Below are 57,671 nucleotides of genomic sequence, written 5' to 3'. Positions count from 1 at the left end.
AACATATCAGGGGAGGACTATTGCGCTTAATTCAGATCGGGGCAAACAGTTAAACTTGAGCCAGCATGACTTGTTGTTGTTACCCATCAAAGTTTACCAGCTGGAATCTGTCCTTGAAGAATGGGCCCCTCTGTTGCATTCACATACCACCATAATGCTGTTGCAAAATGGCATGGGAGGAGAGGAATGTGTCAAGGCGCGTCTCCCTCATCAGCCCCTTTTCATTGCTTCCACCAGCCACGGGGCGTATAAAAGTACCGGTTTTGTGGAACACACCGGGCTGGGCACTACGAAAATTGGCAGCAATAACATTCTTCGACAGAGTTGGCAGGCTAACGCTGTTATGGAACTGATACGTTCCTGTTTAGGCCCAGTAGTGTGGGAAGAAAACATTACCCTGGCATTATGGGTCAAACTGGCAGTGAATGCGGTAATTAATCCCCTTACAGCACTTCATAACATTCCAAACGGTGATTTGACCCGGCTAGAGTATCAAAATGAAATAAGGCTAATCTGCGAAGAAATCTCTGCGGTTATGGCAAGTGAGCGTATTTTTATTAGCGCCAGGGAGTTAGTGGAAAACAGTTTAAACGTGGCGGCTGCTACTGCGAACAATTTTTCGAGTATGCATCAGGATGTTAAATATAAACGTCAGACCGAGATAGATTCGATCAACGGTTTTATTGTCATGCTTGCAAAAAAAAAGGGCATTGATGTGCCTATCAATACCCTCCTTTTAGAGCAGATAAAATTACTCTAGTCTTCTTGCGGTTTCATATGCGGGAATAAGATTACATCTTTAATTGTCGGGCTGTCAGTAAACAACATAGCCAAACGATCGATGCCAATCCCCTCTCCAGCCGTCGGTGGTAATCCGTATTCCAATGCGCGGATGTAATCATCATCAAAATGCATGGCTTCATCATCCCCGGCATCTTTTTCAGCTACCTGTTTGTTAAAGCGTTCCGCTTGATCTTCAGGATCATTGAGCTCGCTGAAACCATTAGCTAATTCCCGGCCTCCGACGAAGAATTCAAAACGATCAGTAATAAATGGGTTCTCATCATTTCGACGCGCTAAGGGAGACACCTCCCACGGATAGGCGGTGATAAATGTAGGCTGTTCGAGTTTTTCCTCAGCTGTTGCTTCAAAAATCTCGCACAGGTACTTACCCGCTCCCCAAACTCCATCAACCGCAGGTTCTTTAATGTGCAGTGTCTTCGCCATTGCTTTCAGTGCATCGAGATTTGCTTCGGGATCACGAATGGCCGCTTCATCGGCGTCAGGCCAGTACTTCAGGATTGCATCGGCCATGCTTAAACGATCAAATGGCTTCTCAAAATCATACTGAATTTCGCGAAGAACATTCCCCTCTGCATCGCGTTCAGTGTTGATAATCTGGGCAGTACCCAGAATGTCCTGTGCCAGCGTGCGCAACATGTCTTCTGTAAGATCCATCAGATCATTATAATCAGCATAGGCCTGATAAAACTCCAACATGGTAAATTCAGGATTATGACGGGTAGACAAGCCTTCATTGCGGAAATTACGATTAATTTCAAAAACACGTTCAAATCCACCTACTACCAAACGCTTCAAATAAAGCTCCGGAGCGATGCGTAAAAACATTTCGATATCCATCGCATTATGGTGTGTAACGAATGGTTTTGCAGTAGCTCCCCCCGGGATCACTTGCAACATGGGGGTTTCAACTTCGATGAAGTCACGCTGACTCAAATAATTGCGAATACCGTTGATAATGGCGCTTCTGATTTTAAAAGTCTGCCGCGTACGTTCACTGGTAATCAAATCAACATATCGCTGGCGATATTTGGTTTCCTGGTCGCTTAAGCCATGGAATTTTTCTGGTAGGGGACGCAGAGCCTTCGTCAGTAAGATATAGCTTTCCATATCTACATACAAATCGCCCTTACCTGATTTTTGCAGGTTTCCTTCTACACCGATAATATCGCCAATATCCAGGCTTCCGTAGCGGGTTTTGATGTCTTTCTGCGTCTCTTTAGCCGCATACGCCTGAATGCGGCCCGTCATATCCTGAAGCAACAAAAACGGACCACGTTTGGCCATAATTCGCCCAGCAATACTTACGCGAATTTCTGCTTCGGCTAACGCTTCCTTAGACTTCTCACCATGGGCCTTTTGCAACTCATCTGCATAATGTTTTCGGCGGAAATCGTTAGGAAATCCGTTAGATCTGCAATTATCTCGAATAGCGCTAAGCTTCGCTCTGCGCTCTGCTATCAATTTATTTTCGTCGAGTTGTTGGTCGGTCATGGCCTTGTTTTCACTTGATTAAGGTTATAGCCCTGATTTCAGGCTGGCTTCGATAAATTTATCCAAATCTCCGTCAAGCACTGACTGAGTATTTCGGGTTTCTACGCCTGTGCGCAAATCTTTAATGCGCGAGTCATCCAATACGTATGAGCGTATTTGACTGCCCCAGCCAATGTCAGATTTGTTGTCTTCCATGGCTTGCTTTTCTGCAGCTTGCTTTTGCAACTCAAATTCATATAGCTTGGCTTTGAGCTGTTTCATCGCTTGATCTTTGTTCTTGTGTTGCGAACGATCGTTCTGACATTGCACCACTATTCCAGTGGGTTCATGCGTAATCCGCACCGCCGAGTCTGTGCGGTTGACATGCTGGCCACCTGCACCAGAGGCACGGTAGGTATCAATGCGTAGATCCGAAGGATTAATGTCAATTTCAATGTCGTCATCAATTTCGGGGTAGACAAACGCCGAGGCAAATGAAGTATGGCGACGGTTGCCTGAGTCGAATGGTGATTTTCGCACCAACCGATGCACGCCCGTTTCGGTGCGTAACCAGCCAAAGCCGTATTCTCCCTCAAAGCGAATAGTGGCACTTTTAATACCTGCCACGTCACCGTCAGATACTTCAATCAACTCTGTTTTAAAGCCGTGGGCTTCTCCCCAGCGAAGATACATGCGTAAAAGCATGTTGGCCCAGTCCTGGGCTTCGGTGCCGCCAGAGCCAGCCTGAATATCCATATAGCAATCTGACGTATCGTTCGGTCCGGAAAACATGCGTCGGAATTCCAGTTCTTCGAGTTTACTTTCCAGGCCTTTTAACTCATGCTGAGCTTCAGTGAAGGTTTCTTCATCCTCGGCTTCAACCGCTAACTCGATCAGACCTTCGACATCTTCTGCGCCTTGTTCCAGCTGCAAGATTGTCTGTACCACCTGCTCTAGCGCAACCTTTTCTTTACCTAACGCTTGCGCACGCTCAGGTTCATTCCATACATCGGGACTTTCCAGCTCCCTGTTTACTTCTTCTAAACGCTCTGACTTTGCATCAAAGTCAAAGATACCCCCTAAGTGCGGCGGTACGCTCGCGCACATCTTCCAAGGCGTTTTGTACTGGATTTACTTCAAACATAGTTAGCCTGAACTTTTAATGTCGTTACAAAAAATTTATTAAGAGCGCGGATGGTAACGAAATTACGCCAATTTTGATAGCTGATGAGGATAAATATTTTATCCAGCCCCGTAGTGTACCCCCCCTATTGAGGGGCGCATAACACATAGCCAACATCTCCCCCCTGACAGGCGATGTTGACTATGCAATGTTTACCCAAAAGATACCCACTTTGTCGCTTAAACACGGTGAATTACAGATGGGTAAAACAGATTAGCTGGCAGTAACTTTGGCTGCTAACTCAGCCGTTTGCTTGCCCAGAAGTTTCAGTTGCTTAATGGTTTTCTCGTCAGCCACGTTACCATTATCATCTAATAAGGTATGCACGCGGGCGATAGCTTTTTGGTTGGGTAACACCATAGTGCCGATATTTTCCAATAACATCCGTAAGGTAACCAACACACGCATACCGCCCAGAGCGCCTTCAGATGCCGCCATGATACCGGCCACTTTACCACGGTAAGCGGCCAGCACTTTCTCATCCCCTGCCTGGCGGGATGCCCAATCGATTGCATTTTTAAGCAGAGCGGGATAACTGCTGTTATATTCTGGCGAAGCTATCAGAAAACCATCGGCCTCAATCAGTAACTCCTTGAAGCGCTGCGCGTGTTCGGGAATTCCGCCAGCAGCTTCTTCATCCTGATTAAACATAGGCATTGGATAATCCGCTAAATTTATTAGCTGAACCTCGGCACCGGCTTCGATAGCACCTGCGACCGCCACTTCAATAATTGCCTGATTAAATGATTCTTTTCTGGTACTGCCAGCAAAAGCAACGAGTTTTACCATTAAATTAATTCTCCTTTATGTCATCAGTAGCAATGCGTTTTTATTCTTCTCGCTACATTCTTTCGAGTGTCTCGATACCCAGCAAGGTCAACCCTTGCTGCAGCGTACTCGCCACTAGTGCGGCCAACGCTAAGCGGCTGCTACGCGTCGCATCGTCGACATTGTCTTTCAAAATTGGACATGCCTCATAGAAACTCATGAACGCACTGGCAAGATCATAAAGGTAAGTGCATAGTACATGAGGGGTCGCTTCTTTCGCCACCACGCCAATCACCTCTTCAAACTGCATTAACAGCACGGCGAGTGTATGCTCTTGTGGTTGTTCGAGTTTTATTTCACCAATTAGAGCCGATGGTTCAATACCCGCCTTGCGGAAAATACTTTTTACGCGCGTGTAAGCGTATTGCAGATAAGGAGCCGTGTTACCTTCAAAACTTAACATGGTATCCCAATTGAAAATGTAGTCTGTAGTACGGTTCTTACTCAAGTCCGCGTACTTTACAGCCCCGATACCGACTTTTTGGCCTACTTCACTCAATTCGAGGGGGGTTAAGTCGTCACTGCGTTCAGCAATCAGTTTTCCAGCGCGTTGAACGGCTTCATCCAGCAATTCCACCAGTTTTACCGTTCCCCCGGTGCGAGTTTTAAACGGTCTGCCATCACTGCCTAACATCATCCCAAATGGACAATGCTCATAAGATTGCTCTGGGCGGATATACCCTGCCTTACGGCCGACGATTTCGGTTTGTTTGAAGTGCAGGGCTTGGCGAGCGTCGGTCAGGATCAAGGTTCGGTCAGCGTTTAGCTTGCCACTTCGGTAACGCATTGCGGCCAGGTCAGTGGTTGAATACAGATAACCTCCACCGGACTTTTGAACGATATATACAGCGGGGTTACCTTCTTTGTCGGCTAGTTCAGGGATAAAGACAACTTGTGCGCCCTGATCTTCCACTGCAATACCTTTTTCTTTTAAATCTGCCACCACATTGGCTAAGTCATGATTGTATGCTGATTCGCCCATGATATCAGCACGGGTCAGGCTTACATTCAGTTTGTCATAGACTTCTTCACTATGGGTGATAGAGATGTCGATAAACTGCTTCCATAACGTGATGCACTTTTCATCACCACTTTGAAGTTTAACAACATATTCACGGGCGCGGTCGGCAAAGCCCTTTTCATTATCAAAACGGATTTTCGCTTCACGGTAAAAGTCTTCCAGATCTGACAGTGCTGTTTCGGCTACTTGGTCCTCTAGTTTATCGGACAAATGTGCCAACAACATGCCAAACTGGGTTCCCCAGTCGCCCATGTGATTCTGACGAATAACTTTATGGCCTAGAAATTCAAGCACTTTCACGACAGCATCGCCGATAATGGTGGTACGCAAATGGCCAACATGCATTTCTTTGGCTAGGTTTGGCGAAGAGTAATCCACTACCACGTTTTGTTGTGGTTGTGCGGCAACGCCCATGCGCGGATCATGAAGTATCAGTTCACATTGGTTAGCTAGCCAAGTATCGCTTAGATGAATGTTAATAAAGCCAGGACCCGCAATTTCCAGCTTACTGGCTACGTCATCCAGCTGCACCTTTTCTTCAATTTGCTGAGCAATATCCCGTGGCTTTTGTTTAAGTGTTTTAGCCAGCCCCATGGCACCATTAAACTGGTAGTCACCAAACTCAGGACGTGCACTTCGAGTAACCGGAGCGGCAGCTTCTGGTACCTGCATGTCTGCTAAAGCCTGTTTAAATCGGCTGACAAGTAGCGAATGAATATTCATTATTTAACCTTAATGTTCGCGAGTCTGCGTAAATTCAATATCGGGATAACGTTCTTGCGCTAATTGCAAGTTAACCATAGTAGGCGCGATGTATGTTAAGTTGTCGCCGCCATCCAACGCTAAATTCTGTTCTGCTTTCCGCCTGAATTCGTCCAGTTTTTTCGCATCTTTGCTATAAACCCATCGCGCTGTAGACACATTAATATGCTCATAGATTGCATCCACGTTATATTCGGCTTTTAAGCGCGCTACCACCACGTCAAACTGGAGGACTCCCACAGCCCCCACGATGAGATCATTATTAGCAAGTGGACGGAATACCTGAACCGCCCCTTCTTCAGAAAGCTGGATAAGCCCTTTTAACAATTGCTTTTGTTTTAGCGGGTCTTTTAGTCTAATGCGTTTAAACAACTCAGGGGCAAAGTTGGGTATACCCGTGAAACGGAAGTTTTCACCATTGGTAAATGTATCGCCAATTCGGATCGTACCGTGGTTATGCAGACCGATAATGTCTCCCGCATAGGCTTCTTCTAATAAGGCACGATCACCGGCTAAAAACGTCAACGCATCAGCAATTCGAATATCTTTACCCAGACGGGCATGACGCATTTTCATGCCTTTTTCGTACTTACCTGACACGATACGGCAAAAAGCGATTCGGTCTCGGTGCTTTGGGTCCATGTTGGCCTGAATTTTAAATACGAAACCGCTGAATCCTGGTGCATCGGCTGTGATGCGCCCCTCCTCAGTTAGCCTTCCTAGAGGCGCAGGAGCCCACTCCACCAAACCATCAAGCATGTGGTCCACACCAAAGTTACCCAGCGCAGTACCGAAAAAGACCGGAGTTAATTCCCCTGCCAGAAACAGCTCTTTATCAAACTCATGCGAAGCGCCCATCACTAATTCTAATTCATCTCGCAGCTGGTCCGCCAAATCAGAACCTACGGCGGCGGCAAGATCAGGATTATCCAGCCCCTTAATAATACGCACTTGCTGTATCGTATGCCCCTGACCGGTGGCATATAAAATCGTCTCGTCACGATGAATATGGTAAACACCCTTGAACGATTTTCCGCAGCCGATAGGCCAGGTTACCGGAGCACAGGCGATATCCAACTCTGTTTCCACTTCATCCAGAAGTTCCATTGGATCCCGAATGTCACGGTCTAATTTATTCATAAATGTGATGATTGGCGTATCTCGAAGACGCGTGACTTCCATCAGTTTACGGGTGCGTGCCTCTACACCTTTAGCCGCATCAATTACCATTAAACAGGAATCCACTGCGGTGAGAGTGCGATAGGTATCTTCGGAGAAATCTTCGTGTCCCGGGGTATCGAGCAAATTTACCAAGTGATTGCGATAAGGAAATTGCATAACTGAGGTAGTTACTGATATCCCCCGTTCCTTTTCCATTTCCATCCAGTCAGATTTGGCATGCTGTCCTGATTTTTTACCCTTGACTGTACCGGCTCGCTGTAGAGCTTGTCCGAACAACAATACTTTTTCAGTGATGGTGGTTTTACCAGCATCGGGATGCGAGATGATCGCGAACGTGCGTCGCTTATTAATTTCTGCTGAAAATGGATTCTTTGTCATGCTTACACTGTTTGGTTAAAGATGAGATTTATCCTGACTTCAGGATAACAGGCGGGGATTATATAGTGCTTTGACGACGAAAAACAGGTTCATAGAAAAGCCGCCCAGTTTATCACCAAGGGCAGCCAGTCAGGGGATACGTGTTTTTTGCGAATTATACCAAGGTGTACTGTTGTTTGCTCACTCAGCGCGTGAATTTCTACACTTTTGACAAGCCCATTGTGTGACGGCTTAGTGGGTCTAAATCGAGCGCAAAAGGTGCCGCTAAAAAGTGTTAAAAGCGGCACCAATAGGGAGATGGTGGCGGATTAAGATTAACCAGCCGTAGAAGCAATTTCTTTAAGTGCGCGAAATATGGGCGCCGAAGAATCAGATTGTTGCTGAGTCTTCTTCACCCCGGCTAAGTGGGTCTTAACGCTTAATGGGTTAGCACAGGCATCTTTAATTGAGCTATCGGCAATATAATTGGCACTCATTATCAATGCACCGCTTTCCTCCTGCCACATTTCATAGAATGCATTATATAAATCGTACATTTCTTGGCTCGTTTCGACCTTTTCTTCAGTAAATGTACTACCGCTAAAATTATGACCCCCTTCGTAGGCGATTAACGGTAAGCTGTATTCTGCCGCAACATCCACATTTTTACGCACAAGATAACGCAAGCCCGGCTTGGATGCCTTGGCATGAAATCTGTCCGTACCGTCCACATAGTTTATAGCTTCGGTGATATAGGTGGTGGCAGATGTGCGATCAAAACCTTCTTCGGTGACGTATGCGCCTTGTTGCCACGGATCAACAATGGTCATACTGACAGCAAAGGCATCGATATTCATGGCAGGAATTTCTGCGTTCTCTTCATTGACATAGATCGCGGCTTCAAGTATCTCGCGGTTTGACTCCACGGCAGAATCGCTGGTGCCAACTTCTCCCGTCATTACCACCGCAATTCTAGTAGCGTGTGATGACCACACCTGCTTAAAGATTGCTGCCACTTCCTGCGTACGGGCGGCATACCAACTTGCCACCATATTGGCTTCGGTCACTTTGCCCGATAGGTAATCAGGCCTGTCACCCAGTGAAAGAGTATACCAGCGCTGCTGAGCCTGTTCAAAAGCGTAATCTCGCCCCATTGCATAGGGATAAGTCACGTTCCATAACGCATTTCCCAGTTCGAGATAGATTACGCGTTCAGGATCCAGGTGAACCAGCATAAATTCTGCCAGTTCACGGACATACTCATCATCGGCTGCGACAGGTACATTTAGCCAAAGATCTGCATCACCTTCATTAGCCAGTTGTGCAATTACTTCATAAGGCGCGCCTTTTGCACTGCCCCAAGACACATTTTCCGTTTTAACTCGACTGTTCCACGCTTGCGCTCCCTGACTATGGCTATATCCACCATCTTCATCTTTGATCCCATAGAGCAACGCCTGACTCATCAAATGAACTGGACGCACTACCGAAAACTGCGCCAAATGGTCAAGGTAAGTTTGGCTAAATGTGGCGTCAGTTTTGGCTTCTGGTCGAATTAGTTGTATGTTGCGCAAATAGTCACCCGTTTGCTTGGGATCCGTTTTAGAAATCTTTACGGTTACCGGTCCGGTCCCTTCGTAACGAAGCGACATCTGGCCTTTACTTTCGCTCAATACCTCTACATTGGTAACGGCAAACTCCCCGGTTCCAGAGTATGTGAGGGTATATGTACCGGCTTCATATGCTTTGTTTATGTGGTTATTAAACAGATCCAAAGTAAGCGTATCGGCAGTTTCTCCATTGCTCAACGCCAAGGTTGTTGGCCAACCGTTTTGATCTGTCACTACGCTCTGAGCAAAATCGATACGAGGCTCGCCCATAAGGATCGGCGTCCAGATAAAAGGCAATTCGGATTTATCCAGGGTAAGGCTCGAGGTTTTGATGACATCGTTTAACATCCATGCGGTCATTGAGTTTTCAATGGGAGCTACTGCACTACCTACGGCGAAAGCACTAGGGTCAGGTGTGCGCACCACATCGGTACTCAATATATCTGCGACAGAAGGATGTGTATCGGCAATTGGTTGCTGATCAGAGTCATCTATGGGCTGTTCTTCATTTGAATCATCATCTGAACCACCAGAGGGATCAGGATTCGCTGGCTGCGCCGGCGCGGTATCGGGATTAGTAGCGATGGGTACGGACGCCCCCTCTTCCCCAGCACCACCGCCACAAGCCGTTAGTAGGAAAATGAAACTGATCAAGGTCAATTTGGAACTAACGCTGCGAGACAACGTATACGGAGACATAACATTATACAACATGGATACCACTTTTCTCTTATAAGACGCTTAACTTCAACAACACACTCGGTCCAGAGAATGTAGGAGCATTCTAACCTTTTATCGGATAAATGCTGGGCAAATACAGGCTTGTTCGGTATGTGGCGTTATACGATTGTATCGGAAAGAGGGAATGGAGGTGTGTCAGGGGGGCTATTTGGTATCTTTTAATATACGCTGCATTATCACAGCATCTTCCTTCGTTGCGCCCGTAATATAATAGTTTTTGCGCACTTCTACAGTTTGGAAGGAAAAGGAGTGGTATAAGTTTTGAGCAACGTGATTCGATGCGCGTACTTCAAGCCAGATAGAACTCGCGCCATTTTTTTCACAATGATCTGTGACCGCGTGCAGTAAAATTTTTCCGCGCCCATGCCCCCGCATTTCTGGCACAAGCGCGATGTCCATCAGCGTGGCTTCGTCTGCTACGGTCAAGATAATGGCATACCCTATGACTTGGATTTCACTTTTGCTAACCAGCAGTGTGTAGGGTTGCGAAACACAATCGGCAAAGGTTGAATATGACCAATGATTAGTTACCGCCGCTTTATGGATTGCATAAGCTGCGCGAATATCTTGTTCTGCGACAGTCTGTAAAACGTACGTATCAGCGGTCACTAGATAACTGAGCGATATGGCCCCAGAGCTGTCTTTTTAGCTTGGGTGACAACGTTAAGGGAAGTGCTGGCAGGCAGACCGATGTGGTGGTTACGCGGAGTTCATCACCAAGCGACCACTTGATCTGCTGTGTACTACCTGATAATTCACTAAGCACCTGTTCCACGTCATGTATCCACAGGGAAGAATCTTTTGCTGCCGCAGCTGGCAATGGCTGCTCATTCTGCTTAGCGTCACTGGTAGACGAAACAATCGAACGTAGGTGCGTTAATGTGGTGTCTGCGTTGGTATGGGAAGTCTTCGCAACGCTGTGATTAAAACCTTGTTGATTATCATCCGATGAGGGTTGTTGTAACCAAACTGTGATCCCCATTTCCTGAAGGGTTGCGATCTGCAATGTGGATAAACTTGATGACATATCACTCTTCTTAAGATTAACACCAGCGCCACACATAGAGAGCTTCAACTGCATCACAAAACGCATTGAACATACCGGTGGATCAGACACCCGCTTTGCAGTGCCTTGCTCTGGCTCTAACTACAGATTCCGTAATTTACCAGATTAGTAGGCATTTGCCTATCAGCTCACGAAAGCGGAATCACACTTAGAACAGGTTATCCTAGGATAATCCGCCTGTTCACGATTTCATTCTTGAGTCGACGGGGCTACCTTTTACGCTTAGAACGAAGAAACAGGATCTCACTTTAGGACTTTTAAGAAAATTGAAGTTAGTCCAATTAAGTCACGTTTGTGCCGATAAATTAACGAATTGTTGTTTATTTTTAAACGATTGTAGCCTTATCGGACCTATTTTTAATACAATGCGCAAGATCATAATTTGTTAATGAATTGCAGCAACCAATTTCAACTGCGCTTTATTACCACTCTTTGTTTACAAGGCGCGAGAGCTAAGTTTAATGAAAATAATTTTACATATCGGTAACGGTAAGTGTGGTAGTAGTTCTATCCAACATTACTTTTCTTACAACCACTCACAACCAGGCTTCAGATATGGTGTTTTAAAGAAAAGTGGCGATATACTCACAGGTCTGGCCGTTGAGCAGGAGGCTATCAAAAAGCCGTCTAATTATGCTGTGTCTTACAGCATGCCGACAAGTGTTGACGAGGGTTTCATTTCTCGATTTAAAAACAGTCTGACTGCACTGTCATCAGAAGACTGCGAGACGCTGTTACTTTCTTCAGAATCATTTGGCAGCAATGTGGCGCGCTTTAAACAACTCGACCCAGTTCTTAAACGTCACCGCGTAGAAGTAATTATGATCGTGCGTCCGCCAGTCCAGTGGCTCAATAGTGCTTGGTGGCAATGGCTTACATGGAATAACTCCCAATCCAGTGCGGCAGGTATTGATGATGCGGTAGCAAAAGAAAATGTGCCCAAAACCTGGCTCAAAAGGATTTCGAGGTTTGAGGCGTTAGATTGTGTGCACAACGTGCATGTATTGGCCTTAAATAATACGTTTCTCGATGATGTCAAAGCATTGATTGGAAAACACCATTTTGCTGACAAGCATGATACGTTAATTAAGGCGCACAATGCCGCGTCGAGTAGAGAGTTATTAAGTTTTTTAAAGGCAAAACGATCACTTCGTCCTGATCATAGCCACGCTAAAACTGAATTTATTCTAAATAAACATTTGCAGCCGAGATCAAAATCTGACTGGGTACTAACAAAAAATCATGTGCAGTTATTGATTGAAAAAAACAAACCTTATAATCTTCAATTAGCCGCCCTCATATCCAATGAAAATATTCTGGAAAATGAGGCTTGGTGGTCTACCGATTTTTATCAAGAAAAATGCAACAATGTGCAACAAGATTATAAACTTAGCTATGCTACGCTAGAAGAATTGCTGGAAGAAGCCTACCACATTATCATCGCACTTGACGATAGATTACGACACCAATCCAGAAAAGAACGGCTCAACGAATTAAAGCCGGAAATGGGGACTGAAGCTTATCAGTTCGAAGACGACTTTCTCAGCCCTGATGAAGTGTTGACTGTCGTTACCAGTGCCGAAAAATTAGCTAAATTCGATGTCAAGCAAGCAATGAAGCTGCTTCTCATTGCGCAAAGAAGCAGACCTAACGGCCAAGTCATACAAGAGAGAATAAAAGAGTGTGAAAAAATCCAGCGTACCGGGCTTGTTCGCCGAGCCGCTACTTTAATTGGCATGGTGCCAAAATTGATCAAAACTGGGTTAAAACACTGATAAGTAAATTTCCTGTCGCAGTCTTTCTTTTAAAAAATATCGCTGGGTTTAGGCCTCCCCCTGAACCTGTTAGCGATAGGAAAAATTCATCTATTACCTTACCGACTAATTCGTTCAGCAATAGCTTATGCTGACCATTTTCATATTTTTGTGAACTTGAAGTTTACGTCTCTCTCCTCTGAGGGTTTCGCGCAGAAAAGATTCTGACGGTTTTCACTACATATTATTTAGCTATTAACCAGTAAAGGTTACGGTTAGTAAGTTAGAGGGAATTCTACCCTTCCGCATGCAAGTGTGATCAGCTCAAAGTACACAGAATTGCGGTTTGGTGTAAAGCATTGGCAGGCAACCATCGCGCTCGGGAAATAAGTACAGATATTGATTTTTTGTTTACAAAATGAATTTTTTAAAAGCAAAAAGGAAGGATATTAAGTGCAGTGAAACATGTAAGCGCCAGCACCACGAAAAGTGGCAGGGGTGGAGGGACTCGAACCCCCAACCATCGGTTTTGGAGACCGCTGTTCTACCAATTCGAACTACACCCCTAACGCGCTGAGCATTATACGTAACGATTACTAAAGGTAAAGCACTTTTGGCCTGAAGTAAACGAGATGATTAAACTCTGACCAAAATACCCATCTACGATTAATTAGAGAACCACAGGAGGTTCCAAGCGCTCTTCGCTGGCAGCCTCTAGCGCTTGCTGCCATAACGTATTGGTCAATTTAACCACTTCGATTTGGCGGTGGACATTGTCGCTGACGTGCTCCTCGGGTAGCCTTGCCTGTTTTGCATAGAGGCTGCATAACTCGCTGGCATAGGATTCAGACAATTTGTTAATTTCGATTGCGCTGGCAATATCGAAATAGCGGTTCCCCATTGCAGCATACTCCCAGTCAACTACCAAGGGTCGAGTTGAATCCAAGATATGCGCGAAGGCCAAATCATTATGGCAAAGCGTTAATGCGGTATCATCAACTTCTATATGTATCCTTTCTGCAATTTCGTTAATTTGATGTACGAGTGGGTCGTCAGGAAATAATTGCGCGATCTCTACGTAATGATGTAAGCGTTCAGTTAGCTTCAAAGGGCGCGCAGTAATGGGCTGAGAATGAATGGTAAACAGTACCGTTGCGAGCACTTTTATTTGTTCAGTTGTGTTCGTTGATAGTGGGGTGGGCTCGTACCACGATTCCACCCATAACCTGCCATCATCACTCAACCAAACGGGCATAGGCGCTATTTTTCGATGCGCTAATTGCTCTTGCAATACGAATTGATGGAAACGGTTGATCCCGCTAAATTCATCATCTGCAATCCATTTGACAGCAAATGTACGTTCCCTATCGGTTAATTTGAAGGTTTGGTTGACCACGCCACCTTCAATTTTTGTCAGGGCGACATCACTAGTGAGCTTTAACGGGTTAGCTAGCAGGTTGACTATCGAGTCCAGATGCATGGCGATTATTCCATTGTTGTCGCCATTGCCAGTATCCAAACAAAGAGAACCCCACATAACCGACAAATAAGAGTGCGGTTAACACCAATCCACTTTGCGCATACAAATACGCTGACGCAATATTTATAAAAAACCAGTAAAACCAGTTTTCCAATATTTTATGTGCCACCATAAAGGTGGTAGCCATACTTAGCAAGTGAATACTCGCATCCAGCCACAGATAATCACTGTTAAATTGTCCTGCAGCCACCAGTGAAAACCAGTATGCCACCCCCAATAACCCGGGGACCAGCAGTAAATGAAAATGAAGTGGCAAGCGCGAAATGGAGATTTCTGTGTCCGCATTGGTTCCTTTACGCCACTGATAATAACCGTACCCTGCCATCACCATATAAAAACAATTCAACACAGCTTGAAAGGGTAAGGTGACTTGCCAAAAAAGCCACGTATAAATTGCTGTGCTGATAAACGCGCACAACCAGCACCAACTATTTTGCAGGGCAGCCAGCCATACGTAAGCAAGAGCAAGAATAACGGCCACCCATTCCAACCATGTGGTTGCAGCGAGTTGGGAAAGGAGTAATTCCATTACTCTTTAGCTCCAGCTTGCATTGCATCAAAGTTAAGAATTTTTGCTACAAACACGGCCTGCCCTACCTGTTGATGAGTCGCCTTCATTTCTTTCGTAAGCAGTGCCATGACATAATCATAATCGCCGGTAACCTGCGTACTGGTGCGAGAAGTAGTTATACTAATCTGCTTATCATTGTGCAAGCGCTCGATAAACGCTTTAATTGGCGCAATATAATGTTCCACTAGTGGGTATAGTGATAACTCAACCATCACTTGCATAACATTGCCTCTCCTATTTTAAAACTGATAACTTACTGTCACACCTAACTGGCGACCATTACCTAATTGATAGTAGGGTTTTGGTATTTCAAAGAATTCTCGCGGATCATTGCTAAAGCCGCCGAATCCTCGTACGTAATAGCGTTTGTCGAACGCATTTTTTAGCCATAACTTTGTGCGCCAGTTTTGCCACACATACTCCAGTTCGGTGTTAACCAAAGTGGTGGAAGGAGACGTTTCGTCGTGACCATCAGAAAAGAAGAACTCATCTTTATAGTCGATATTTACACGCCAAAAAAGATTGTCCACTAAGCCGATTTCACTGAACAGATGACCGGTAAACCGCGGCGCCTGCGCTTGTTGCCGCTTTAGCACAAAAGCACCATCTGCGGTTTGGTAACCTTCGAAATACGCATTCAGGTAACCAGCGCTAGCTTGAATATGCCAGTTTGAAGATACATACCAGCTTAACTCAACCTCAACGCCTCCGTTGGTCCCTAAATCAGCGTTATCAATGATGTCGATAAATTTTGGTGTATTGTTATCACGAATTTGCACATCATAATCACTCACCTGCGTATCTTTTCGACGCATATGGAAAATGGCCAGGCGTCCTGATAAATCTGCGATTATCGGACCTTTTACGCCCATTTCGTAATTCCAGTTATACTCTTCGTCAAAGAATCGCTTGTCATTACTGACTTCCTGGTCGGGGTTGACACCAGCGCCTTTGAAGCCTCGACTAACACTGGCATACCAAAAGTGTTGACCCACTACGTACTCGAGAGCCAGCTTTCCGCCAAGCATCGATGTATCCTGTGCAAAGTTACCACCGTCGCTGTCAATGTAATCGAAGTCGTATTGTTCCGCGCGCACTCCAACTTGTAGGCTTAAGGCATCTGACAAGGCAGTATCTGTCCTGAAATACACAGCGGTATTATTCGGTTCAAATTCACTCGTGAAGTCACCATCAAGATAGGTATACTGGCGATGCAGATGTTGCTCAGACGTCTTGTAATAGACACCCGCAATCCAGTCTGTCGTGCTATTAAGCAGACGCCATTGTTTAGCAGAAACGAATCTGAGGTCCGCAGTCTTAGTGTTAACCTCTCTATAATATGCATCAAATGAAGGATATGCCCATGGATGGAAGCCCGGATAGGTCCAATCTTCATCATACCCATACCCTATGTCGTGATCGGCCTGGGTAACCACCAACTGCACTGTTCCGCTATCGATCTCATGTGACATATTGGCACTTAGTGCGTGCGTCAATTGCGTATCAAAACCAGGTTCATTTGAGCGGGTAAAGCGAGTATTCTCCAGTGAAAATGCGTCATAGCCGTTATCTATGTCATACCAGCGGTAGTTTAAATTAACCTCAGTGGGTGCAGCGATTTTCCACTGCAAGCCAAATCTAGCGGCTGTTTCGTCAATATTGTTGGTGTTGTCACGGTCTAAATAAGTATTAGTGACAAAGCCATCACTACGGTTATGCACGAAGGCCGTTCTAAAACCTACCTTCTCTGTGAGCATTGTTCCATTGGCAGCTTCAAATCGATAGGTGTCTTTACCTGCCGCCGACACTTCCAGCTTCCCTGGTGCATTCTCTGACGGTTGATTGCTCGCGACCTTAATGGCTCCGGCCAAAGCTCCCGTACCAAACACGGTGGCCTGTGGCCCTCTAAAAATTTCGACTTGTTGGGTATCAAAAAGCAGTGCCGCGCCTGCAAGACCAGAAAAGTCAAAGTCATCAACCATAACGGTTACCGAGGGGTTGATGGGTTCAGCGAACTGGCTGCGTTCACCAATCCCGCGTATTTGCACGAATTTCCCCCGCGACGCCCCCGCAGTGAAATTTACATTGGGTGCTACATTTATAATATCTTCAATGTGACGGGCTTGATTAGTATCAAGTTGCTTGGCATCAATGATAGAGGCGCTACTGCTTAGCTGGTGTAAATTAGCGTGACGAAAGTCGCCGGTAACAGTGATAGTTTCTAGTGGTTCATCTTGAGCTTGAGAAAAGCTTGAAGTCAGGAAAATTGCGGAAACAATAATTGTTTTTTTCATCAGAATCTCGAATTTTTATAATTACTGAGATCCAGAAACAAGCAGCAGGTGCTGGTGAGTAAGCGCTAGACCATTCCTACGCCGGCATTATCCGGATCAGGTTCACATTTTCACTGCATATGCAGCGAAAACATAAGGGTTCCTACGTAGTAGATCTCAGCCTTCTGGGCACCCCTTGGTAAGTAGCGCGCAGTCTAACAGGCCAAGTGTAAAGATCAAGATAATATTGAAGAGAATGATGAGGTTGGGTCAAATTATTATCGGTAAGGAATAAAGATCGCCTGCGTGTGGCTGTGCAGGCGTATAAAGTAGTCCGGATTAAATCTCGGACCATTGTCTGACGTCTAGCGCGTCATTCATCATTTCCTCTCGAAAATTTCACCATTGGCGGTTGGTATACTATCTGCGTTAACCCGAACAATGATGGTATCGTAAATTTCCGTGATTAAGCTGATATGTGAATTCCTTCGTAGGAAAAACAATTGTCTTAATCATCATGTATTCGATTTCACTATAAGATGAATGCTGGAGATAAAATAGGACACTTTCTGTTAATTTTGGGTTAGTTGTTTGTTTATGCGCGATACCCTCATGCAACTCGCTATGGTTTATTTTGTTTAAGGAGAATATGTGTATAACAGGGGCCTGTTCTGGTCAGCGATAATTCGTTCTTTGTTAGCCTTGCGTAGAGACCAGCAATGGGAGAGCGAAGCGCATGAAGGAGCAATAGGGGAAATTGCCAAGCTGGAAAACGGTCGAGTAGATTTAAATGCCGTTGACCAGATTTTATACCAGCTCATTCCGCAAGAGCATGTTCCGCATATTGGAAATTCTTTAGCGGGCTATTTAGATTTTAACAAAATGGGTAACTTTACTGTTTTGTTAACCTCTTTACGAACCATTCACGAAGTGCTTGAAACTCTCTCTGAACATTACCAATTGCTGCTCGGAAATAAAAGTTACGTCAAGTACGAAGTAAAAGAGGAAGTAAAGCTGTCCTGCCCCGCCCATGAGTATTTAGCTGTGAGGGAGATTGAGATTTATTTTCTTTTCATTGTATGTCGACATCTGGCAGGCAGAAAATTTGATTTCAATGCTATTCAGTTACCAGCTCCACCACCTCTGCGACTCGTTTCAGCATTATCAAAAGCGACCATCACTAACTCAGATGGAAACATTACGCTCACTTTTAACCCGATGTGGCTAAATCAGACATCGTTTTATCACAGCGCCCAACTGGTTAAGATGTTAAAGGAAAGACTCGCATCACTAGAAAATATTTCTTTAAAAACAAAGCTGCATACCACTTTTAGTCACAGTGAAAAACCGGCCAGAATAAGAATAGATTGGGTAGCAGAAGTGTTAGGAACAACAGAATCGAGTTTGCGAAAACAGTTACGCCAGGAAACTCTCTCGTTTAATAACATTTTGAAAAGCTACATACACGAACTATCAAGCCATCACCTATTGGCTGGTAAAAAAAGTGAAACCATCGCCGAGTTACTGGGCTTTTCCGATCGTCGTACATTTGAACGGAGCTTCAAAGAGTATTCTGGAATTAGTGCGGGACAGGTAAGGCAATTAGGTAGTCGACTTCGGTTTCATAGGGGAAACAATCACTTAATCAATGTAGTAGATAATCTCCCTCCTCTACCGGATACCATTGCTGAACTTATTGCCCTTGACCATGAGCGCGCAACCGTTGAACGCGTTGTGAGTATAATTGAACAGGATCCAATTTTTTATGCTCACATCATGAGTAAAGCCAGTCGTGCAGTTTTTGGCAGTGTGCCTAAAACTTTGCACCAGGCTGTGGGCAGAAATTTAGGTGTGTCGAACATAAAACATCTTGCGGTAGTATTTGCAGCTCAGCAACTTCTAACCATGCAATGTCGCCACCCCGACGTACACAAACTTACAGATGCGATGTTGCTAAGTTTGACCTTATACCAAAGCGCCTTTGCTTTCGATCAGGCTGAAGACGAAGATGAAGTTACCAGACAAATGCTAGTGTTTGGTTTGCTGTCATTATTTATCGTCTTTCATGAAGAGTGTATGTTTGTTGAAGGCACCATGCACAAATGGGATGTGGCTACTAATTTTGCTGAATTTAGTGAAAGTCTGAATAAGGAATTTGGTGTCTGCCTTTATGGCGCGACGACGTTAATGCTCTTACGGTGGGGGTTTAAAAGCAGTGCTAACCATCGGCTATGGAAATTATGTAAAGAATCGACGATTGAAGAAAATGAAATTAATCGCCAGATTCTGATTTGCCATAATCTCGCGTTTTCTGCCACCGCCTTTACCGACAAAGCAAAGGTGATTGAGATACTAGCAAGCTTAAAAGCCGAGCAAAAATCGCGACTTTTAAGCGCTCTTGAAAGGTGGCAGACGCTCTAGAAGACCTACTCTTCTTTCTCGCCAATTAAATTAAGCGAACGTATTTCTTTGTCAGTTTGAGATTTTAGTCCTTCTAGCGTTTTGCCATGAGGAACGGGCTGTCGGGTAACTGGGTCCACTTTGACAAAAACAATATCATCTGCCAAACAAATTGTTTTTTTGGTTGCTTTATTTCTTACCAGACAGCTTACTCGAATAGAGGTCTTTCCTACCGATTTGGTTTCCAGACCAAATTCAACAATGTCTCCTTGCATCGCTGGCGATTCGAAATTTATCTCGCCAATATGTTTCGTTACCAAACAATTTGTTTCTAACTGACAAATAGCATAAATTGCTGACTCTTCGTCAATCCATTCCAGAGCTCTCCCTCCAAACAATGAATTGGCATAATTTAAATCATTTGGCATCACAAGGCGGCGTGATAAAAAACGCATTCGAAATCCTCTGGTTATCCCGTTAAAATCTAGGACATTATACGTGATTCAAGTAGATATGGCTTTAAATAAGGTTTGTGACTGGCTTTTTAGTCACTATAGCGGTACAAAAAACGGTGTATATCATCGCCACATGCTGATCATTGCAATGGAAGAAAATGAGAGTTTGCTGTGCACCAATAAAATTATAACCCGCGCTCCCAGGAAGCTCGATTTGTGTGTATTAAGTGATCGTTCAGAACTGTCTACCCACACAAAACCCGTTAAATTGTATAAGCAGTTATTAGGTCAATCTTATGACCTTGCGATATATGATGCCGTTTCAGAATTTCGACCCTCAGCATTTTTAGCTGTAGCCGGCACTGTTTCGCATCAGGGAAGCTTAATATTGGTCACTCCTCCCTTAAATAAGTGGCCACAGCAAGCTGTAGCGCGTTCTCCCTTTTATTTAACCCATGGATTTGAATTGCCAAGAAGCCGATATATTGCGCAACTTCGAGACAAGTTCTGCGCCAATAAACATATCGCACTATGGCAGGAAGACGCGGTAACTTTACCGGAAAAAACGTCATTTGTTCATAAAGTATCACCTCAGTCAGTATTTAAAAGTCATGATCAAGAAGTGGCATTTGATAACCTGATAACGTTTTTTAAAGGTGAAAACAGGTATGCGTTGGTGAAAGCGATGCGAGGTAGAGGAAAAAGCACACTACTGGGTTTATTTAGTGCATATCTACAAGGACACGGGTATCGGGTTTTAGTCACATCCACGGCCAGACAATCTGTTGAAGGGCTGGTACAAATTGGCAATGGCTCTATGCAAACCTTTCGTACCAATGAAGCGGACCTAAAAAACCGCCAATCGCATCAAGAATTAACCTGGGTGGCCCCTGACTCTCCACTATTACTTAATAATGACTACGATGTGCTACTTGTCGATGAAGCAGCGTCCTTCCCCGCTCCAGTGTTAACCAAAATTTGTTTATCTAATAAAAAAGTCATATTAAGTTCGAGTACTGATGGGTACGAAGGCAGTGGAAAAGGGTTTGAACACAGGGTAATTTCAGAACTGGGGCAGCACGCACAGGTGCAGCACATACATCTTTCCGAGCCACTACGCTGGTATAACAGTGACCCCTTGGAAGAATTTCTAGCGCGTTCGCTATTGTTTAAGCGTGACTTATCCTCCTCCACACGGATTACTGCCGCTAACTCTACCCATTTCCATTTCAGTACAAGCGGTCACTTAAGTGAATTGGATTTATCCCAGGCATTGAATCTACTCAACGGGGCACATTACCAAACTACTCCGGACGACTTAATGCGTTTGGTGGATTCCCCCGATATTTACTTTGGGTTACTGAAAACTACTGAAGGCGAAATTATCGCAGCCTGCGCTGTTAATGTGGAAGGAGGGCACAAACTCGCTTCGCTGGCACAGGCTATTTGCAATGGTTCTCGGCGAGTCAAGGGTCATTTAAGTGCCCAGGGATTAGCTTATTTTTGCGCCCAGGAAGAACTAACTACTAAGCTATATTGGCGAGTTAACAGAATTGCGGTGTACGATAGGTTACGAGGACATGGACTTGGCTCATACTTGCTCAACGCAATTATCAATAAGGCGAAATATTGTGACGTCGAGGCTGTCACCAGCTCTTTTGGCGTCAATCCCGCATTGCTCAAGTTTTGGAAAAAGAATGGCTTTCACCTATTAAAAGTAGGCAGTAAAAAAAATAAAGCTAGCGGCTCACGCAGTGCGCTTATTGCTTATCCATTACAAACTCGTTTTAAAAGACTCATCGGCAAACTAAGTAAACTAGGGTTGAATGATGCAAAATTTGACGATGTGGATCCTGCTATTTTACATTTTTTTGACTGTGATCACGTGGGTGAAAATGAATTAACTTTATTCTATCTTTCGAGATGGAAACAGTTTTGCTATAACGACCGCAGCCTTGCCTCGTTATATTCGGCTATTCCGTGGCTAATAAACGAAATTTCTACAGGTTCATCCGCTCCCCTTCCTGGCACTGATTTGTTTCTTTCCGACCTTGAACATGCTTTGGATAACAAGAAGAACGCAGCGGCCGAATTAGAAGATATTAAACGGTATCTCACCTCTTATTTTGAGCGCCAGCCCACTACATCATTTCAAAAATAAATAGCTCTTTGTTTTTGCGAGATGATGCTTCATAGAAGCCATAAACTATTTAACAACTCAGTGTGTTACCCCTTCCCAACAGGGGAAACATGAATAAAAACTAAAGCAGAGATAGAGGGATAACGGTGTAATAAGTCCCAATCAATTTACACCTCTTGAAGTATCCATTTTATACAGGTTCAACAACTGTCGCAGTGCAAGGCTTGTAGATTCAATCTTTACCGTTGATAATCGCTTCGCTACCGTGAAAATGGTAGAAATTTGATTACGCATTATCCTCATTAGGTAATAAGTACTATCTATTCCACGAAAGTGCATTGGAAATTATTGAACTCTTAGTGGTTTCCTACACATTACTTATAAAACAATAAAAATACTTTACTAATTAAAAGGAAGCTTTGATGAGCTCAAAAAAAGTACTTTTCGCAGTTTGTACTGGTATATTAATTCTCGGGGGTTGTGCATCAACTCCTTCAGCTGGAACAATCCCTACCCTAGCCAATGGAGAGCAAAGAGAACCTGACATCTCATCCAAGTATGTCGAACAAGGTGCATGGTTTAATAGCAGCAAAAATGAAAAATTGGATTATCCAGACTTTGCCGATCAAAAATGTAAAGAGCGCGGTTTTTCGAAGTATGTCGCTTATGAGGCCGGCTATGCTTCCACCACATCAGTGGTAGGCCTACCTTCGGGTGATACTAGTCGCACAATTGATATTTGGTGCGAAAAGTAAGCCCTATTCTCTAGAGCTAATCCTCAGATTCATCGTTTAAAAAGATAGAACTGCTTTCTTTGAAATGTGCATAGAATTTGAGGATTTTGTACCAATGGTTTCAACGCAAATTAACCTATTACAGTATTTACAATCTGCAATATATTTATTAAATATATAATTTTGAAAACTCCATAAGAGGCAAGTTGACCTCAGTCCATAGTATGTAAGTATTTCCTCTCTGCTTCGTTTTTTTATCATTCCTTCATTACTCTTTTCTATTGCTATACCTATTCGATGTACTCCGTCCATCATCTCCCAGCTGGCGCATACCACGAGTAATTTAAACACACTCACTTGTAACTAAGGCGAAGTAGCCCATTAGGTTGATCAATAGGGATAGTGTAGAATAATGGTATTGAATAGAGATATAAAAAGAGCGCCATCGTTCCCGATCTAGTTAGCAAACGAAGCTAAAAAAAAGGCCTGAATATTTCATTCAGACCTTTCTATTAACATTCAACAAAATTTACCGAAGCAATCAACGATTAGATCGTAATACCACGATTTTTTGCTTTTTCTTTGATGTAAGGGATCCATGCGCTAGCATTTCTTCTAACTGAGCTATCTTTTTTAGCCATTTCAGCATACTCGAAGGCTCGTTTGTAGTTGCCGAGATAGAAATGCGCTTCCATCAGTGAGAAGTGAATTTTACCTGGATCATCTGCCCCACGTTCCAAAGCACTTTCTAACGCACCGATAGCCTTTTTATATTCTTCGGCTACAATCAGCAATGTACCTTGCTTGCGATAGTGATCAGGATCGGAACTCTTAGTTGCCGCGCGACCGTAGTAGTTAGCAGCCGTTTCGTAATTTTTAGCCTGGTGAAAGGCGTTAGCTATAGACGCTAAATTACTGGCACTGTCTTCTACAAGCCCTTCCTTAAGATGTTTCTCCATCACTTTAGCAGACTTATAAGGAATACCATTTGAAGCATATAGCTGTGCTATTTGCTTAATATGATTTTCTTTTGTCAGCCAGCCATTGTTGTAAGCGACTTCGAAGGTAGCAAGCGATTTTTTATAATCCTCAACCAAAATGTAGAACAGACCAAGCTGTGTCCACCACTTAGGCTCTTCAGGAAATAAAGAAACAAGCTGCTCAGAAACCTTAACCGTCTCAGGATACATCTTACGCTCATAGTACGAAGTTAACTTCAGTACATATGGGTTTTTATTGGGCTCTTTATAAAGTGCAATGGCTTTATCGGCAGGCTCAATCATTTTATCTAACTGCTTAGACTCATAAAAAGCCTGTGCTAGCCTTGTATAAACATCAGGATCTTCTTTACACGTAAAGTCCATCCATTGGTTATACCACTTTATTGCTTCCGAATATTTTTGCTCCTGCATACTCAAATCTCCAATAAGTTTCAGAGTTTGAGAGTGCTCGAGGTCATTCAGTACTTTAGGTTCGACTGAGCTTATAAGATAGTTATAAGCACGGTTGCCTTCCCCTTCTTTAGCAGCAAGCAGGTTACCAATAAATCGATTAACGTATGCTTTATCAAAATTATCTGACGGATCAATATCCATCAAAATTTCTAACGCTTCATCGACACGATCTTCATTATAGGCTTCAAATGCACGTTGAACTTTTTTACCAGTTCGCTCACCGACTAATTTAGTGTTGCCTTTTTGATAGCCAGGGCATACAACTGGTGCATTAGACGTTTGTGCAAAACCAGCATGACTAAACATCATGCTAGATGCACCAAGCATTAATGCCACAATTGGTTTATTTAACTTTAATTTCATCATGTTATTGATCCAGTTTGAAATCTAGCTGAACAAACATGCCGGGTTGCTTAACGGGTTTGCCATCAACAATTTTAGGCCGATACTTCCATTTTCTTAATGCCCTCTTCGCTTCTCTATCAAAGAGTCGCTTAGGATCGGCATCAATCACTTCAATGTCTTCAACACCACCAACTTCATTGATTGTAAACGACAATCTAACCCAACCCTCACGGCCATCACGAGCAGCTTCAGGTGGATAACGCGGGTCAATCCTGACCACAGGCGTAGCTTCACCATCGCTTTGCATTGCACCTACAGCACCAATATTGATCCCTACACCGCCAGTATCTACTTGCGGCATGGCCATACTAAACCCATCAGCATCCGGTTCGTCAGCTTCAGGTTCAACAGGTTCAATTTTAGGTGGCTCCTTAGGCGGAGGTGGTGGCGGTGGCGGAACCCTTTTCCGTGTTTGGGTATCTTCCTCAGGCTTAGACATAACGATATCGATTACCGGTGCATCCGGAACCTCGTCTGCTGGTCGCGCTGAGTTTTCAATCAATTTCGCCATAATAACAAATAGACCGAAAGCTATCGCCGCACCAATTAAAATAGAAATGATAAATCTTGCCATTTTAACCCCTTGCTGCAACAGAAACGCGATCAACACCAGCGGCTTTGACCTGGTCCATAATCTCTACGACCAATCCATGCTTAGCTTTCACGTCTGCCTGAATGATGACATAGTCAGTAGGCTGCTCTGTAAGCAATCGCTCTATGTTAGCTCTAACGCTATCAGGAGATACTTCACGCTTATCCAGCCAAACATTCCCATCTTCAGTTATCGCAATGAAAATATTGGCATTCTTATGTAGTACCGCCTGGCTCGCGTCTGGCTTGTTTACTTCAATACCGGCTTCTTTAACGAATACGGTTGTAACGATAAAGAAAATTAGCATGATAAACACGATATCCAACATGGGTGTCATGTCTATTTGCGCATCTTCTTCCTCGGTTCTGACTTTACGAGCCATAATTTCTCTCTCTAATGATGTGGCAGGCTATCAACTAAGCCTTCTCGTGCCAACTTCACCTTCGCTTCTAAACGAGAACTAATAAACAGTCCTGACAACGCTGCTACCATTCCCGCCATAGTTGGAATAGTGGCCATTGAGATTCCTGACGCCATCAATCTGGCATTACTGGTTCCCTGCGTTGCCATCGTTTCAAAAACACTAATCATTCCCGTTACCGTGCCTAATAGTCCAATAAGCGGACACATAGCTATTAACGTTCTGATAATCAGCATTCTGGCGTTTAAACCGTCAGAAGCCTGAGATATCCAAGCATCACGGATTCTATGCGCATACCAAGACCTAGTATCTGTGCGGCTTTCCCATTTTTGGATAATATCTTTTTTAACCTTAGGGAAAACCGATACCAAGTACCAATAGCGCTCAATCATAAGTACCCACATAAGAAAGAGCGCTAGCGCGACGAAGTAAAGAACATCGCCGCCGGTTGCGATAAAGTCCCTGACCGATTCCCATAATCCAATCAGGTAAACCATATTAAACTCTCTCTGATTCAGAGTGAGCAGCTACGATTCCAGCAGTCTGCTCATCAAGAATGTGGACAATAGACTTGCTACGTGAAGCAACGATGCTGTGAGTAAGAATCAGCGGCAATGCTGCGATAATACCCTGAGCTGTTGTCACAAGTGCCATTGAAATGCTACCAGCCATCATACGTGGGTCGCCTGTACCAAACAGTGTAATGGTTTGGAACGTAGCAATCATACCCAATACCGTACCTAGTAGACCCAACAGTGGTGCAATTGCGGCGAAAATCTTAATAACGTTGATCCCGCTCTCAATTGACGGAAGTTCACGCAGAATAGCTTCATCCAATTTAAGTTCAAGGTTCTCAGCGTCAGCGCCTTTATTCTCATGATACACTTTCAAGATGCGGCCTAATGGGTTGCCACTTGAAGGATTACCAGGGTTTTTCAACTGAGAGTTTATTTTGCTGCTTGCGATAGATAGGGTAACAAGCTTGTAAATACCAATTAGCAAACCAATTACCAGCATAACCGTAATGGTATAACCCACTACACCACCGGCATGATAACGCTCTTCCCACGTCGCTTTTTGCTTAAGTAATCCAAGAATTGCACCTTGCGAAGGGTCAGCATAGAAAGGCACGAAACCTGATTTAGCTTCTAGTAACTCTTGTGCAGAATCGACTAAATAATTATCTGGTTGACGACCAAGAGGCTGTACAACGTTGTTTTCAGTATCGTAAGTCAGGTAGCCGTCTGTACCTACCAGGTTGAAGGTACCAACACGGACGATTTCCTGCTCAGAAGAACCGCCATCAAGGTTAACCACTTCAGTAGAGAAACGAACAACCTGACCACCTTCAGTCATTTCTGTTTGTAGTGAGAACCACAAGTCTTCCAGCTCTTTAATGTTAGGAAGGCCTTTAGATTCTTCAGACATCTCTGCAAGGAATTCAGAACGCCCTGGGAATTGAGCACTTACGATTGAGGTAGAAATACGACCGTTAGCTTCAGAAGCTGCTTGCCTTACCACACCAAACATCTCACCTAGCTGACCAGTTGCCTGATCAAGCTCAGCTGCTTTTTCGTTCAGCTTGATATCGTTATCAGCAAATTGCTTCTGTAAACGATCACCACGACCCTGTTCAGCTTTAAGATCCGCTTGGGCTTTTTTCAATAAAGCTTGTTTATCGGCTCTTTCAGATCTGAACTCGGCTTCGCGTTGTTCATTGATACGTGCTTCTGAAACCCGGTTCTGCTTTACTTGCTCAAGCAGGCTTTTAAGACTTACTGCGTCTTGAGCATAGGCTCCAGAGGACAATACCGCCAAAGATGCAGCGGTTATTAAAGATTTAAACATAATTTTCATTAACAATTACTCCGCTGCCTGAATTGGTAATTTAATTAAATCTGCAGGAACGACACCATTAGCCATCTTAACTGCATCAACAACAGAGGAAAGGTACTCATCACCAAGTTCTTCCCATGCACGCTTTTCGTTATTCCAAACGAAGGCATGGTTCTGATCCAGGGATAAGGCCAGCAAGGCGGTTCTTCCTAAATTGAAGAAATCCACCGTAATCTGGGTGCCATTATTTTCAATGGTGCCTTGATAAGAATCGATTTTAGTACCGTACTCAACTTCAACCAGATACGCCTCGATCACCTGACGGAATTGCTCAGAGATAGTAACGTTAGAGTTTGCCATCAGATCGCGCAAGCGCTCAATACGCTCTTTACGCTCATCTAAATGAATAGGGACGTCTAAATTGATAAACTTTTCCAAGCTTTCAATCATTCTAAACATTAACGGGACGATACCCTGTTTAGTATCTTCAATGCTGTCAATCTGACGCTGCAAAGAATCAATACTACGTTGTTGATCTTCTACTAGACTCGCAATGTAATCGTTATACACTTTAAGGTTTTCAGTTTGATCTACAGTAGTACGATACTCAATCAGTAATTCCTGAGACTGCTCGAAATACGTGTTTATTTTCTCTTGAGATTTCGCTGCTGCGGCATGAATCTTGGCTTCTTCGTTTTGAATAGCATCTAGGCTATTAGCAGAGACTGCTGCGCTAGCCGTTAGTGCAAATGCACCAATAACGGTTGAAGCAATAATGGTTCTCTTGCTCATCTTGGACATAGTTCCCAACCAATTACTTTTTTGAATCCTCGCTTTAAAATCAAGCAAGGGGCTTATAAATTTTTTAATTTTAAGACAAATGTAATAACTGATTAAAAGTTTTCACAATTATTACGAACTGCCAATAGTCCCATGGAATATTAGGATGAGTCAAGTAACTCCATCTTCCTACTCCCTTTTGCTCATAGTTTAGTCGTTAATGATACGAAAACATTCCTTCACTTGGTTTAGTATCGGAAAAGAGTAAGATCCGAACCATTAAAACACGGCAGTTTAAGTTGCCTACTCATACAAAATAGTCCAAATCTCAGCGTTTTGAATTAATTTGCGATATTCTTCAGATACTAAACGGTTAGCAACGCATAGAATACCGATATATTAGGAGTAGAAAGTTGTTCTCCTGTGCATATTTTGCTTACAATGAAATGTCATTACATAATAAGTATAAAATAAGCAGTATATGAAGATAACTCCTTCTCACTCAGTAATAATCGAGGAAAAACCTCTCTGGGTTTTTGATGGTCTGTGCTCTCCCCAGGAACTCAACAATATATACAAAGGCCTTGAAATCAGTGCATTTAAGCGGATTGAGATTGCACGCCCCGATACCAGCAATTTCAAGCATTGGGTGGTCAATCTTTCCGAACAACAAATTCAAAACCTGCCGGTGTATCAAAAAGCGCTCTCGCTAGCTAACGCGTTGCTAGGCGGGGAATGGCGTGCTTACAGAGGATATATAAATCACGCAGCCTATGGTGACATGCTGTTTACGCATACTGATTGTATGCCAGATGCTGATGAGTTGACTGTCTTGATTTACATGATGCCGCAGTGGGACATTGAGTGGGGCGGTGAAACACTGTTTTTTAACAACCAAGACGACTGTATGTTTGCCTGTACACCAAAACCTGGACGAATGACCATGTTTCATGGCGCTATCAAACACGTAGGAAGGCCGCCCAATAGAATTTGTTATGCCCCTCGCTATACGCTTGCGTTTAAACTTGAAAAGGTAAATTAAACAGCTTATTGAAAGGGCATCTTTGGATTGTGCTAATTCGCCAGTAATAATCAAATCTAAGATAGTGATATTAAATTAAAAAGTTCTGTCGCAGCGTAGAGCAAATTAGCGTCATGTTTATCTATTGGAAAGAACCGTGTCCCTATAGGAGAACTCATCACGTCTGCTATCCATTTTGAAATGTCGTCATATCAAGTTAGGTGTGTTGAAAAAATGATGCACAGCGTCGATAAACCCTTCCTGTGATGTTGACTTAGTCAGGCACGATATCGAAAGCCACCGTTAATCGCCCTTTCTGACTGGAAAAGGGATTGGTTCCGTGCCACATATAGGCAGGGAAAAAGACCACTGAACCCACCTGAGGCTTCACTGCCACGTCTGCTTCAAAATGTTGACCAGCAACTTCGGCGCGACCAAACACTATCCATCCCTGTCCGGCCTCTTCTATTTCATCGGGTAAATCTACATAGTAAACGCCACTTAACCACCCCTGTGGATGAAAGTGAGATTTATGAAAACCGGCCGTGTGCAGGTGAACAGACCACGATCCCTTAACCGAGATATTATTTGGTAACCTTCCTAAAAAGGGATGTTTTTTATCTTTGGTAGATTGCCTGATAAAGTTTTTAGCTTCTTCAATAAGACGGACCTTTAGCTGTTGTAATATGGGTAGCTCACTTTCCAACAGGTCTTCATATGTTTGCGTTCCATTTTGCAGTGATTGCCCAATAGGGGGATTGCTATTGTGGTGCAAGTCCTTCAAAACAGTAGAAAGCTGATTATTAAACTGAACGTTCTCAATGGGATCCTGGAACAATTCCTTAACATGTATCAAGTTCGTATAGTCACACAACCACAAGTAGTCATTACGGTTTTCAAGCATTTTCCAGCACGTTGAAATCATTGTCCACCAACCTTGATTGGCAGGCTCTAAGCGATGCAATGTTTGAAAATAAGTTAACGCTGCTTTTGCCTCACCCACACTTAAAAGTGCATAGCCATGTTCACTCATTGCACCAATTGTATGCGCTCCTTTCGTAGCCAGGGCGAGCTTACTATAGTGCAGCGCGTCCGAGAAATTATGCAGCTCACGGTGTATTCGCGCTTTAGCGACTAAAAACGCTGCCGGGAGAGAAGACGTTACCTTTTCAATCTCGTTACATAACTCAAGCGCTCGGCGAAATTCGTCCGCATTTGACAACAACTGGATGTAAGATAATTTAAAATCAATTGGGGTATCGGTTTTAGCAATTTGTGACTCTATATACTGAAATGGTTTATCCGCATTTTCCGCCCAAAGAAAAAGTGCCAATTCTTCGTGAAGCTGCCAGTCTAGTGGCGCTAGCCCGATTGCCTTTCTATACATTTCCAGCGCTGCTTCTTTTTCTACATTTAATACATAACATGCAGCTAGATTACGCAGAATAAGGGCATTATCAGGCTGATGGGTCATAGCAGTGCGAAAATAACTGATTGCCTGCGAGTACTTACCTTCTTCTCTGAACAAATTTGCCAGATTGTTTAACGCCTTAATATTTCCTGGCTCAACCATAGTGATGTCTTGCAACAGACGTTTGGCTGTAGTTCTATCACCTAGTTGAACATAACTTTCTGCTAATACTATCTTGGCACTTGAATAATCGGGTTTTACCGTGAGAAGGTGCTTACATTGTCGTATCGCTTCTTCGAAGCGGGAAGCCTGGTTATAAGCTCGAGAAAGATTAAACATTATATCTGGGCTCGGCGAACCTGCCTGCAATGCTTTTTTAAAGACATTAATGGCGGCAGTCGGCTTTGCCATGCTTAAATATAAATTACCCAGTGAATTTAATAGGTCAGGATTATTTTTAAATTTCTTAAGTCCCTGGTTTAATACTTTCTCAGCCTGAGCGTTGTCGCCCTGCCTTCTTAGCGATTGCGCAAAAATATGAATAATAACCGGGTTAAGTTTTAGCAGTTGCCTGTTCACACTGACATAATTGACTACGCTAGCAACCTGGCCAGTGTTGTACGCATTCAGTAACTGGCCGACAATTTGTTTTTCATTAAGGTAGGTCATGTGTATAAAAGTCTGTCAATGGTGGCTAAAGGTCCGATCTTCTTATTCCATTCGTCATAGCTTAGCATGAACTTTTCAATCGCTTTACGTTCAGGTTGGGTTAGATGTGGATTCCACACTTCAAAAATTAAAACTGATCGCGCAGAGTCGGCGTCATTCGATGCCGAGTGACGAAAGCTATCGTCAAAAATTAGGACGTTTTTCTCATCACTCCAATTAAACGTTTGTCCTGCCACCTTAAGGACCGCAGCGGGCGTTACCTTTAGCGGTACATGTACCGTTAGTCTAAAATTAGATATACCGAAATGAGGTGGGATATAGGCACCAGGCGCCAGCACAGAAAGCACTATTTCTGGGGAATGAGGTGGGCAATGGGCATGTATATCATCATGCAATAGCTTCTTTAGTCTCGGTGAGACTGTGTCAGCTAAGGGTGTAAAGGCCCCTTTTTTTGCCAGGTGGGACGAACTCCATTTCTCGGAAATTTCTCGCCAATCCACCGTTGAAGGGATGTTAGAAAAATTATCAGTATATTTTTCAGAAACGTTTTCGCTTAACTTGATTAATTCGCCACGACATTCTTGCAGCTTAACAATGTACTCGCTTAGTTGAGGAATTTCATTCACATCAAAAAACGGTTTGCTAGGAAGGTCTGGAATATAGAAAAAATTGGGTTGTTGCTCACTATATTGAAATTTCCGCGGGGTCAGCCCGAGAAATTGTGCAAGCGCCAGAGCAAGACGTTCGGACACATCTTCGAGAAAGCGGAACTTGTCATATGCGTCTCTGCGCGCCAAGTTGGCTGCATTTTGTATATGTGATTTGCGTGATGGTGATGGTTGACCTTTGTGAAGGTCAAAGAAATCCCGATGATCAAAATAAAGCTGATGATAGCCTTCTAAGGCTTCTTCAAATTGTTTATCACGCAGGTTGATTTCAATATTTTGTAAAAGAGTATCAAATGACGACATAGGGGACATTCATAGGGTATGTTCTATACATACCCCATTATACTTATCTACCGTCTGCACCAGTAGTCATTGAACCTTTTTGTAGACGTGTCCAACCTTCGCGCGCAGCTTCTTCCATTTGCTCACGTTCTTCTGCTGTATGACAAACACGGGTCATGCGATTCGATCCAATTCGCTTCTCCATCTTACAAACCTGTCCATCATCTGCTTCCAGATTACTATTTTTAGCAATCCGGTCTGAATCAGCGGTAGAATTACAGCCGACTACTCCGAATAAAAGCGGAACCACTACAGCTAAATTTTTGTAAAATTTATTCATCTAACTTTCCTTTTACTGTCCATAAGTTAACTTACCTAAAGAGTAGCCGATTGGCGTACCCATTTTGATAAAATCCCTTTCTCATTTAATGCTACCGGTACTCCCATATGATAGCTGTCACAGAGTACTTTACCGGTTTCATTTACATTCAAAAAAACACCTCACCCCACTTTTGGCGCTAATTTAATAATGACTTTAGAAAATATCGTCCCCCCACCTATTTTGACGGAATTTAGATATACCAAAACAGTTTTATTACGTTGTGCACCATTAACGGAGATTTGATTGTTTTTTCGTCTGCTATACTAAACGCATTTTGTGACCGCGATACGCTTGGTCCCGTTTAAAATGCAGTAAGTTTAAAGGCTCTCCATGCTCCACTAATGTGCCTGATATCTTGACCAAGTGCAAGTCGATATCCCGGATAATATAATTGGTTAATTCAGTGGGATAACCAGCCGAATGGGTCACTCGGAGATGGTTCAATTCGCACTTGACCGGCAAACATGGGACAAGGCTACACGTGCGCTAAATCCTCTTAAAATATGGTTAAATTCAAAATATGAAAGGACAAAATCGGCGATTGAAAGGTTAATGAAATTCTATTTCAGTTACTTTTTAATGACAGGTTCGTCTTTATTACAGCAACGAGTAGCCACGAAAAGGCATTCTGAATTTCTCCCGCTATCCGATGTAAATCCGTGTATCAGGCAACGTCCACACGCCTGTTAGGTAATATCACAAGACAAATAAAAAAGGCCTCTTGCGAGGCCTTTTTTTACAACTAAGGAAATCTTAGAAGTTTACATTTACGCGACCGTAGAAGAATCTTCCAGGTACTTCGTACATTGATGGGTCGAAGCTGTTAGCAAACGTTGAGTAAGATACTTCTGGATCTGTATCAAACGCATTGTTAACACCTAAGGTTAAACGAAGGTTATCGTTAACTGCATAGCCCACTGAGATATCGTGGTAAGCCATGGCTTCAAGTTCGTTGAAGCTGTCTCCACCTACCTCTGTACTTGGGTCAGAACAAAGTTGCTGATCCAGTTCGCCGCCGTCGATAGCACACTCTTCGGTAGTGTTACCGATATAACGTACTAACCAGTTTGCAGTGAAATCATCCATTGCCCAAGTTAAGCTCAAGTTGGTACGTAAACGTGGTACCACGTCACGGTCACCCGCTTTACCAGCTTCGTTGATAACGGTAGAAGTATTTTCTACTGGATCCACGATGATGATTGAACGCTCATCGATGTAAGTTCCATCCCAGTTAAGGCGGAAATCACCGAACTCGGTTTCAAAGTTATAGGCAATGTTATAATCGAAACCAGATGTGGTTTGACCACCCAGGTTAATCAGACCGTTGAACAGGTCAACAACGTTACCCGCTGGACCACGCTGAATCAGGCTACAAAGGTTCTGACCAGTTTGCGCACAAGCATTAAGAATAGTTTGAGCACCAACACTCGATACCGCATTATCCACTTCTATATCAAACACGTCGAAAGTAACTTCTAAACCTTCAACTTGTGATGGAGAGTATACAAAACCGTATGTAAAGCTTTCAGCTTCTTCAGCTGCAAGGTTTTGGTTACCACCTACAGTGATACGAATTTGTGAGTTAGGCTGCTGGTAGCCTGCTGGAATGCCCGCACAACCTGGAAGGTTCGGGTTAGCTGCTGCACCGCCATTACATGGATCCGTTAATGGAGGGAAGCTATCACTGTTTCCTCTAAATAACTCAATCAGTGATGGAGCACGGAAGGCTTCAGAGTAAGTACCACGGAACATCAAGTCATCGTTTACGCGCCACTTCAAGCCCACTTTAGAGTTGGTAGTATCACCGAAGTTGCTGTAATCAGAGTAACGAGTCGCTAGCTCTAGATCCAATTGCTCAACTGCAGTCATGTCTGCCAATAAAGGTACGGCTAATTCCAGGTAAACTTCTTCTACGCTGAATGAACCTGAGGTAGGCTGACGAGCGTTACCTGAAGTAATACCAGCTGCGATAATTGCATCAGGCTGGTCAAAACCTTCCTGCCAACGCTTCTCATAACCAGAAGCGAATGCCAAATAACCTGCTGGTAATTCGAAAAGTTCACCAGAAATGTTAGCGGTATAACTTTCAAGTTTAGTGCTTGAAGTGTCCTGAGCGGTAAAAGTGATATAATCAAGCATTCCTTGAGTGATAGTACCTTGACCGATATCCGTAGAACCACCAAATAGATTTAATGGAACACAATCAGCGTCAGCGCGACATACTGCCGGATCACCGATCGCTTTTTTCACACGGTCAGTATTTAACAGACCATCAGTCATCTGATTTTCTGTGATATCAGCATACGTGTAAGTCGCATCCCAATAGAATTCACGGTCAGCAAATTCAAGAACACCTTCAAAACCACCGTTGAACTGGAACTGGTCAACGTTTTGCTTAAAGCTACGATAACCAGCTTCAAACATACGACGGCCGACTAAGAATAAGTTGCCCGGCTCGCCAAATGGAATGTCAGTGCTTAAATCTTGGTCCGTTGGATTGAAACGGTTATCTTTAGAGATTACGAAACCAGTATCTCCAAACGCGCTACCAAAGAACAAAGGTGTTGGTGCAAGTGCTTGCTCAGATTTACGGTTACCGTAAAACGCAGTGGTATTTACAGAGATATTATCGGTTAATTCATAACGCGCCTGGCCGTAAATATTGGTTCTTTCCTGTGGCGTAGAAAGGTAGTTAAACGGAGCGAAGTTAAAACGGCTGCCCGGTTCTTGCCACTCAGTTAGGCCACCATTTCCGTCACCAGAACGGTCTAGGAAGTTTGCGCCTTCATCAAAGAATATGAAACGACCAAATGGTGTACCAGATGAACCACCGAAGCCTTCAGGGGTACCAAATACAGGAACCGCTGAAATTTCGCGATCGCCTGCGAATGTTGGCTCTTCTTCAACGTAACTGACGTTTAGGTAAACGTTACCTTTGTCGCTTTGCGTACCGAAGCCAATATCCCATTGTTCTTTGTTACCGTCGCCTTCATCGTACTCACCAAGATAGCCAGATGCGTGAACACCTTCAAAGTCTTGACGAGTGATGATGTTAACAACACCAGCGATCGCGTCAGAACCGTAAACTGCAGATGCACCATCTTTAAGAACTTCGATACGCTCGATAATAGAAGCTGGGATGTTGTTAAGGTCAACTGAACCACCTAAACCAGGTGCCCAACGCTTACCATTAACAAGTACCAGAGTACGGTTTGAACCAATACCACGAATGTTAAGAGTTGTCGTTCCATCACCACCGTTGTTGTTGTTGGTGTTGATTGCAGAACCTGCAGAAGGAATAGACTGAAGTACGTCACCGATTGATGTGATACCGAATTTTTCGATGTCAACGCGGCTCATTACGGTAACTGGGTTTGCACCTTCGATGTCAGCACGCTTGATACGAGAACCGGTAACTTCGATTTTTTCTACCGTGTTTGCTTCTGCATCTTGTGCTAGAGCGCCAGTTGGTGCAACCATGGCTGCTGAAGCAGCACCGAATGCACAAGCCAGCTTCACTGACTTAGCCAGTTTAGAATTTGTAAACATGTATTGTCTCCCTGGACCACTAAAACTTAGTGTGTGTTTCTAAATCGTTTAATACGACTTATTATTAATAAGGTCATTGCCTCAACTTGATAATAACCACATCCTGTAGGGGCGGTCAACCGCCATTTTGAAGGCCGCCCTGAAAAGTTCCATTTTTTTTTGGCTATTTTTGCCATTTGCGTAAAAATATAGTTACAAAAAAATTACAAGCTTGTGAAATCATCGGCTTTAGTTAACAAAACCGGCCTTAAACCAGTAAGTTTTACTTACCTTCATCGCTTAAATAAAAGCCTAAATAGCGCTTAATAGAAGGTGGTAACTCAGGCAACATGTCTTTTGGCAGTAAAAACGTGGCCATATTGAAAAAATCCAAAAAGATTCGGTTTGATTCAGTGGTTTTCTTTAAATAATGATGACCAGAAGAGCCACCGGTACCTATCTTGGTACCCAACATTCTTTGTACCATCATCGCATGCCGGTAACGCCAGATTGTCAGTTTCTCATCTATTTCAGTTAAGGCGGTGATTAATTGGAAAGGTAAATTGAAGATAGGTTCTTCGGCATATTGCTTTATAAAGAGAGCTGAAAGCATAGCTTTATGGCTTAGCCTAAACTTACCCTCGCCGCGCAACGCGACATACTTTTGCTCATCGAACAATGCATCAAAGTTTTCACGGGTTGCCTGCCAGTCTTTAAGCTCCTGATAGCGTTCTTTATCAGAAAGCGTCGGGTTATTCTCAATGGTTTGCTTGTCTGCCTCAAGTAACTCACTGGTTGCTTTTTCATAATGATCCAAGAAATCAAAATCATCTTTTTTCAACAATGGCATTCTGCAAAGCCATTGATCAACCAGCTCGAATAAACTAGGTTTCTGTTCCAGATTCTCTAGCAGGGCTCTATCTCTTTCTTCCAGCCGGTTATAAAAACTCTGCTTATCAAAATCAATTCTGTATTCACGTTTTAAGCCTAGAGAAATTTCGAGCCGTTTAAACTGAATACTCTGGAATCCAGAAGCGGGTACCAGATAATCCCGAAACGATAAAAACTGTTGGGGCGTCATGGTTTCCATTACGCTGATTTGATCATTCATTAGTTGTTGAATTTGAATAATTCGGTGCAGTCGGTGCACGACAGTAATAAGTTCCTGATCTCTAACCTGGTTTTGGGAGAAGGTGTCTATAACCGAATTTAGTTCATGCAGCACTTGTTTAAACCACAGTTCATACACCTGATGTACAATAATAAACAGCGTCTCTTCGTGAGCAGGACTACCATATTTTTCACTCTGCAGGTGTTGCGCTCCCAGGATTTTATCTAATTGCAGATAATCACCGTAGTAACAAGGTTCGATATTTTTTTTCATAAGGATTTCGATTAGGCTTGTTAATTAATTGCTAAATTCTATCACTGCCTACTCGACATCAACAATAAAGCAGCTATAAGAAAAGAGTTAAGGCGTAAACTTAAAAGGAAAGCCAAATGAAGTTAGATGATGATATCCATAACTACTATGAACACCTTGTCCTTGAACATATTAAGAAACTGGGATTAGACAAGAGTAAGTCAGATGATTATTTAGCTGACCTGTGCTGCCTTACATTAAATCAAATACCGCCGCGCTACATACGCTTTGAAGTGGATATGGCGTTCTACTTGCCACAAAGTGAAAAGCAACAAATGGAAATGAATGTGGAATATGCTGTAGAAAAAGCCATTAAGTATTTAGATCAGGCAGAGAATAAAAAGCGCGAAGCGTGAAGGGCTAAAAATTTGGGTGGCAAGCTCCCAGCCACATCCCGGCACATGAGTCGTCTGCTGCGGCTGCTCCCTTCCGGGCCTGACCGGGTTCACAGAGTATCATTGCGGGAGGACCAGGAACCTACCATTGAATCGTTACTGAGTAGCGCCGCTTTAAAAGCAATAGCCTCTCAAGAGCGGCGCATTATGACGACTTGAATGACAAGTTTCAAGCTTTGTTTGTAAAGCGCTCTTGCGCGATGACGTTAGCAACACGATTAGTTGCTTTATCTTCTTTGTCTGCGCGCTCAAAAATCTCTTTAAGCGTTATGCCGATTTCTTCAATATGCGTGCGCATTGCTTCATTTGACGACTGTTCCATACGCTGGTGATAGATATCAATAACACCCCCCGCATTGATAACGTAATCGGGCGCGTACACGATTCCGCGTTTACGCAACAGTTCGCCCATTTCTTCACGTGCCAACTGATTATTGGCCGCGCCGGCAATGACCTTCGCTTTTATATCTGGCAGGGTTTCATCATTGATAGATGCACCCATTGCACACGGCGCTATCACATCAACGTCTAATCCATAAATATCTTCTGGGGCGACAGCGGTTGCACCTAATTCACTAACTGCTCGTTCAATCCCATCTGGATAGATATCAGTTACAAATAACTGTGCGCCAGCATTATGCAGATGCTGTGCTAAACGGTAACCAACGTGTCCCATCCCCTGGATCGCAACTTTAATGCCCTTCAGGTCACTATTTAATGCATACTCAACCGTGCTGCGAAGGCCTACAAACACACCGTACGCAGTTGAAGGTGCAGGGTTACCATCAGGCGTTTCACCGGCGTAATGATATTTGGCACTAGTACCAGCGATGAATTCGGATTGGGTGGCCATCTCTTGCAGATCCGTAACGGCAATTCCGGAATCTTCGGCAGTAAAATATTTACCACCTAACGAATCAACAAACCGGCCCATTGCGCGCATCATGGCGGGCGTCTTCATTTTTCGCGGATCGCCGATGATAACTGATTTACCACCCCCTAGCTTCAAATTAGCCATGGCTGCTTTGTAGGTCATCCCTTTCGACAAACGCAAAACATCATTTAAAGCCTCTGCGCTATTTATATAGGGCCACATTCTACAACCGCCCAGCGCTGGGCCAAGATTGGTATTGTGAACCGCAATAATGGCTTTCAGGCCTGCTTCTTCATCGTGGTAAAACGCCACGTGTTCGTGCTTATCGAACTCCGGATGATCAAATACTGACATAACAAATTCGTGTTAAAGTAAGGTGGCTCAATTCTACTAAAAATAATAGAGGACATGCCTTGCTAATCGTCGTGAAGAAAATTAACATCCCGCAATACAAAGTTTAACTTCAATTTCTTATCGGGATAGTTATCCTATAAAAAATTAATAATCAATAGTGTTTATTATAGATGCGGCGGATCCACCCTACATGAAACTAGACAAATTTGATCGCGAAATCCTTCGCGTTCTCCAACAAGATGCTACCGTTTCCATGGCTGATTTAAGCCAAAAGGTAGGCTTATCTCACACTCCCTGCTGGAGGCGAGTAAAGCGTATGGAAGCAGAAGGTATCATCCTGGGCAAAGTGACATTATTAAACGCCAAGAAACTAAACCTGGGTGTATCGGTGTTTATTTTTATTACTTTAAAAAATCACGATGGTGACTCATTAACCGACTTTGAAAAAGCGGTTGAATCGATTGATGAAATCGTAGAATGTCATACCACCAGCGGGGAAAAAGATTATTTACTGAAGGTGGTAGTGGAAAGTATTGAAGAGTACGAACACCTGCTTAAATCAAAACTTACGCATTTACCATTAGTGGACCATTTAAGTTCGACCTTTGCTTTAAAGCAGGTGAAAAATACCACAGAACTGCCTATAAAAAGTCAGTAGAAAAAAACGCCAAATAAATATTTGGCGTTTTTCTTATTGTGCATCAGGCTGGTTTTCCGGCCTGGCTCGCTGAAACGCAGCTAACTCTTCGCAGTTTTCGCCGATTTTCTTAATCAATGGAAAATCCGTTAATTCCACCCCAAAGCGTTTGGCATTATAAATTTGCGGTATGAGACACACATCGGCTAGTGTGACATCAAAACCAAAGCAATACTTCCCTGCCTGTGTTTGTAAACGTTTCTCGATAGTAGTAAAGCCGCGTCTGGTCCACTCGGCAGCCCACGCGACCACTTGTTCCTGAGAGGCATCAAACTGTGACTTTAGGGCATTAAGTACACGTAGATTTGCGATAGGCTGGACATCGCATGCCACATCCATAGCTAATGCTCTGACGCGCGCACGTTCCAAGGCATGGGCGGGCAATAAAGGGGTCCTGTCAGGATATTTTTCATCCAGATATTCAATCATACTCATTGACTGACTAAGAATGATATCTTCCTCATCGTCAACCAATGTGGGAACCAATTGAGATGGATTTAGCCGGACATACTCATCCTTGTTTTGCTCGCCACCGTCTTTTACCAGATGCACTGGAATATATTCATATTCCAGCCCCTTTAAGTTCAGCGCGATACGGACTCGATAAGTAGCCGACGATCGCCAGTAACCATATAGTTTCAAAGCCATACAATACCGCCTGAATTAATTTAGCTTCTTAATAGTTTGGCTAATTTCGCCAAAAATACTATGCCCATCTGAATCACGCATTTCCATATGAATAGTGTCACCAAACCGCATAAACGCAGTTGAAGGTTTACCATCACGTATGGTTTCAATCATTCGTACTTCAGCAATACAAGAGTAACCTACTCCACCTTCACTAATAGCAGAACCATGCTCAGTTCCTTGTTTATTTGAAACAGTGCCGGAACCAATGATGGTGCCCGCGCCTAAGTTTCTCGATTTGGCGGCATGGGCAATTAGCTGTCCAAAATCAAATGTCATATCTTCGCCAGCTTCTGGCTTGCCAAACAATTCGCCGTTGTAAGTAGAAAGCAAGGGTAAGTGAACTTTATTTTCTTTCCATTTGTCGCCCAGTTCATCAGGTGTAACCGCTACAGGCGAAAATGCGGAGGCGGGTTTAGATTGAAAGAATCCAAACCCTTTTGCTAACTCACCGGGGATCAGCCCACGCAGGGAAACGTCATTAACCAGCATCAACAGACGAATTTTGCTAGCCGCGGTTTCTGGTGAGCAGGCCATCGGGACATCATCCGTTACAACTGCAATTTCGCCCTCAAAATCAATACCCCATTCATCGCTGGGTAAAATAACATCATCGCGAGGGCCAATAAAATCGTCTGAACCGCCCTGGTACATCAGTGGATCTGTCCAAAAACTTTCAGGCATGGTGGCGCCACGCGCTTTTCTAACTAGCTCAACATGGTTAACGTACGCACTACCATCAGCCCACTGATAAGCACGAGGCAGCGGCGATTCACATTTACTTTGCTCGAAGGCTTCACTTTCCACTTTGCCACTATTCAATTGCTCATAACGTGCTTGCAATTTTTCCTCTACTGCACCCCAGTTATCCAGTGCATCCTGCATTGTCGCCGCAATATCGCTGGCAGAGCAAGTCTGTTTCAAATCACGACTTACTAACATCAAGGTGCCGTCGCGCGTATCGTTTTTATATGTTGCCAGTTTCATAGTTATTTTTTCCCCTTTGCTAATCGGCGGTGGCTTCCTTCCAGTAAATGGAGCAAACAAATAATTGTTTCTTAAAACATAGGAAGCTAGTTGGCGTTCCCAATCTGTCAGATTACATATGACTTACATGGTGACGACTGAAAACATTCATAAACAATGTGTTGCATATGGTAGAACATAATAATACCAGTTTCATTGTTGTAGGGATGAAACTGGTACATTACAACGGGTGGAAGTGAGTGAAAACGTAAATTATTTTCAACGTATCGTAATTAAACTTTTACAGTCCCTTTATTTATGCCGTATTCGCGTAACTTATTCGCTATCGCGGTGTGACTCAGCCCTAATTTTTTCGCCAGCTGACGCGTGCTAGGATACGAGGGATAAAGGCGTTTCAATAAATCCTTTTCGAATTTCTTAACTTCTTCATCCAACGTACCCTCAAAGTTTTCATCGATATAGGTCGCCGTGGGTGCACAGTTCGGTACTTGCACATCTTCCTTACTGATTTCATTTCCATCCAATAGTGACAAGGCCCTATATAATGCATTTTGCATCTGACGGACATTGCCAGGCCATGGATATTGTTGTAGAAAATCTGCACAACTCTTAGACAATTTGGCAGGACGTCTACCTAACTTGCCACTATGCTGCATGATAAACAGTTCGGCTAGGGGGATAATATCCGCGCGACGTTCTTTTAAAGACGGCATGACTAAACTAAGTACATTCAGACGATAATAAAGCTCTTTTCTGAAGCGCCCTTCTTCTACCAACGCTCCTAAATCCTGGCAAGTGGTACAAATTATTCTTACATCTGCGGTAACAGGCTTATCATCCCCCACCCGCCTAAACTCGGCGTTTTCTAAAACGCGTAACAATTTTCCCTGGAGTTGCTGCGACATATCAGCAATTTCATCCAGCAACAGTGTTCCACCTCTTGCCTGTTCGAGTAAGCCTACTTTCCCATTAGGCTGATTATAGGCACCAGGCGCACAGCCAAACAATTCGGTTTCCGCAACGTCGTCGGGTAGTGACGCACAACTTAGCGCTAAAAACTCCCCTTCACTTCGACGGCTGGCTTGATGGCAGGCTTTAGCAATCATCTCTTTGCCTGTTCCCGTTTCTCCAAATATCAGAATGGGGGCATCTAAGTCAGCAATTTGCTTGGCCTCGTTTACGGCTTTTCGCATTGCCGCTGAGTCGGTTACAAAATGGTCAAAACTGTCCGTTTCAATTTGATGAAACGCAGTAAATTGCTGGCCCAAGCGAATTTCTGATTTCAGCATCACAACCGCGCCGGCGAGAATCGGCGTGTTTTCATCGTCAGGTACGGTGATAGGGAGGATATCTGCCAGAAAATCTTCTTGCACAAATTTAACTTTAGCTGATTGGTGTTTAGTTTCTTTTCCTTCCATCCAACGTATGAAATTAAACCCTTTCACCAACTCGCCGATTTCTGTGCCCTTTATTTGGGCGGCACTCAGATTCAGATCTGATAATACTGCCTCATTGCACATGACGACTTGACCGCGCGTGTCGATAGAAAACACCGGATCAGGTAACGTTCGCAGCACCGCAGACAACTGATTTTTTTCTCGTTCGCCAGGCATAAAAGGCGTGGTTTTTACGTCATCAATACCATCTATTCGCCTGATCTGCGGCATTAAATGCTGAAAATCGGCGAATTCAATATTCGGAAAGTTTAGGAAGATTTTACCGCTTTGCTCTATTTCGATGCCGCGTAAATCAATTTCGTGGGTGACAAGAATGTCGAGTACATCCTGGGTAATCCCAAGGCGATCCTGACAGGAGATTTCTAAACGCATACCAAACTTGCTTTATGTAAACTAAGTTTTACAGAATATCACAATTTGTGATCATGAACATAAAAAGTTTTGTTAAAAAGGAGGTATCAAGCGTAGCGGAAAGTGAAGCGGAAGCTGAGCTCCCGCCCGACAGTTTAACCGGCTTTTTTCTCTTTAGGAGGGAATAATGGTTCAAATAACCCTTTCGTTTTGGCAACTTCAACTAATGCCATGATATCCATTTCTGAGATAGCGAACAGGTCATCAAATTTGTCCAAAATATAGTACAGCGGCTGCATGATATCGATGCGATACGGTGTACGTAATGCGTCAACGGGATCTAATGGCTTACGCACAGGTTTATCGCTCTCAAGGGCATAAATGGTTTCACCAGGCGAAGAAAGAATTCCTCCTCCGTAGATACGCAGCCCTTCTTCTGTATTAACCAGGCCAAACTCAACCGTAAACCAGTAAAGGCGTGCCAGATATACACGATCCTCTTTACTGGCAGCTAGGCCAAGTTTGCCGTAAATATGTGTAAAGTGAGCAAACGCCGGGTTCGTCAATAAGGGGCAATGACCAAATATTTCATGAAAAATATCTGGCTCCTGCAAATAGTCAAACTCTTCACGCGTGCGAATAAATGTTGCCACAGGAAATTCTTTATTCGCAAGCAGACGGAAAAACTCGGTAAAATTAATAAGCGCTGGGACTTCAGCCGTTTTCCAACCGGTCGTTGCCAGTAACACCTTGTTAATTTCTGGTAGCTGTGGAATAGACTTTTCGGTTAATCCAATTAACTTCAGACCATCCAAATATTGCTGGCAGGCTCGGCCCTGAATAATTTCCATTTGTCGATGATACAGTTCTGACCAGATTTGGTTTTCTTCGTCACTCCAGGCAATAAAACCATTCTCATCTGAAGGTTTCGATTTGTACGTTGTGCCTTTCATAAAATTTCCGCATAAGCTTTCTTAAATTTGTACGCTAGTCTAATCAAATTTAGGTCGTCCTGAAGAGGCTGAGGGTAGAATGGTAACAGCGAATCTGTAACAGTAAATTTACATAAGCATGTAGCCCGCTGCATTTAAACGATAAAAAGCAGCGAATGCTGCTTTTTAAAATAAAATGGAAAACCTTTTAGAGTCTGCTGATTTCTCTATTCAATTGAAACTCTTTTGAAGTGACGTATTTCTCCATGCGTCTTAGTCTCGCCTCAGATTCAGCGAACCGTTTAGTAATATCGTAGAACGCTTGTTTCGGAGGTTCACCCGCTTGCCAAACTTTGGTTTTCACCGAAACTTTATCCACATCCGTTACTTTGTTACGCCAACCTTTACCCCCATGTTGAAAAATATTGTCAATTGGAGCAGTGGCTGAGCTATTCGGTTTCTTGTCCAAAATAAACCAACCAGCAATATAAGCAACGAACATAAAGGGGCCTGCAAGTAAGAAAAAGCTTGTGACAAAGAGAATTCTTACCAACCATCTTTCAATGCCGAAGTAGTTTGCGATTCCGGCGCAGACTCCCGCTATCCTTGCATGCTCGGTATCGCGATACAGTTGCTTGCGTTCACTCATGCTCTGTTCCTCCACTGGGGAGCCTCAGTGTCCAATATTGCTTCAAGTGTCTGGATGCGCTCAGACATCTTTTCAGCAGATTCGGCCAGCTCCTGCAAGGTTGCATACTCTTCTGCACTTAAGCCTTGGTTTACCTGTTTTTTGCTTCGATAGTGCAGAATAAGCCAAATTGGCGCCACGAAAATCATGAAAATTACCAACGGCGCAATTATTAGCGCAATTACTCCCTCTTCCATACATCACCCCCTCTGTGAATCTACTTTTATACGTGCTTCGCAACGCGAAGCACACTTATATATATTACTTGCTTTTCGACGTTTTCGCCGGTTTTGAAGACTTTTGCACTTTCGCTTTTAAGGCGGCTAACTCTTCATCAATCTTTTCATCTGATGCCAATTCGGCAAACTCGTCCTGAAGCGTTTTCTTACCCAGATCATAAGCTTCAACTTGAGACTCCAGATCATCTATTTTACGTTCATACTGCTCAAAGCGTCCCATTGCCGCATCAACTTTATTACTGTCCAGCGTCCTTTTCACGTCCAGGCGGGAATTGGCCGTTTTCTGACGCATGATAATGGTTTTCTGGCGAGCTTTAGCATCCGCCAGCTTGTCTTGCAGCTGACCAATTTCATCTTGTAGCTTATTGATTTGTTCATCAACAATACTTAACTCTTTTTCCAGCGTCGCTGATGCTTCGCTGCATTTTTTCTTTTCTTGCAAGGCCGCGCGGGCCAGATCTTCACGATCTTTGCTTAATGCCAATTCTGCCTTCGCGCCCCAATCTTGTGATTCGGATTGGTACTTGGCAATTTGCGCGGCGATTTCCTTTTTACTGGCTAACGTTTTAGCAGAAGTTGAACGTACCTCTACTAACGTATCTTCCATCTCTTGAATAATGAGACGAACCATTTTTTCTGGATCTTCAGCTTTATCCAGCAAAGCGTTAATATTTGAATTCACTATATCAGTGAAACGCGAGAAGATACCCATAATAATTACCTCAATCTCGTACCAATGGAATGCGTTACCGCATCTGTTTTTACCTTTGCTGTAGATGTATTCAATATGCTTGCCAATAATTGATATCCAGTTAAGCCATTGGAATAATTAGGTTTTATAATAAGAAAATAATATTCGTTATAGAACTGATTTTAAAGTACACTACTAATTGGTCGATTTCGCTAACAATTGAGGAAGTTAATGAGCCGCTATCGTCAACAAGATAATCTGCTAGGCCAAGCGAACAGTTTTTTAGAAGTATTAGAGCAAATATCTCAGATTGCACCTCTAAATAAACCAGTATTGATCATAGGCGAGCGCGGAACGGGGAAGGAATTAATCGCTGCCCGCTTGCATTACTTGTCGCAACGATGGGACCAAAACTACATTAAACTTAACTGCGCAGCCTTGAATGAGAACTTACTGGAAAGTGAATTGTTTGGCTATGAAGCTGGTGCGTTTACTGGCGCAGCTAAACGTCGGGAAGGGCGCTTCGAGGTCGCACATAATGGCACGTTATTTTTGGATGAGCTTGCAAACACGTCTGGCTTGGTTCAGGAAAAATTACTACGCGTTATTGAGTATGGAGAGTTCGAACGGGTTGGGGGTTCCAAAACACTAAAAACCGATGTGAGACTAATCGCCGCGACAAATGAAGATCTTCCGGCCTTAGCCGATGCGGGAGAATTTCGTGCCGATTTACTGGATCGCTTAGCCTTTGACGTTATTACCATCCCCCCCTTGCGCGAACGACGTGAGGACATCATGTTACTGGCAGAAACCTTTGCGATTAACATGGCACGGGAGTTAGAAATGGAATTGTTTAGCGGGTTTACCGAGAAAGCTAAACAGACGCTACTCAATTATCATTGGCCTGGAAACATACGGGAGTTGAAGAACGTGGTAGAAAGGGCCGTTTACCGCTGTAACAACCCTCACCTGCCCGTTCATCAAATTGTGTTGGACCCATTTGAATCTGTCTTTCGACCAACCTCGCGCATCAAAACGTTAGATCGCAGTGCGCCGGTTAGTGGTAATGCGGCGGAAAGTGATATCGAGATACAGCCTACAGACAATAGTATTAATCAGGTAGAGCAGCGAAAGTCGGAAAGAATAGACTACCCTATAGATTTAAAGGAACGCTCCCAGCAATTTGAAATTGATATGATCAAGCAAGCATTGGCAGATAGTCAATTTAATCAAAAGCGGACTGCCGAGAAACTTAGCCTAACCTATCATCAATTAAGAGGATATTTGAAAAAATATAATTTGCTGGATACTGCTCAAGAGGCTGCCGAATAATATATGTCACCTGTCAGAACGTTCTTTCCAGTCTTATTTTCTGTGGTCGCCGCAATCGTAATAAGCGGATGTACCCAAAGCAATCAGGACGCTTTTTATCGCTCTGGCATCATTTACTGCTCTGAAAGCAACCCTATTAATTTTAACCCCCAGCTTGATACGTCAGGCACCACCTCTGACGCTTCTTCTCATCAGATTTATGGAAGGCTGCTTGATTTTAATCCTGACACGGGTCGAATCGAAGCCAGCTTAGCTAGTAGCTGGATGGTTTCAGACAATGGTCTGAGTTATGAATTTCAATTACGCAAAGGAGTAGCGTTTCACACCACCGACTATTTTTCCCCGACGCGTACGTTTAATGCAGATGATGTGATCTTCAGTATCGACCGCTGGCGTTTACCTTCTCACCCCTATCATAATGTATCGGGTGGAAGATATGCGTATTTTGAAAGTCTTGGTATTGCAGACAATATCCAGGAAGTCACGCGCATCAATAGCTATCGGGTGCGGATAACACTAATAAATCGTGATAGTTCCTTTTTAGCCAACCTGGCCACCGACTTCTCCGTTATTCTGTCTGAAGAGTACGCAAAACAACTAATGGAAAAAGGGATACCCGAAAGGATTGATCACTATCCTATAGGCACCGGCCCGTTTAAATTTCAAAGTTATCGTAAAGACCATTATATCCGTTATAAGCGACATGAAGATTTCTGGCGTGATGTACCTCTCAGCGAACGGTTAATTTATGACATTACTCCCAAAAGCTCGCTACGATTAGCTAAGTTAATAACTGGAGAGTGTGACGCTATTGCTTTTCCTGGACAGACTGAGGTTGAAGTCATTCGCCAGCGCGATCAATTGGAACTAGCTGAAAAACCGGGGTTAAATATAGGTTTCTGGGCCTTCAATACGCAGAAAAAACCTTTTGATAATCCCGATGTACGACGAGCCTTAGCGTTTGCAATTGATAAAAATACCTTACTTGAAGCGGTTTATTTCGATAGTGCGGTACGCGCCAAAACATTACTTCCCACCGCGAGCTGGGCACACCAACGAGATGCGGACGACACTGCCTACAACCCGGTACTCGCACGTAAGCTTCTCAATGACGCCGGTGTACCTGAAGGCTTCAGAATGACCATATGGGCGATGCCGGTGGAGCGGGCGTATAATCCCAATGCAGCGAAAATGGCCGAACTGATGCAACGTTACCTGGCGGATGTCGGCATAAGAGCAGAAATAGTGACCTATGATTGGACCACCTTTCGGCGTCACTTGCGCGAAGGATTACACGACTCAGTGTTAATAGGCTGGTCAGCGGACAGCGGCGACCCTGATAATTTCTATCGGCCTTTACTAAGCTGTGGTGCAATCCCTTCTGGCACCAACCGAGCCATGTGGTGTAACCGAAAATATGATCAACTTATTAATGCCGCACTCAAGACAGAAGATATCGAACAGCGCAAACAAATTTATCAACAAGTGAATAGCCTTTTGTACGAACAGTTACCACTCGTCCCCCTTGCACACGCGTTTCGCTACCAAGCACATAATGCAAGTTTATCGGGAATGACGATTAACCCATACGGTGGAATAAACTTTTCAGGGGTTGAGAAAAAGCTGTGATTAATGCCTTGTCGCGATACACCATTCTATTTACCCTGACGCTATTGGTGCTAGCTGTTCTGTCGTTTGCCCTAATTTATCTATTCCCAGGCGATCCGTTAACCAATCTAACGGGTTTAGTGCCGCAAAATGATATTCAGCGCGAGGCATTAATTAGACAGTTCAAACTGGACCAGTCCTATCCGATTCAGTTTTATCATTATTTACAACAATTATTTCTCGGAAACTGGGGCTATAGCTTTATATCTGGACAACCTTTGCGAGAGGAAATTGGGATCGCGATGCCTGCCACGTTTGAATTGAGTACCTACGCCATGGTAATGGCTTTGCTCATAGGCGTTCCTGTGGGATGCTACGCGGGCCTTAAAAGTTACACTGTTTCGGACTATGCGATAAATACTGCCAGTATATTTAGCTATTCCTTCCCCGTTTTTTGGCTCGCACTGATTTTTATTATGCTTTTTAGTCTGGAAGCCGGTATCGCTCCCTTGTCAGGCCGTATAAGCTTATTGTTTGAAATTCCAAATGTTACCGGGTTTATCTTAATTGATATTCTGTTGGCTAAAAACATCAATCACGGGCTTGCGCTGATAGATGCTGCCAGACATCTGGTTTTACCCACCATGGCAATAGGGCTGATAAGCACCGCAGCGATGATCAGGATAACCCGACGCTCTGTTATTGATGTGATGAATAGCCCCTTTATTACAGCAGCACGCTCTCGAGGACTGAGTAATCGTCAAATTTTTATGCGCCATATTCTGCGTAATGCATTACTTGCGATATTACCGCTTATGGCTATACAAGTGACCACACTGATCACCAATGCGATGATTGTAGAGACATTATTTTCCTGGCCAGGTATCGGTAATTGGTTAATTAACGCCATTAATCAGCGGGACTATCCTGCCTTACGTATAGGCGTGCTTGCGGTTTCAACCATGGTGATCACCTTGACCGTTTTAATTGATATCCTCAATCGACTGATCGATCCGAGTAGGGAAAAGTTCGAACGTGGCACAATTTAGTCTTTATCAAGAAGAATTTCATCCCTCGCCATGGCAGAAAACCTGGCGGGAATTTCGCTCCAGTCACATCGCCTCACTGGGGTTAATGATTTTAATATTTTTCCTCATATTCGCAATATTTGCTCCTTTGCTCGCCCCCTACGATCCTTTGCAGCAAAACGTTAATGCGCTTTTCATCCCACCAAGCTGGAATGTAAACGGTACAATTTCTCATCTATTTGGCACTGATGCATTAGGTAGAGACCTCTTTTCTCGAATAGTTTATGGTTGTCGGGTAACCCTGGGTAGCAGTATCTTGCTTGTTTTGTTAGCCATGATAGTGGGAGTAGCAATTGGCACTATCGCGGGGATGCTGCAGGGCGTCCGCTCCAGTGTAGTTAATCATCTTTTTGACGCCCTAATGGCGATACCTACTCTGCTGATCGCCATAGTCATAGTTGCCATTCTGGGAACGGGTTTAGTTAACAGTATGTGGGCAATTACCCTCGCCCTGACTCCGCAATTCGTTCACCATACGCGGTCGTTAGTGCGCACTGAGATGAAAAAGGAGTATGTGTTAGCGTCAAAGTTAGATGGCGCGAACCATTTCCAGCTTTTCTTTTACTCCATTTTGCCCAATATGATTGAGATGTTAGTGGTGCAAGGCACCATTGCTTTGTCTATTGCTGTTATTGACGTGTCCGCGTTAGGCTTTCTTAATTTGGGCGCGCGTCCTCCACTTCCCGAACTCGGTGCAATGCTGGCAGATGGTATGGAAGTAGCTTATGCGGCGCCGTGGACAGTGGCGTTACCCGGTCTCACCATATTTTTGATTGTACTTGCCATTAATATTGTGGGAGACGGTTTACGCTCAGCACTTAGAAAGAGGTTGACACAATAATGCCAATCTTAGACATCAAGAACCTTACCCTGGAAATGGAAACCGGCGGAACCCGTGTCAAGGCGTTAGACCGCGTCAACCTGTCAATTAACAGCGGTGAGATAAGAGCTCTAGTAGGAGAATCGGGATCGGGCAAGAGTCTTATCGTCTCGGCTATTTCAGGGGCATTACCTCCACAATGGCATATCACGGCAGACAGGATGACCTGGAAGGGCGAAAATTTATTGTCCATGCGCGCAGATGAACGCAGAGAAATAATGCGCCGCGATATTGCCGTAGTGTTTCAACATCCCATTGCCGCCATGGACCCCTCAACCACCCTCGGCGAGCAGCTTGAAGAAAGTATTCCCAATGAACTGGTTGAAGGCAAATTATTCTGGCAGCGTAAACAATCCCGCAGACGTACCGCAATCGGGTTAGTTCACAAGGTAGGCATTAAAAATCACGAGCATTACTTAAATGCGTTTCCCCATCAGATTTCCTCTGACATTGGGCAGAAATTTATGATTGCCATGGCTCTGGTATCGCAACCTGATTTATTGATCGCAGATGATCCGACCCGCGGAATGGAAACCACCACGAAGACCAAAGTACTTAAACTACTTGCCAGACTAAACCAGACTAAATCGCTATCCATATTATTCGTTAGTCACGACTTGCTAGCGATTGCCAGTATGGCGCACACCATGACGGTGCTCTATTGCGGGCAGACAGTTGAATCAGGACAGATGAAACACATTAGAAAACGTCCGCTACACCCTTATACAAAAGCCTTGCTGGACAGTGCCCCCAGTTTCCGAAATGACTTACCGCCAAAGTCATATCTGCCCACTCTGGATGGCACCATACCTACTCTGCAGCATGTTCCCATAGGGTGCAGGCTAGGTCCAAGGTGTCCACGTGCTCAAAAACAGTGTGTGGTTACCCCTGCAGTAAGAAAGGTACATGATCATACCTATAGCTGCCATTTTCCGTTGCATATGGATAAGCTATGAGCGAACTATTAAAAGTCAGTCAACTTCACTTTAAACATAGCAATAAAAAAAATTGGCTTAAAAAACCTGAGATTTTTGAGCTAGGCCCAATCGATCTTGACGTGAAACGAGGGGAAACCATAGCGATTATCGGGGAAAACAGAGCAGGTAAGTCACTTTTAGCTAAGTTGTTGGTAGGGGCGTTAAAAGCGGATAGCGGTCAAATCACATTAAATAACCAGTATGCACCCCAGGGCGTTCAATCAACGCAAATCAGCCATGATGTTCGAATGATTTTTCAGTTTAGTGGGGAAGCGATGAATCCTGGCTTGCCTGTTGGCAAAATTCTTGATGAGCCATTACGCCTTAACACCTCACATAATGAAAAAGAGCGCCGTCAATTAGTTGAAGACGTGTTGATTAAAGTCGGCCTATTGCGTGAACATGTTTATTTTTATCGCCATATGTTATCGGATGGTCAGCAGCAACGGGTGGCGCTTGCGCGCGCGCTGATCCTGCAACCGAAAGTACTCGTCGCAGATGAGCCCTTCGCAGCCCTGGATCCATCCGTGCGTTCCCAAACCGTAAATCTTATTTTAAAGTTGCAAAGTGAGATGGGCCTGGCGTTTATTTTCATCTCCCACAATCTTGGTATTGTGCGACATTTGGCCGACAGAATTATCGTAATGGAAAATGGTCAAATCGTGGAATCGGGCAAAACTGAGACCATCTTTCGATGGCCTCAGCATGAAACGACCAAAAAACTGATATTATCTTATCAGTCGCTGGTCCCCCAACAGACCCTTCGTTAGCCTACTAGCGCTAGCAAAACGCCAGCCGCTACCGCCGACCCCAACACACCCGCCACGTTGGGACCCATTGCATGCATCAGTAAAAAGTTATGCGGATTGGCTTCCAAGCCGACCTTATTTACGACTCTGGCGGCCATAGGAACAGCAGACACACCAGCCGCGCCAATTAGCGGGTTTATTTTCCGACTACTCACGCGACTCATTAGTTTCGCCATCAGCACGCCTGTGGCGGTGCCAATACCAAACGCGATGGCGCCTAACGCCAGTATTCCCAAAGTTTCGACGGTAAGAAACTTATCAGCTGACAATTTTGAGCCGACTGCTAAGCCGAGAAAAATAGTAACGATATTGATAAGCTCATTTTGTGCGGTTTTGTTTAGCCGTTCTACCACGCCACATTCTCGCATCAAATTGCCTAAACAAAACATTCCCACTAAAGGAGTTGCCGCTGGCAAAAATAAAATAGTAAGGAGTAATACTGCTATGGGAAATATTATTTTTTCTCGCTGACTGACTTCGCGCAGCTGTTCCATCTCTATTTTTCGTTCTTCAGGCGTCGTCAACGCTTTCATAATGGGGGGCTGAATAATGGGGACTAAAGCCATATATGAATAAGCCGCCACGGCAATAGCACCAAGTAATTCCGGCGCTAACTTGGAAGCAAGAAAAATGGCGGTTGGACCATCTGCTCCGCCAATAATCGCAATGGCGCTAGCATCTTGTAAGGAAAAGGAAAAGCCCGGTACCCAATTGAGCGCAATAGCGCCAAACAGAGTCGCAAAAATTCCAAATTGAGCTGCCGCCCCCAGCAGCAACATTCTCGGGTTAGCGATGAGAGCGCCGAAGTCTGTCATCGCCCCTACTCCCATGAAAATAAGCAAGGGAAAAACGCCGGTATCAATACCGACCTCATAGATATAGAAGAGTATCCCTCCCGCCTGAGAAAATCCGGCTAACGGGATATTGGTTAATAAGGCGCCGAAGCCAATGGGAAGTAAAAGCAGTGGCTCGAATTTCTTTACGATCGCTAAATACAGCAGCAACAAGCCGACCAGCATCATTGCCATCTGCCCTAGGGTAAAGTGAGCCAGGGCAGTGCTCTGCCATAAAACGTCAAATTTATCCATTTATCAGCCCAGCTCTATAAGTTGCTGCCCACTCTTTACAGAGTCACCTTCTGAAACCAGCACATTTGTTACCGTGCCTGTGTGCGCTGAGCGAATCTCCGTTTCCATTTTCATCGCTTCTAAGATGATGACCACGTCACCATCAGCCACTTTTTGCCCTGTACTGACCAATACTTTAAACACATTTCCTGAAAGAGGTGCGTTTATGGTGTTTGATATAGCAGAGTCGGGTTTAGACGACGTGTCTTGAGGCGCCTTGGTTTGCTGTTTCAGTGCTGCTGAGTTAATGGTGCCGGCGGGACTGACTTCGACATGATATGATTTTCCTTCTACTACTACGTCGTAGGCCTCAGTAGGATTACTCTCAGACTGATTCTCAATGTCACTGGTTGCGGATTTATTGCTTTGGGTCTGTGATTCCCCAGGGGCAGGCTCAAACGCATCGGCGTTGCCACGGTTTTGTAAATATTTTAATCCTATTTGTGGAAACAGCGCATATGTCAGTACATCATCCACAACATCATTTGCAAGTGAAATCGATTGTTCTTCAGCTAGTTGGGACAACTCCTCGGTCAGTGAGTCCATTTCGGGTTTCAACAAATCGGCCGGCCGACAAGTTATTGGCTCGTTACCGTCTAGTACGCGTTGTTGAAGCGACTTATTCACTGGTGCAGCCGTTGCGCCATATTCACCTTTTAATACGCCGGCAGTTTCTTTGGAGATACTTTTATAGCGCTCATCAGTAAGCACGTTGATAACGGCCTGGGTGCCAACAATTTGTGATGTGGGTGTCACTAGGGGTATGAAACCTAAGTCCTCCCGTACCTTCGGGATCTCTTTTAAGACTTCATCAAACTTATCCAGCGCGTTTTGCTCTTTAAGTTGATTTTCCATATTCGTCAACATGCCCCCAGGCACCTGGGCGGTTAAGATGCGTGCATCAACGCCTTTTAAGCTACCTTCAAATTGGTGGTATTTTTTACGGATCTTCCTAAAGTAATCCGCCACAGGTTCTAACTGGCTAAGTTTAATACCAGTATCCCGAGGCGTATTTTCAACAATTGAAACGATAGTTTCAGTAGCTGTGTGGCCATAGGTCATGCTCATTGGCGAGATGGCGGTGTCGAGCATATCAATGTCTGCATCAATTGCTTTTTGATAAGTTGCCGTGCTTAATCCTGTCGTAGCATGACATTGCATGGCGATAGGAACAGAGACGGTTTCTTTCAGCCCCTTGATCAATTCTTCACATGTATAAGGGTTGAGCAAACCAGCCATATCTTTGATACAAATTGAGTGGGCGCCCAGATCCTCTAATTGCTTCGCCATGGTTAACCAGCTATCCAGGTTGTGTACTGGACTGACGGTATAGGCTAACGTGCCCTGTGCGTGAGCTCCGCAAGCTAAGGTTGCTTTTATCGCGGTGGCTAAATTCCTCACATCATTCATCGCATCAAAGATGCGAAACACGTCTACACCATTTTTGTGGGCTCGTTCAACAAACTTTTCCACCACATCATCGGCATAGTGGCGATACCCTAACAAGTTCTGGCCGCGCAAAAGCATTTGTTGACGCGTGTTAGGCATGGCCTTTTTTATTGCCCTGATCCGTTCCCACGGATCTTCTCCCAAATACCGTATACATGCATCAAATGTGGCGCCTCCCCATGATTCAACAGACCAATAGCCAATTTCATCCAGTTGCTGAGCAATTGGAAGCATATCTTCCAGGCGTAAGCGTGTCGCCAGTAACGACTGATGGGCGTCTCTCAAAACGAGTTCGGTGATGCCAAGAGGCTTAGACATGTTTAATCCTTAACGTTAGACTGATGCTGTTTTCTATATTGATGCACCGCGGCTCCTATAACAGCCAATGTGGTGTCATCTATTTTACGAGAAGGTGTGGCTAGTGGCTTTGTCAGCGGTACAGAAGAACTTTCTGCAGGGAAATTACCGGGAAATTTTCGACAAAAGGCTGCGATAAGGTTGATTGCTGCAATTAACAAGGCGAGAAACAAAAAAACAAAAACCATGCCGATGGCAAGCAGGGACGCTGCTTCGACAAGTAGTGTTGAAACTGTCTCAGATTTCATTGTCCGATGTACCAATTTTCCACATTGAGTTAACTATAAGTATCACGTGGTTGGTGGAAACTCAACCAAGGTAAGGGGCTAATTAGCAACCAAGCCCTAAGACAGGTTTGGTTAAACTCGTTCAGGCCAGTTCACTGCTATACTTATGCAAGTTTACGTTTACGCGGCACTTTAAGCAGATTTAATGCCTTTGACCGCAGGGGCTTCCCATGTCACCGCCTTCACAAGCAAAGAATGTTAATGTCCACACACTCCTAATTGTGGCCCTGACCTTTATTTGTGCGCTGGTGATATGGTTAGTCTACGATAGCCTGCGGCCGGCAGCCTCGGCCTGCGAAGCTATATTTCAGCAAAGTGAAATGCAGTTGGGCGTGAAACTGCACGTGTTGAAAAATCAAGGTGAAATTGTTCTGGGCAGACAGCCCATTGCCGAGCTCACTGAAAAAGTGCAAGCAGTAGCAGTTAATTTAAAAGCCTGCTGTGTCATGCACTCGGGTGATACCGACAACAGGGGGTTCGCCCAATGCCAATCGCGCTTCAACCAATTTACTACCTCACTAACGCAACTCGAAAGTCAGGTCTCCAATGCAACACAATTGCATGCGAAAGGGGGTGAGTCTGCATTAGTTGAAGCCCGCCAGGCAGCGTCTGCCCTACTTGAAGATATATATTCCGTTAGTGATAAATTGGAAAATGAAGTAAATACGCTTTCTGCACCGCCCCTGGTGCGCAATGGCGAGCTATTTTTAAGCGAACAATTCGAAGGTGAAGGTATAAACGAACGATGGCGAATTATTAGACCCGATAACGATCGCTGGATGTTACAACCGAGCGAAAAAACCTTACTCATTGTAACCCAGCCTGGCAGTCAGGTCGAAGCTAACGACAGCTTGCGGAATGTATTTGTCTTGAATCAGGCGTTGCCACAGGAGGACTTTGTGGTTGAGACCAAGGTAGCCCTGGCAATACAACATCAGAAAAATGGCGCATCTTTGGGACTGTGGGAAAATGCTGACAACTATTTAGAGGTGGGTTATTTCGGATTTTCACATGGCTATAACGTGCGACGTAGCCCTTTTTTTCGTAAAGAGTTACGCGGAAAAGCACATCTCGTGGAAGAAAACCTCAATCAACATGGGCGCGTTAAAGAGCCTGAGACCATCCATTTACGAATAAGTAAACAGGGCAATAAATATTTAGGGTGGTATGCCTTGGTACAAGGAGATGAAGCCGTAGCAGAGTCAGCGTGGAAATTGATTGCCACTCACGCGGTACCAAACTTTAACGGCAAAGTTGCCCTATGGGCCAGCAATGATGATGGTAAAGTGTATTCTACTACTGCCAGCGAAACACCTGAAATTCCTGTCGAGTTCGGCTATGTGATAGTTAAGTAATACCAAACCACATTGATGTTTGATCAGCTCATTTCACAATGTTGGGCGAGGCCCTATGTTGAAGGTTTAATAAAACTGAAACGAGGGGGTTGGTCACAGCGCCAAGGTCACATAAGCAGTACCATCAAGAGAGAAAAATACGCAGTATATTCTCCCCGCCACGGCAATCCGACACACTACAAACAAAAAACCCACCGTGAGGTGGGTTTGAAAATGGCGCGTGTGGAAGGGTGAAGGCGGATAAAAGCAAGCCAACATTTTGGCTTGCGCCGACTGAACGCCTCTCG

Annotated in this window: 50 protein-coding genes, 1 tRNA gene and 1 other RNA gene (1 of these 52 only partly in view); 15 read left to right on the top strand and 37 right to left on the bottom strand. The window is 44.1% G+C overall.

What is annotated here, in order from left to right; genetic code table 11:
* Positions 1-760, top strand: the 3' portion of a protein-coding gene (locus OPS25_RS04220; RefSeq protein ID WP_265616407.1) for a ketopantoate reductase family protein. Its footprint begins 140 nt before the window's first position; the window shows 760 of its 900 coding nt (coding positions 141-900); its start codon lies beyond the left edge, outside the window; its stop codon occupies positions 758-760.
* On the opposite strand, the gene lysS is transcribed toward OPS25_RS04220, so the two are convergent.
* The 8 genes from lysS to OPS25_RS04180 all read right to left on the bottom strand — a co-directional run bounded on the left by lysS (position 757) and on the right by OPS25_RS04180 (position 10,985).
* Positions 757-2,295 carry a lysine--tRNA ligase gene (gene lysS / locus OPS25_RS04215; protein WP_265616406.1) on the bottom strand — a complete coding sequence of 513 codons (1,539 nt, stop codon included), beginning with the start codon at positions 2,293-2,295 and terminating at the stop codon, positions 757-759. The genes OPS25_RS04220 and lysS overlap by 4 nt on opposite strands.
* A 24-nt stretch (positions 2,296-2,319) precedes the next feature.
* A protein-coding gene (gene prfB, locus OPS25_RS04210) for a peptide chain release factor 2 (protein WP_265616405.1) occupies positions 2,320-3,418 on the bottom strand; the annotation gives its coding sequence in 2 pieces (ribosomal slippage) (positions 2,320-3,342 and positions 3,344-3,418; 1,098 coding nt in all).
* Positions 3,419-3,670: 252 nt separating this feature from the next.
* Positions 3,671-4,246: an NADPH-dependent FMN reductase gene (locus OPS25_RS04205; protein WP_265616404.1), complete on the bottom strand. Its 576-nt coding sequence runs from the start codon at positions 4,244-4,246 to the stop codon at positions 3,671-3,673.
* Positions 4,247-4,298: 52 nt separating this feature from the next.
* Complete coding sequence (gene argS / locus OPS25_RS04200) at positions 4,299-6,029, bottom strand: arginine--tRNA ligase (protein ID WP_265616403.1); 1,731 nt, start codon at positions 6,027-6,029, stop codon at positions 4,299-4,301.
* Positions 6,030-6,038: 9 nt separating this feature from the next.
* Positions 6,039-7,628 carry a peptide chain release factor 3 gene (gene prfC / locus OPS25_RS04195; protein ID WP_265616402.1) on the bottom strand — a complete coding sequence of 530 codons (1,590 nt, stop codon included), beginning with the start codon at positions 7,626-7,628 and terminating at the stop codon, positions 6,039-6,041.
* Between the two features lie 314 nt (positions 7,629-7,942).
* The gene (locus tag OPS25_RS04190) at positions 7,943-9,931 is read right to left on the bottom strand and encodes a hypothetical protein (protein WP_265616401.1); all 1,989 of its coding nucleotides are present in this window, start codon (positions 9,929-9,931) and stop codon (positions 7,943-7,945) included.
* A gap of 171 nt (positions 9,932-10,102) precedes the next feature.
* The gene (gene rimI / locus OPS25_RS04185) at positions 10,103-10,567 is read right to left on the bottom strand and encodes a ribosomal protein S18-alanine N-acetyltransferase (RefSeq protein WP_265616400.1); all 465 of its coding nucleotides are present in this window, start codon (positions 10,565-10,567) and stop codon (positions 10,103-10,105) included.
* Positions 10,557-10,985, bottom strand: coding sequence for a hypothetical protein (locus tag OPS25_RS04180; RefSeq protein ID WP_265616399.1), 429 nt, complete (start codon positions 10,983-10,985; stop codon positions 10,557-10,559). Before OPS25_RS04180 ends, rimI begins: the two co-directional genes overlap by 11 nt.
* Before the next feature lie 500 nt (positions 10,986-11,485).
* Between OPS25_RS04180 and OPS25_RS04175 the strand changes: the two genes are divergently transcribed.
* A complete protein-coding gene (locus OPS25_RS04175; RefSeq protein ID WP_265616398.1) occupies positions 11,486-12,799 on the top strand; it encodes a hypothetical protein in 1,314 nt (437 codons plus the stop codon).
* Between the two features lie 469 nt (positions 12,800-13,268).
* Here OPS25_RS04175 and OPS25_RS04170 read toward each other — a convergent pair.
* The 5 genes from OPS25_RS04170 to OPS25_RS04150 form a co-directional block, all read right to left on the bottom strand.
* Positions 13,269-13,345: transfer RNA gene (locus tag OPS25_RS04170), tRNA-Trp, on the bottom strand.
* Positions 13,346-13,448: 103 nt separating this feature from the next.
* Positions 13,449-14,297 (bottom strand): phosphotransferase, encoded by an 849-nt coding sequence (locus tag OPS25_RS04165; RefSeq protein ID WP_265616397.1) that lies wholly within the window; start codon positions 14,295-14,297, stop codon positions 13,449-13,451.
* Positions 14,224-14,847 carry a nicotinamide riboside transporter PnuC gene (pnuC, locus tag OPS25_RS04160; RefSeq protein WP_265616396.1) on the bottom strand — a complete coding sequence of 208 codons (624 nt, stop codon included), beginning with the start codon at positions 14,845-14,847 and terminating at the stop codon, positions 14,224-14,226. Before pnuC ends, OPS25_RS04165 begins: the two co-directional genes overlap by 74 nt.
* The gene (locus OPS25_RS04155; RefSeq protein WP_265616395.1) at positions 14,847-15,110 is read right to left on the bottom strand and encodes a YkoF family thiamine/hydroxymethylpyrimidine-binding protein; all 264 of its coding nucleotides are present in this window, start codon (positions 15,108-15,110) and stop codon (positions 14,847-14,849) included. Before OPS25_RS04155 ends, pnuC begins: the two co-directional genes overlap by 1 nt.
* Before the next feature lie 18 nt (positions 15,111-15,128).
* Positions 15,129-17,183 (bottom strand): TonB-dependent receptor, encoded by a 2,055-nt coding sequence (locus tag OPS25_RS04150; protein WP_265616394.1) that lies wholly within the window; start codon positions 17,181-17,183, stop codon positions 15,129-15,131.
* A gap of 630 nt (positions 17,184-17,813) precedes the next feature.
* Here OPS25_RS04150 and OPS25_RS04145 point away from each other — a divergent pair.
* Positions 17,814-19,583 (top strand): HDOD domain-containing protein, encoded by a 1,770-nt coding sequence (locus tag OPS25_RS04145; RefSeq protein WP_265616393.1) that lies wholly within the window; start codon positions 17,814-17,816, stop codon positions 19,581-19,583.
* 5 nt (positions 19,584-19,588) lie between these two features.
* Here OPS25_RS04145 and OPS25_RS04140 read toward each other — a convergent pair whose 3' ends face one another.
* Entirely contained in the window at positions 19,589-20,017 is a 429-nt protein-coding gene (locus OPS25_RS04140; protein ID WP_265616392.1) for an acyl-CoA thioesterase, read from the bottom strand.
* Between the two features lie 43 nt (positions 20,018-20,060).
* Here OPS25_RS04140 and OPS25_RS04135 point away from each other — a divergent pair, with 43 nt between their 5' ends.
* On the top strand, positions 20,061-22,178 hold the full coding sequence (locus tag OPS25_RS04135) for a GNAT family N-acetyltransferase (protein ID WP_265616391.1): 2,118 nt from the start codon (positions 20,061-20,063) through the stop codon (positions 22,176-22,178).
* A gap of 401 nt (positions 22,179-22,579) precedes the next feature.
* Positions 22,580-22,912 (top strand): hypothetical protein, encoded by a 333-nt coding sequence (locus OPS25_RS04130; protein ID WP_265616390.1) that lies wholly within the window; start codon positions 22,580-22,582, stop codon positions 22,910-22,912.
* A gap of 527 nt (positions 22,913-23,439) precedes the next feature.
* Here OPS25_RS04130 and OPS25_RS04125 read toward each other — a convergent pair.
* Genes OPS25_RS04125 through OPS25_RS04100 form a run of 6 tightly spaced genes read right to left on the bottom strand, consistent with a single transcriptional unit; the run spans position 23,440 to position 28,391 of the window.
* Positions 23,440-24,711: a tetratricopeptide repeat protein gene (locus tag OPS25_RS04125; protein WP_265616389.1), complete on the bottom strand. Its 1,272-nt coding sequence runs from the start codon at positions 24,709-24,711 to the stop codon at positions 23,440-23,442.
* Between the two features lies 1 nt (position 24,712).
* Positions 24,713-25,324, bottom strand: coding sequence for an energy transducer TonB (locus tag OPS25_RS04120; RefSeq protein WP_265616388.1), 612 nt, complete (start codon positions 25,322-25,324; stop codon positions 24,713-24,715).
* A 1-nt stretch (position 25,325) separates the two neighbouring features.
* A complete protein-coding gene (locus OPS25_RS04115; protein WP_169210130.1) occupies positions 25,326-25,724 on the bottom strand; it encodes an ExbD/TolR family protein in 399 nt (132 codons plus the stop codon).
* 11 nt (positions 25,725-25,735) lie between these two features.
* Positions 25,736-26,260 (bottom strand): MotA/TolQ/ExbB proton channel family protein, encoded by a 525-nt coding sequence (locus OPS25_RS04110; RefSeq protein ID WP_265616387.1) that lies wholly within the window; start codon positions 26,258-26,260, stop codon positions 25,736-25,738.
* A gap of 1 nt (position 26,261) precedes the next feature.
* Positions 26,262-27,620 (bottom strand): MotA/TolQ/ExbB proton channel family protein, encoded by a 1,359-nt coding sequence (locus OPS25_RS04105; RefSeq protein ID WP_265616386.1) that lies wholly within the window; start codon positions 27,618-27,620, stop codon positions 26,262-26,264.
* A gap of 6 nt (positions 27,621-27,626) precedes the next feature.
* Positions 27,627-28,391 carry a DUF3450 domain-containing protein gene (locus OPS25_RS04100; protein WP_265616385.1) on the bottom strand — a complete coding sequence of 255 codons (765 nt, stop codon included), beginning with the start codon at positions 28,389-28,391 and terminating at the stop codon, positions 27,627-27,629.
* Positions 28,392-28,860: 469 nt separating this feature from the next.
* Here OPS25_RS04100 and OPS25_RS04095 point away from each other — a divergent pair, with 469 nt between their 5' ends.
* Positions 28,861-29,421 carry a 2OG-Fe(II) oxygenase gene (locus OPS25_RS04095; protein WP_265616384.1) on the top strand — a complete coding sequence of 187 codons (561 nt, stop codon included), beginning with the start codon at positions 28,861-28,863 and terminating at the stop codon, positions 29,419-29,421.
* A gap of 253 nt (positions 29,422-29,674) precedes the next feature.
* Here OPS25_RS04095 and OPS25_RS04090 read toward each other — a convergent pair whose 3' ends face one another.
* The 5 genes from OPS25_RS04090 to OPS25_RS04070 form a co-directional block, all read right to left on the bottom strand.
* Positions 29,675-31,480 (bottom strand): tetratricopeptide repeat protein, encoded by a 1,806-nt coding sequence (locus OPS25_RS04090; RefSeq protein ID WP_265616383.1) that lies wholly within the window; start codon positions 31,478-31,480, stop codon positions 29,675-29,677.
* Positions 31,477-32,451, bottom strand: a complete 975-nt coding sequence (locus tag OPS25_RS04085) for an aspartyl/asparaginyl beta-hydroxylase domain-containing protein (RefSeq protein WP_265616382.1) — start codon at positions 32,449-32,451, stop codon at positions 31,477-31,479. Before OPS25_RS04085 ends, OPS25_RS04090 begins: the two co-directional genes overlap by 4 nt.
* 43 nt (positions 32,452-32,494) lie before the next feature.
* The gene (locus OPS25_RS04080; protein ID WP_265616381.1) at positions 32,495-32,770 is read right to left on the bottom strand and encodes a hypothetical protein; all 276 of its coding nucleotides are present in this window, start codon (positions 32,768-32,770) and stop codon (positions 32,495-32,497) included.
* Between the two features lie 795 nt (positions 32,771-33,565).
* Positions 33,566-36,361 (bottom strand): TonB-dependent receptor, encoded by a 2,796-nt coding sequence (locus OPS25_RS04075; protein WP_265616380.1) that lies wholly within the window; start codon positions 36,359-36,361, stop codon positions 33,566-33,568.
* Between the two features lie 262 nt (positions 36,362-36,623).
* Positions 36,624-37,724 carry a tryptophan 2,3-dioxygenase family protein gene (locus OPS25_RS04070; RefSeq protein WP_265616379.1) on the bottom strand — a complete coding sequence of 367 codons (1,101 nt, stop codon included), beginning with the start codon at positions 37,722-37,724 and terminating at the stop codon, positions 36,624-36,626.
* A 116-nt stretch (positions 37,725-37,840) separates the two neighbouring features.
* On the opposite strand from OPS25_RS04070, the gene OPS25_RS04065 reads away from it, so the two are divergent.
* Entirely contained in the window at positions 37,841-38,119 is a 279-nt protein-coding gene (locus OPS25_RS04065; protein WP_265616378.1) for a late competence development ComFB family protein, read from the top strand.
* A 22-nt stretch (positions 38,120-38,141) separates the two neighbouring features.
* Here OPS25_RS04065 and ffs read toward each other — a convergent pair.
* Both ffs and OPS25_RS04055 read right to left on the bottom strand, forming a co-directional pair.
* An RNA gene (ffs, locus tag OPS25_RS04060) (signal recognition particle sRNA small type) lies at positions 38,142-38,238 on the bottom strand.
* A gap of 89 nt (positions 38,239-38,327) precedes the next feature.
* A complete protein-coding gene (locus OPS25_RS04055) occupies positions 38,328-39,386 on the bottom strand; it encodes a Glu/Leu/Phe/Val dehydrogenase dimerization domain-containing protein (protein WP_265616377.1) in 1,059 nt (352 codons plus the stop codon).
* 190 nt (positions 39,387-39,576) lie between these two features.
* Between OPS25_RS04055 and OPS25_RS04050 the strand changes: the two genes are divergently transcribed.
* Positions 39,577-40,044, top strand: coding sequence for an Lrp/AsnC family transcriptional regulator (locus tag OPS25_RS04050; protein ID WP_169210139.1), 468 nt, complete (start codon positions 39,577-39,579; stop codon positions 40,042-40,044).
* 33 nt (positions 40,045-40,077) lie between these two features.
* On the opposite strand, the gene maiA is transcribed toward OPS25_RS04050, so the two are convergent.
* From maiA to pspA, 7 genes are all read right to left on the bottom strand, one after another.
* Positions 40,078-40,731: a maleylacetoacetate isomerase gene (gene maiA, locus OPS25_RS04045; RefSeq protein ID WP_265616376.1), complete on the bottom strand. Its 654-nt coding sequence runs from the start codon at positions 40,729-40,731 to the stop codon at positions 40,078-40,080.
* Positions 40,732-40,746: 15 nt separating this feature from the next.
* Positions 40,747-41,757: a fumarylacetoacetate hydrolase family protein gene (locus tag OPS25_RS04040; RefSeq protein WP_265616375.1), complete on the bottom strand. Its 1,011-nt coding sequence runs from the start codon at positions 41,755-41,757 to the stop codon at positions 40,747-40,749.
* A gap of 272 nt (positions 41,758-42,029) precedes the next feature.
* The gene (tyrR, locus tag OPS25_RS04035) at positions 42,030-43,586 is read right to left on the bottom strand and encodes a transcriptional regulator TyrR (protein WP_265616374.1); all 1,557 of its coding nucleotides are present in this window, start codon (positions 43,584-43,586) and stop codon (positions 42,030-42,032) included.
* 134 nt (positions 43,587-43,720) lie between these two features.
* The gene (gene phhA, locus OPS25_RS04030) at positions 43,721-44,518 is read right to left on the bottom strand and encodes a phenylalanine 4-monooxygenase (RefSeq protein WP_265616373.1); all 798 of its coding nucleotides are present in this window, start codon (positions 44,516-44,518) and stop codon (positions 43,721-43,723) included.
* A gap of 187 nt (positions 44,519-44,705) precedes the next feature.
* A complete protein-coding gene (gene pspC, locus OPS25_RS04025) occupies positions 44,706-45,146 on the bottom strand; it encodes an envelope stress response membrane protein PspC (protein ID WP_265616372.1) in 441 nt (146 codons plus the stop codon).
* The gene (gene pspB, locus OPS25_RS04020; protein ID WP_265616371.1) at positions 45,143-45,382 is read right to left on the bottom strand and encodes an envelope stress response membrane protein PspB; all 240 of its coding nucleotides are present in this window, start codon (positions 45,380-45,382) and stop codon (positions 45,143-45,145) included. The genes pspC and pspB overlap by 4 nt, the downstream gene beginning before the upstream one ends.
* Positions 45,383-45,446: 64 nt before the next feature.
* Positions 45,447-46,136 carry a phage shock protein PspA gene (gene pspA, locus OPS25_RS04015; RefSeq protein WP_265616370.1) on the bottom strand — a complete coding sequence of 230 codons (690 nt, stop codon included), beginning with the start codon at positions 46,134-46,136 and terminating at the stop codon, positions 45,447-45,449.
* A 210-nt stretch (positions 46,137-46,346) separates the two neighbouring features.
* Between pspA and pspF the strand changes: the two genes are divergently transcribed.
* Genes pspF through OPS25_RS03985 form a run of 6 tightly spaced genes read left to right on the top strand, consistent with a single transcriptional unit; the run spans position 46,347 to position 52,770 of the window.
* Entirely contained in the window at positions 46,347-47,447 is a 1,101-nt protein-coding gene (gene pspF / locus OPS25_RS04010; RefSeq protein WP_265616369.1) for a phage shock protein operon transcriptional activator, read from the top strand.
* 3 nt (positions 47,448-47,450) lie between these two features.
* Entirely contained in the window at positions 47,451-49,076 is a 1,626-nt protein-coding gene (locus OPS25_RS04005) for an ABC transporter substrate-binding protein (protein ID WP_265616368.1), read from the top strand.
* The gene (locus tag OPS25_RS04000) at positions 49,073-50,104 is read left to right on the top strand and encodes an ABC transporter permease subunit (protein WP_407080209.1); all 1,032 of its coding nucleotides are present in this window, start codon (positions 49,073-49,075) and stop codon (positions 50,102-50,104) included. The genes OPS25_RS04005 and OPS25_RS04000 overlap by 4 nt, the downstream gene beginning before the upstream one ends.
* Positions 50,091-50,984 (top strand): ABC transporter permease subunit, encoded by an 894-nt coding sequence (locus tag OPS25_RS03995; protein ID WP_265616367.1) that lies wholly within the window; start codon positions 50,091-50,093, stop codon positions 50,982-50,984. The genes OPS25_RS04000 and OPS25_RS03995 overlap by 14 nt, the downstream gene beginning before the upstream one ends.
* Positions 50,984-51,979, top strand: a complete 996-nt coding sequence (locus OPS25_RS03990; protein ID WP_265616366.1) for a peptide ABC transporter ATP-binding protein — start codon at positions 50,984-50,986, stop codon at positions 51,977-51,979. The genes OPS25_RS03995 and OPS25_RS03990 overlap by 1 nt, the downstream gene beginning before the upstream one ends.
* Positions 51,976-52,770, top strand: coding sequence for an ATP-binding cassette domain-containing protein (locus tag OPS25_RS03985; protein WP_265616365.1), 795 nt, complete (start codon positions 51,976-51,978; stop codon positions 52,768-52,770). Before OPS25_RS03990 ends, OPS25_RS03985 begins: the two co-directional genes overlap by 4 nt.
* On the opposite strand, the gene OPS25_RS03980 is transcribed toward OPS25_RS03985, so the two are convergent.
* From OPS25_RS03980 to OPS25_RS03970, 3 genes are read right to left on the bottom strand one after another with little or no spacing between them, the layout of a single operon-like run.
* Positions 52,767-53,897 (bottom strand): sodium ion-translocating decarboxylase subunit beta, encoded by a 1,131-nt coding sequence (locus OPS25_RS03980; protein WP_265616364.1) that lies wholly within the window; start codon positions 53,895-53,897, stop codon positions 52,767-52,769. The genes OPS25_RS03985 and OPS25_RS03980 overlap by 4 nt on opposite strands.
* A 3-nt stretch (positions 53,898-53,900) precedes the next feature.
* Positions 53,901-55,703 carry a sodium-extruding oxaloacetate decarboxylase subunit alpha gene (gene oadA / locus OPS25_RS03975; protein ID WP_265616363.1) on the bottom strand — a complete coding sequence of 601 codons (1,803 nt, stop codon included), beginning with the start codon at positions 55,701-55,703 and terminating at the stop codon, positions 53,901-53,903.
* Positions 55,704-55,705: 2 nt separating this feature from the next.
* Positions 55,706-55,990: an OadG family protein gene (locus tag OPS25_RS03970; RefSeq protein WP_265616362.1), complete on the bottom strand. Its 285-nt coding sequence runs from the start codon at positions 55,988-55,990 to the stop codon at positions 55,706-55,708.
* Positions 55,991-56,199: 209 nt separating this feature from the next.
* Between OPS25_RS03970 and OPS25_RS03965 the strand changes: the two genes are divergently transcribed.
* Positions 56,200-57,384, top strand: coding sequence for a beta-xylosidase family glycoside hydrolase (locus OPS25_RS03965; RefSeq protein WP_265616361.1), 1,185 nt, complete (start codon positions 56,200-56,202; stop codon positions 57,382-57,384).
* Positions 57,385-57,671: the final 287 nt, after the last annotated feature.

The organism is Alteromonas aquimaris, assembly GCF_026183695.1.
GTDB lineage: Bacteria > Pseudomonadota > Gammaproteobacteria > Enterobacterales > Alteromonadaceae > Alteromonas > Alteromonas aquimaris.
Note: the sequence above shows the minus strand (reverse complement) of the source record. Positions and strands in the feature narration are given on the sequence as shown.

Bases quoted from the DNA above. Each gene is read 5' to 3' on its own strand.
- pspB (WP_265616371.1), bottom strand. From the start codon at position 45,382: ATGGAAGAGGGAGTAATTGCGCTAATAATTGCGCCGTTGGTAATTTTC.
- OPS25_RS04100 (WP_265616385.1), bottom strand. From the start codon at position 28,391: ATGAGCAAGAGAACCATTATTGCTTCAACCGTTATTGGTGCATTTGCA.
- maiA (WP_265616376.1), bottom strand. From the start codon at position 40,731: ATGGCTTTGAAACTATATGGTTACTGGCGATCGTCGGCTACTTATCGA.
- OPS25_RS03985 (WP_265616365.1), top strand. From the start codon at position 51,976: ATGAGCGAACTATTAAAAGTCAGTCAACTTCACTTTAAACATAGCAAT.
- OPS25_RS04055 (WP_265616377.1), bottom strand. From the start codon at position 39,386: ATGTCAGTATTTGATCATCCGGAGTTCGATAAGCACGAACACGTGGCG.
- pspC (WP_265616372.1), bottom strand. From the start codon at position 45,146: ATGAGTGAACGCAAGCAACTGTATCGCGATACCGAGCATGCAAGGATA.
- OPS25_RS04095 (WP_265616384.1), top strand. From the start codon at position 28,861: ATGAAGATAACTCCTTCTCACTCAGTAATAATCGAGGAAAAACCTCTC.
- oadA (WP_265616363.1), bottom strand. From the start codon at position 55,703: ATGTCTAAGCCTCTTGGCATCACCGAACTCGTTTTGAGAGACGCCCAT.
- OPS25_RS04075 (WP_265616380.1), bottom strand. From the start codon at position 36,361: ATGTTTACAAATTCTAAACTGGCTAAGTCAGTGAAGCTGGCTTGTGCA.
- OPS25_RS04150 (WP_265616394.1), bottom strand. From the start codon at position 17,183: ATGAAAAAAACAATTATTGTTTCCGCAATTTTCCTGACTTCAAGCTTT.
- pspF (WP_265616369.1), top strand. From the start codon at position 46,347: ATGAGCCGCTATCGTCAACAAGATAATCTGCTAGGCCAAGCGAACAGT.
- OPS25_RS03965 (WP_265616361.1), top strand. From the start codon at position 56,200: ATGTCACCGCCTTCACAAGCAAAGAATGTTAATGTCCACACACTCCTA.
- phhA (WP_265616373.1), bottom strand. From the start codon at position 44,518: ATGAAAGGCACAACGTACAAATCGAAACCTTCAGATGAGAATGGTTTT.
- OPS25_RS04105 (WP_265616386.1), bottom strand. From the start codon at position 27,620: ATGAAAATTATGTTTAAATCTTTAATAACCGCTGCATCTTTGGCGGTA.
- OPS25_RS04180 (WP_265616399.1), bottom strand. From the start codon at position 10,985: ATGTCATCAAGTTTATCCACATTGCAGATCGCAACCCTTCAGGAAATG.
- prfC (WP_265616402.1), bottom strand. From the start codon at position 7,628: ATGACAAAGAATCCATTTTCAGCAGAAATTAATAAGCGACGCACGTTC.
- OPS25_RS04110 (WP_265616387.1), bottom strand. From the start codon at position 26,260: ATGGTTTACCTGATTGGATTATGGGAATCGGTCAGGGACTTTATCGCA.
- OPS25_RS04125 (WP_265616389.1), bottom strand. From the start codon at position 24,711: ATGATGAAATTAAAGTTAAATAAACCAATTGTGGCATTAATGCTTGGT.
- OPS25_RS03980 (WP_265616364.1), bottom strand. From the start codon at position 53,897: ATGGATAAATTTGACGTTTTATGGCAGAGCACTGCCCTGGCTCACTTT.
- OPS25_RS04070 (WP_265616379.1), bottom strand. From the start codon at position 37,724: ATGAAAAAAAATATCGAACCTTGTTACTACGGTGATTATCTGCAATTA.
- OPS25_RS04175 (WP_265616398.1), top strand. From the start codon at position 11,486: ATGAAAATAATTTTACATATCGGTAACGGTAAGTGTGGTAGTAGTTCT.
- OPS25_RS04080 (WP_265616381.1), bottom strand. From the start codon at position 32,770: ATGAATAAATTTTACAAAAATTTAGCTGTAGTGGTTCCGCTTTTATTC.
- OPS25_RS04140 (WP_265616392.1), bottom strand. From the start codon at position 20,017: ATGCGTTTTTTATCACGCCGCCTTGTGATGCCAAATGATTTAAATTAT.
- argS (WP_265616403.1), bottom strand. From the start codon at position 6,029: ATGAATATTCATTCGCTACTTGTCAGCCGATTTAAACAGGCTTTAGCA.
- OPS25_RS04085 (WP_265616382.1), bottom strand. From the start codon at position 32,451: ATGTCGTCATTTGATACTCTTTTACAAAATATTGAAATCAACCTGCGT.
- OPS25_RS03990 (WP_265616366.1), top strand. From the start codon at position 50,984: ATGCCAATCTTAGACATCAAGAACCTTACCCTGGAAATGGAAACCGGC.
- OPS25_RS04065 (WP_265616378.1), top strand. From the start codon at position 37,841: ATGAAGTTAGATGATGATATCCATAACTACTATGAACACCTTGTCCTT.
- OPS25_RS04130 (WP_265616390.1), top strand. From the start codon at position 22,580: ATGAGCTCAAAAAAAGTACTTTTCGCAGTTTGTACTGGTATATTAATT.
- tyrR (WP_265616374.1), bottom strand. From the start codon at position 43,586: ATGCGTTTAGAAATCTCCTGTCAGGATCGCCTTGGGATTACCCAGGAT.
- lysS (WP_265616406.1), bottom strand. From the start codon at position 2,295: ATGACCGACCAACAACTCGACGAAAATAAATTGATAGCAGAGCGCAGA.
- OPS25_RS04050 (WP_169210139.1), top strand. From the start codon at position 39,577: ATGAAACTAGACAAATTTGATCGCGAAATCCTTCGCGTTCTCCAACAA.
- OPS25_RS04090 (WP_265616383.1), bottom strand. From the start codon at position 31,480: ATGACCTACCTTAATGAAAAACAAATTGTCGGCCAGTTACTGAATGCG.
- OPS25_RS04155 (WP_265616395.1), bottom strand. From the start codon at position 15,110: ATGCAAGTGATGGTTGAGTTATCACTATACCCACTAGTGGAACATTAT.
- OPS25_RS03970 (WP_265616362.1), bottom strand. From the start codon at position 55,990: ATGAAATCTGAGACAGTTTCAACACTACTTGTCGAAGCAGCGTCCCTG.
- pnuC (WP_265616396.1), bottom strand. From the start codon at position 14,847: ATGGAATTACTCCTTTCCCAACTCGCTGCAACCACATGGTTGGAATGG.
- pspA (WP_265616370.1), bottom strand. From the start codon at position 46,136: ATGGGTATCTTCTCGCGTTTCACTGATATAGTGAATTCAAATATTAAC.
- OPS25_RS04040 (WP_265616375.1), bottom strand. From the start codon at position 41,757: ATGAAACTGGCAACATATAAAAACGATACGCGCGACGGCACCTTGATG.
- OPS25_RS04120 (WP_265616388.1), bottom strand. From the start codon at position 25,324: ATGGCAAGATTTATCATTTCTATTTTAATTGGTGCGGCGATAGCTTTC.
- OPS25_RS04005 (WP_265616368.1), top strand. From the start codon at position 47,451: ATGTCACCTGTCAGAACGTTCTTTCCAGTCTTATTTTCTGTGGTCGCC.
- OPS25_RS04205 (WP_265616404.1), bottom strand. From the start codon at position 4,246: ATGGTAAAACTCGTTGCTTTTGCTGGCAGTACCAGAAAAGAATCATTT.
- OPS25_RS04115 (WP_169210130.1), bottom strand. From the start codon at position 25,724: ATGGCTCGTAAAGTCAGAACCGAGGAAGAAGATGCGCAAATAGACATG.
- OPS25_RS04190 (WP_265616401.1), bottom strand. From the start codon at position 9,931: ATGTTGTATAATGTTATGTCTCCGTATACGTTGTCTCGCAGCGTTAGT.